Source organism: Haloarcula sp. CBA1127, from assembly GCF_001485575.1.
GTDB lineage: Archaea > Halobacteriota > Halobacteria > Halobacteriales > Haloarculaceae > Haloarcula.
The window spans coordinates 1,111,766-1,167,011 of record NZ_BCNB01000006.1 but is presented as its reverse complement, the minus strand read 5'-3'; the positions used below and the strand labels follow the sequence as shown (position 1 = coordinate 1,167,011).

Below are 55,246 nucleotides of genomic sequence, written 5' to 3'. Positions count from 1 at the left end.
CGCGAGTCGTCTATCGTGGGGATGGAGGGCAAGCGAGCGAAGCAGATCTCTAAGTTGGTCTTTGTTTCGTCTGCTCACACAGAGTGTTTGTGTTCAGGTGACCAAAAGTAGAGACTAATTTAGAACATATGAAGGAGCTGAAGGCATCCGTCGTTCGCATTACATATACAGCTACCGAGGTTAGGATTGTATTTGCAGTCTGATGTGTTACTCGCGATGCCTTCCAGACACGGTTCATATAACGAGGACTGCAACCGTTCAGAGCCCGCATTCACGGAGTACTCAGTCGTGGTTTGAGCTACAGAAACGGTAGTACAGCAGTGATATCCGACCAATAATACTGCTATGGGAACATGTACTGATGTGGGTTAAAGTATTCCCTACCCGGCAGGACATTGTCTCAGACACTGTTGCGGCCGCGAAACACGAAGCCAAGTCCGTATCGGAGTGGGTTAATACTGGACTGGGATATCCAGCATGAGGGAACCTGCGCCTCTTACGAGCGCGCTATCTTTTGGTCCACTCAACACGGCGACGCTGAACTGTGCTTGAAACGGTACTCGGTACGGCGGCCGTATAAGATCGGCACCGGATATCCCACAGAACAGCTCCGCTTGCCCGGTACTGATCGGCACATCGATAGTCCGATTGCAGGCCGAACAGCAACGAGGCGGGATTTAGTATAGCGATAAATAATTTATCAAGGCCATTCGCCGAACGCGTCGGCCTTTTACCAGTTGGCCCAGTAGAGGACCCTAATGGTCCAGAACGTGGCTTCAGTGATGGCGGAGCTGGAACCCGAGGACTTCCATCTGCTCTCTGGCGTCGAACAGGGGATGCGGTTCTCGGAGTACGTCGCCCGCGAGAAATTGACCGAGTTCTCCCGGCTGACGACGGAAGATGTCGACTACCGACTCGACCGGTGTGCGGACCGGGGGCTGGTCGAGCGCAAGACCATCCAGTACGAGGGGTTCAAACTCACTTTCGAGGGGTACGATACGCTTGCGCTGCATACCTTTGCCGAGCGCGACACTATCGAAGGAGTTGGGTCGCCGCTGGGTGTCGGCAAGGAGAGCGACGTGTACGAGGCTCAGTCGTACAAACCGGTAGCGCTGAAATACCACCGCGAAGGGTACACCAATTTCCGCGAAGTGATGAAAGAACGGGAGTACACTGCCGATCGCGACCACGTCTCCTGGCTCTACACCGCCCGGAAGGCCGCCGAGCGGGAGTACGATGCCCTCGAAACGCTGTATCCGGACGTGGCAGTTCCACAGCCCATCGATACGAACCGCCATGCGATTGTCATGGAAAAGATAGATGGCGTCGAACTCTCCCGAACGAAACTCGAAACGGAACAGGTACTGCCGATTCTGGATCTCGTGCTCGAGGAGATGCAGACGGCCTATCGTGAGGGGTACGTCCACGCAGACATGAGCGAGTACAACGTCTTCGTCACGAACGAGGGCGTCGTCGTCTTCGACTGGCCCCAGGCCGTCCCGACCGACCACGAAAACGCCCGGGAACTGCTAACTCGCGATGTCGAGAACATCGTGAGTTACTTCGAGCGAAAATACCCACAGGAGATCAGCGACGTGGACAGAGACGCGGTCGCCGAGCGGCTGGCGACCGACGCGTTCGATTCTATTACCGAATTTACTGAGTAGCGGCGTTTTAGCCGCGAATTACCTTCTTCTGGCTGTTCACAGACGACTCGGAGCTGGGCCCATCGCGAGGTCGATAAATCATATAGTGCGATATCAAATCGACCAAACCGTACTGACCGGGTCGATTCGAAACAGCGGTGACAGAGGCAGTTGTGTTCCCGGTAACGGGGCCGAGTGCCACGCGACGGATCGCTTTGCCGGACTGTGGATTCGACTGTCCCGTTTGCCGACTTCGTAGACTGGATTAGGTAGCCCTAAAACCGCAGACGTTTTATATTATTAGGCGGGCCTAAAATATATGGCAGACGACGGTACTGTGTGCAGGGCACAAACGGGGAAAGACCCCCGGAGGGATCGATGGCGAACGGTTTCGTATCGTCGAGGACTACATCGGCACCTTCCGCATGGTGGCGGTGTGCACCGTGGGCCATCTCCCGAGGTCCCAACGGCGAGCAGTTGCTCGACCGCCCGTGCTCTGTCGACACTATCGGGGGGCGTCTGCCTGATGAGTGGCGACAGCGGGATATCGGGGGGGCCGGACGATGGATAAACGCCCGCAACGGTCGCGCGCTCGACTGTGGGCTTGGGCCTACGCGGTGGTCTTTGGGACCGATGAGCGGTCGACAGGGGAATCGACGGCCGGTACGCCCGCAGCAAGCGGCGGGGACGGGACGGATTCGGCGGAGCGATGAGAACGGCACCGGAGTATCTGCTGGCGATCTACATCGCACAGCATCGGGACGACCCGCCGGTCGCACCGGGAGAGTTGGGGGAGATGCTCGATCGGTCTCCAGCGGCGGTGACGGAGATGTGTCAGCGACTCGCCGAAGACGGTCTCGTCTCCTACGAACCCTACGATGGGGTGACGCTAACTGAATCAGGACGTCAGGAAGCCGCGGAGCTACACGAGGCGTACGTGACCGTCTCGTGGTTCTTCCGGGGGGTGCTAGATCTCGACGACCACGAGACGGAGGCGATGGAACTGGCCGGTCTGGTCAGTCCGATGGTCGCCGAGCGACTGGCGGCCACACTCCCCTGTGACGCCGGGACGGAAGGTACACGGGGAGTTGCCGACTCGAATTCGGCGACTTCCGATGGAGACACTGCGTGAGAGAGCGTATCGGTCAAGGTACGAGGATTACAGCCCGCCGTTCTGAGCGCCCGTTCGTATCCGGATCGCAACTGTCGGCATTGTCCCGGTACTGACCGGGACTCGGTTTTATTCACACCGGACAGCATTCGCCGTCGAGGAGAGGGCAGTGGACCGTCCGGGCCGCTGTCAGTGTGTGGACGGAGCCATGTAGCTCTCGGAGAGGATTCCGGGGCGAGAATCAGACCGGTACTGTACTCTCGGGGACCGTGCCGTCGTCGGCCCAGCCGCGCGCGTCGTAGTATTCGTCGAGCGCTGCCTCGAACGACGGGAGTTCGTAGGGGAGCGCGTCGTCCGCCCGGTCGAAGCCGCGCTGGTTGTTGAAGTGGCGTTCGAGCGTCACGGTGCGAGCGCCAACGGCCATCAGGGCCTCGAAGTCGGCATCGAAGAGCTGTTCGTAGCGCTCGGGCGTCATGAAGTCCCGCGAGAACTTGCAGACGACGCCGCTGTCGTTCAGCGCCATTAGGTTCTCCCGCTCGACCAGCACGTCGGCTTTCCCGAGTGTCCCCTCCGGAGCAACCGCCTGATCGTCGGGGACGAGCGGGTACTCGACGGAGTAAAACGTCGCGTACATGTGGTCAGCGCCGCGGTTGGCGACGGCGTAGGAGAGCCCCTGCCCGTGAAGGACACGGCCCTCGTGAGCCGCGAAGTCCATCCCCTTGACCGTCCAGTTCTCGACGTCGAGGTCGTCGTGACAGCGGTCGATGCCTTCCGCCAGCGTGTCGCCGATACCGTCGCGGTGGGCGATTTTCTCGACAGTCTCGTGAATCAACTCGGTATCGCCAAACGCGTCCTCGCTGGCGAGATACGCAGCGACAGTGTTGCCGGCGGAGATGGCGTCCATCCCAAGGCGGTCACAGAGTTCGTTGGACTGCATCACGTCCACGATGTCGTCGACGCCGGAATTCGAGCCGAAGGCCATCGCCACCTCGAACTCGGGGCCTTCGGTCTCGACGCCGCGCTCCGTGTCCCGCGTCGGGAGCTTGCAGGCGAAGGCGCACGCAGAGCAGGTCCCCTTCTTGTACTTCTTCGATTCGACGGCGTCGCCGTTGATTCCCTCTACGCCCGCGAAGGACTGCTCGGAGAAGTAGTAGGACGGGAGCCCGTCGACCTCGTTTGCCAGGTCCATCACCGAGACGGTTCCCTGCCGTTTCATGATGTGGTCCGCTGTTGCGGCCTCACGGTGGACATCCATCTGCATCGCCGGAATCTCGATATCCGGTGAGGAGTCGCCCGCGAACGTGAGTACCTTGACGTTTTTCGCGCCCATGACCGCGCCGAGGCCGCCGCGGCCGAACGCCCGCTCCCCGCTCGTCATGATGGACGCGAACCGAACCCGGTTCTCGCCGGCCGGGCCGATAACAGCCGTCTGGTCGGCCTCGATACCGTGTTCGGCGTCAAAGTACTCCAGCGTCTCGGGAACGGTCGCGCCGGCGAGGTCGGGGACGGCCTCGAACTCGACGCCGTCGTCCCGCACGTGGACCATAACGAGTTCGTCGCTCTCGCCGGAGAGTTCGACAGCGCTGTACCCGGTATCGGCGAAGTTCCTGGACATGAACCCGCCAGCGTTCGAGGAGAGCAGCCCGTCAGTCAGCGGCGAGACGCCGGTGCAGTTCATCCGGCCGGTGAAGCTCATCTGGGCGGCCTGCATCGGCCCCGTCGAGAACACCAGTCGGTTCTCCGATCCGAGCGGGTCAACGTCGAACGGAATCCGCTCGTGGGCGAGCCGTGTCCCGACGCCGCGACCACCGAGGTACTGTTCGAGGACGCCGTCGATCTCCTCCGTGTTGGTCTCACCCGCTGACAGGTCGACTGTCAGCAGCGGCCCCGTTGAGTATATCATGATTGTTCCTTGACTATCCATGATCTTATCGATTGTGCCATGGGCGACTGTTCAACTGAAGCCATTCCCGCCTCCGTCAGGAAGCAATAAGAAACTCATAGACGGTGTAATAGCGTTGTAACGGGGTTTTCTGTCGCAGTTCATGAAATCGTGCTTACACTATAAGTATGTCCAACAATAACACATATCTTACCCTTCGAGGGATGTGTTCATGTCTCAAGATGTAGATGCCAGCGGAACGCCGACAGTATCGCGACGACGGATGCTTCAGACTACGGGTGCCGCCACACTGACCGCACTCGCCGGCTGTAACACCGGTACCAACGACGGAGCCAGTAGCGGAGGCGGCGGTGGGGCCCCCGACCCGGTCCGTGAGCGCGTCGACGTCGATGTCGACGAGATTCAGGAAGGGGGGACCCTCCGGTTCGGCCTCGGTGCCGGAATCGACTCCTTTGACCCGTCCTACAGCACCAGCGCGCCGGCCGGGAACGTTCAGGAGCTCGTCTACGAGCAAATCATCACGCAGGACGCCGCGGGGACCGTCTACCCCTGGCTCGCGAAGTCGTGGGAGCGGGTTGACGTCCAGGAAGTGGAAGACGGTGACTACGAACCGTACATGGTGTCAGCGGACACGGACGACGACGGAAACCTCGTCGCCGACGAGCAGATAATCATCCGGAATACGGACGCCGGCGAAGTTCTGACCGTCAACGAGGCCCCCGACGCCGTCGAAGACGGCACCTACGGGATACAGTACCAGGCCGAACTCCACGAGGGCGTCACCTTCCACAACGGGGAGGAGATGACCGCCGAGAACGTCGCCCGGTCCTACGAGGTACTGGAGAACTCCTCGATTTCGGCCCAGACGTTCGATTCGTTCCTCTACGCCGAGGCGGTCGATGACTACACGGTCAACATCTACGGGCAGAAACCCGACGCCGAGGCCGACAATCAGCTCGTGTCCTACGTCTACCCGATGGAGCACATCGAGGAGTACCCCGACACGGGCGCGGACCCGCGCAACGACCACACCCCAATCGGGACGGGCCCGTTCCAGTTCGAGTCCTACGAGACCGAGGAACGCGCCGAGTTCAGTTCGTTCGACGACTACTGGGTCGACGACCTCGGCCTCGACGCGCTGGAGTGGTGGGACGGCCCGGACGGGTTCCCGACGAGCCCGGTCGTCGACGAAGTCGTGGTCGCCATCGTCCAGGACAACGCGACCCGTGCCGCGGCGCTCAACAACGGCGAAATCGACCTCACGTACGGGCTCAACACCGGCACGTACGGCGAGTACCGGAGTGCCGAGGACTTCCGGCTCAGCGTGACAAACGCCGGCGCGTACAACTTCCTCCAGTACCCCGTCACCCAGTCACCGTGGGGCGACCCGCGCATCCGCCGGGGCGTCAATCAGCTGATTCCCCGTGCCCAGATCGCCGAGAACATCTACAACGGGTATCGGAATCCGGCCTACACGCCGCTGCCTGAAATGGCCGCCAAAGCGGGGACGGTGGACTACGAAGCACTCACCGAGGAACTGCGCCCACAGACCGAGCAGAACACCGAGGCGGCGACCGAACTGCTGCAGGAGGCCGTCGACGACCTCGGCGTCGAGACGCCAATCGAAGCCACAATCGAGACGAACGCGACGGACGACCGCCTGCGCGAGGCCGAACTCATAGCGCAGGTGCTGAGCAACACGGAGTTTTTCGACATCAGCGTCGAGGACTTCGAGTTCACAACATTCATCCAGCGCATCCTCGGCTCCGAGTACTACAAGCAGGGCAACATCGTCCTCATCGGCCTCTCGGGGACGTTCAACCCCGGCAGTTTCTACGACGCCGTCAACTCCATCGACAACTTCGGCCAGTGCTGTAACTTCAACCGGATTGACACACCGGAACTGGACGAAGTCGCGACGGAGGCACGGTTCTCCGTCGAAGCCGTCGAAGACTCACAGTTCCGGGGCGAGCAGTACGACAAGGTGTGGCAGGGACTTATCGAGCAGGCCCCGAACAGCTACACTGTCTTCGGGACGAACGTGACGGCGCTGTCGACGGAGTACGTCGGCTACAACACGTACACGTTCTCCAGCAGCATCCTGCCCTACGGCCTCCACGCCCCAGAAGACCAGCAGGTCGCCTATCTGAACCGGGAGTAATCCATGGGCCTCAGACGCTTCATCGCAGTCCGGGTGCTCACGACCATCCCGATACTGTTCGGAGTCTCGATGTTCACCTTCGCGATGGTCCACCTGACGCCAGGGGACCCGATCGACCAGTTAGTGGCGCTAAATCCTCAGATTTCGGCCGCCGAGGAGGCGGCGATTCGCGCCAGATACGGGCTCGACGGGCCGGTCTGGCAGCAGTACCTCACCTGGATAACCAACGTCCTCCAGGGCGATTTCGGGACGGTCATCAACGTCGACCAGCCGGTCGGTCCGTACATCATGGACCGGTTACCACAGACTATCGCACTGGGCCTGTTCGGCTGGGTTATTGCCCTGCTCATCGCGATTCCGACCGGCATCTACGCCGCCGTGAACAAGGACACGCTGGGCGACGACCTCTCGCGGGTGTTCGCACTGTCGGGCATCTCGCTGCCGAACTTCTGGCTCGGCCTGATGCTCATCCTCGTATTCGCGCTCTGGCTCGACCTATGGCCAGTGCTAGCTCCGAACAAACCGCTGTTCTCGCCGGCAATGCTGAAATATCTCGTTCTCCCGGGCGTCACCATCGGGACGGCGTCGTCGGCCACGCTGATGCGGGTGATGCGATCGTCGATGGCCGAGGAGATGAACAAGGAGTACGTCACGGCAGCCCGGGCGAAGGGGCTGCCCGAGCGGACGGTCGTGTTGAAACACGTCCTGCGGAACTCGCTCATCTCGGTGACCACTATCGCCGCGTTCCTGACGGCGAGTATCTTCGCCGGCGCTGTCGTCGTCGAATCGGTGTTCGCCTGGCCCGGTCTGGGGCGAGCCTTCGTCAAGGCGATCTCCGGCCGCGAAGTCGACCTCATTATGGCGATTACGCTGTTTACCGGTGTGACGATCATCTTGGCGAACCTGCTCGCAGACATTGTGTACGCGCTGTTAGACCCACGAATCCGCTATGACTAACAATGAGTACTGAACGAGGACGCATACGCATAACGGGGTTCGACGCCGACCGCGTCGAGTCCCGCGAACCGCTATCCGACTGGACAGAGGAACGAGACACCGAAACCGAGAGTCGCTGGGAGCGCGCCTGGAGCGAATTCCGTGACAACCGGAGCGCGATGCTCGGGCTCTATATTGTTACCCTGATGGGACTCCTGGCTATATTCGCCCGCCCAGTCACCGTCGCTGGCGTGACAGTCCAGCCCTTCTCGCTGGCCCCGTACGACCCGAGCGCGATTCTGTACGTGCAGGGCCTCGACGTGAGTGCGTACGAGGCCCCGTCGCTGGCCCATCCGTTCGGCACCGACGGCTCCGCCCGGGACGTGTTCTCCCGCGTGCTGTACGGCGGTCGGTTCAGCCTCTCGATAGGCTTCATCGTGGTCTCGATTACCGCCGTCATCGGGCTGGTGTACGGTGCCATCGCGGGCTACTACGGCGGCCGGGTCGACGAGGTGATGATGCGCATGCTCGACCTGATTTTCGCGTTCCCCGGCCTCCTGCTGGCGCTGATTATCGTCGCCGTGCTCGGCAAGGGGTACTGGGAACTGGTGCTCGCGTTCACGGCGTTCGGGTGGGCCGGCTACGCCCGGCTGATACGCGGGGAGATACTGAAAGTCAAAGAAAACGAGTACGTCATGGCCGCGAAGGCGCTGGGCGCGCGTGACCGTCGCGTCATCTTCAGACACGTCGTCCCCAACGCTATCGCGCCGCTGGTCGTCCAGGCCTCCCTCTCCATCGGGACAGTCGTCATCGGCGTCGCCGCGCTTGGCTTCCTCGGCCTCGGGCTCCCGCCCGGGTCAGCCGAGTGGGGGACGATGCTGGACGCGACGCGCGAGACCATCGTCCAGGGCCCCGGCGGGACGATTCCCTGGTGGGTCACCGTGTTCCCCGGCGGCGCTATCTTCCTGTTCGTGATGTCGATGAACCTCATCGGCGACGGCATCAACGACGCGCTCAACGCGCAGGAAGGCACTGACGTAGCCACTGGAGGCGAGGTCTGATGGCGCTGCTCGAAGTCGAAGACCTCACGGTGAACTTCTACACCGAGGAGGGCGTCGTCACCGCCGTCGACGATCTCTCCTTTCACATCGACCGCGGCGAGAAATTCGGCATCGTCGGCGAGAGCGGCGCGGGCAAGAGCGTCACCGCGCTGTCGGTGATGCGCCTCATCGAGGAACCGGGTCGTATCGAGAGCGGGACGATCCGCTTCGACGGCCAGGACCTCATGGAACTCTCCGACTCAGCGGTGCGGGACGTGCGGGGCAACGATATCGCGATGATATTCCAGGACGCCCAGACCGCGCTGAACCCGGTGTACACCGTCGGCGAGCAGATTTCGGAGTCAATCCGACACCACCTCGACTACGGCGACACGGCCGCCCGCGAACGCGCGATTCGACTGCTCGATGACGTCGGTATTCCGGAACCGGAAGCCAGATACGACGACTATCCACACGAGTTCTCCGGCGGGATGCAACAGCGGGCCATCATCGCGATGGCCCTGTCCTGTGACCCCGAACTCCTCATCGCCGACGAGCCGACGACAGCGTTGGACGTGACCATCGAGGCGAAGATCCTAGACCGCCTCGACCGCCTCGCCGACGAGTACGACACGGCCATTCAGCTCATCACCCACGACCTCGGCGTCATCGCGGAGATGTGCGACCGGGTGATGGTGATGTACGCCGGCCGCGCCGTCGAGAAAGCCCCCGTCGAGGAACTGTACTACGACCCGAAACACCCCTACACCGTCGGACTGATGAGCGCTATCCCGCGTATCGGCGATCGGCAGGACCGCCTCAAGACGATTCCCGGGACGATGCCGGACCTCGTGGAAGTCCCCGCTGGCTGTAGCTTCCACCCGCGGTGTCCCTTCGCCGAGGAGGCCTGTACGCGCAAGGAGCCGCCGCTGGTCGACCCCGACACCGACGACGGTCACGGCTTGTCCGACCGCTCGGCCGCCTGCCTGGCCTACACCGGCGACCTCGAAAACGACCTGGACTACGAGGTCGAAGTCACGGGTCGGGACGCGCCGCCCGACGACACCCGGTCCGACCCCCGCGTCGGGCGGACGGATTCGGAGCCGCTCCATGCTGACTCCGACCCGGTCGGTCTCGACACCGACCTGTTAGACCGCGACGACCCAGACGGCTCGGGAGGGCGGCAGGATGGCTAAGACGGCCGATAGCCCGATACTGGAGGTCGAGAACCTCACGAAGTACTACGAGTCCGGCGGGACCATCGTCGACACCCTGCTGGGCCGGAGTCAGGAAGTGAAGGCCCTGGACGGCGTCGACCTGGAACTCTATCCCGGCGAGACGCTGGGTATCGTCGGCGAGTCCGGCTGTGGCAAGACCACGCTGGCCCAGACGCTGCTGCGGCTCATCGAACCGACGGCCGGCTCGGTCCGCTACAAGGGCGAGGACCTGACGGGGGCTTCGGACGACCGCCTGCGAGCGCTCCGGAAGGACATCCAGTACATCTTCCAGGACCCGTTCGCCAGCCTCAATCCGCGGCTGACGGTCGGCGACATCGTCGGCGAACCGCTGGATATCCACGGAATCGCGGACGGCGAGGAGCGAACCGAGCGTGTCAACGACTTGCTGGAGACTGTCGGGCTGAGCCAGCGTCACACCCACCGCTACCCCCACGAGTTCTCCGGTGGCCAGCGCCAGCGCATCGGTATCGCCCGCGCACTCGCCGTCGACCCCGAGGTCATCGTCTGTGACGAACCCGTCTCGGCGCTGGACGTGAGCGTGCAGGCCCAGATTCTGAACCTGCTTTCGGACCTGCAGTCGGAGTTCGGCCTCTCCTATATCGTCATCGCCCACGACCTCTCTGTCGTCGAGCACATCTCTGACCGCGTGGGTGTCCTGTATCTCGGGGAGTTCGCCGAAGTCGGCCCGACCGAGGACGTGTTCCAGCCGCCGTATCACCCCTACGCCGAGGCGCTGCTGTCCGCCATTCCGGAACCAGACCCCGGCTGGGAGGGCGACCGGATTTTCCTCTCCGGCGATGTTCCGTCACCGCTGAACCCCCCGTCGGGCTGTCGATTCCACACCCGCTGTCCGAAGGTCATCCAGCCCGAGGGGACAGACATGGCACAGTCCGAGTGGCGGTCGCTGCTGGACCTGAAACAGCGGCTCCGCAAAGCCGACTCGCTGGAAGCGGTGACCGCAGTGCAGGAAGATGTCGAGGACGAAGACCTGAGTCAGCTCTCGCAGTCCGCTCTCGAAGCCCGGGTCCGAGCCGAATTCGGCCTCCCGGAGACGGTCGGCGACCGGGAGGCCGAGGAAGTGTTCGGGACGGCCCTTGACCACCTGCATGACGGGGCTTTCGAAGCCGCGCGGATGGCGCTGAACGACGCCTTTGAATCCCCCTGCGAGCGAACCGACCCCGAGCTGTTCGATGTCGGTGACGACCACCGCATCGCCTGCCTGCTGTACGACGACGAGAGGCCGGACGCGCCGACGCGGACGAGCTAGTCCCGAGCAACGCTTTTGCGAACCCCGGCCTATAATCCGACAATGCGTCGCATCTACGATTCGGGCGCGCTCTACCGCGACGACGATGAGCCAGGGGCACCCACCGAGCACGGAGCGCGGCCACAGGCCGCACGCAGTATCGACGGCGGGGTCTGGAGCGACCGTCTAGTGCCGACGTGGCTCCGCTATCGCGCGGTGTCGGTCGATATCGAGGTGCCACAGACTGAGTATCCGGCGGGAACCGAGGTGCCGTTCGTCGTGACGATGCAGAACGCGCTTCCAGTGCCGATAACGCTCCCGACGGACTCGCCGCGGCCGTGGACGTGGTACGTCGATGGAGTGGCCGAGGCGTCCCACGTCGACAGCGTACCCAGTGATGACGGCAGTCTCCGGTTCGACCGCGGCGAGCGAAAGCAGTTCAGACGGCGGTGGGACCGGATGTTCCGGGTTAGCGACGATGAGTGGGAACCCGCGCCAGCCGGGGAGTACACTATCGGGGCCGGGCTAAGTGTGGCCGACGCTACCGAACGTGGCCTGTACAGCGAGACGACGGTCAGCATTAGCGATCAGTGAAGCCGCGACCAATGGCGGTCCGAGCAGCCCGGCTCAGGTCCCGCTCGGGGTAGGGACCGGCGTCGGAGTCGGGCCGGGGGTCGGCTCCGGTGGTGTTTCGATCGGGGTAGAGAAACTATCACCAGTCCCGAATCCGGTATCAGGGGTCGCGCCACCACCCGGATCAGGTGCCTCGCCGTCGAGCAGGAACGAAAGTAGGTTCCCCATGAACACCTCATTGTCGGCGTCGTATATCTCGGAACTCCGGATGAACGTCGAGTCGGTGACGAACACCATGTTGTCGTTGCGGACGACTGTCGCGTACGTGCCGGTGCGGCGCGTCTCCAGCGTCCGGGTGCCCTCGGCAGCAGTGAACTTCGTCTCGGCGTCACCGTTCACCACCGCGTAGCCGGCGGTGTCGAACGTAATCGTCTCGACACCGTCGGTCAGTTCACCGTCGTCGCTCGGAGATGCGTAGATAGCCTTGAAGTTGTTGTCGTTGGCTTCGTCGTCGACGTTGTACAACTGTTCGGCACCCATCCGGACGCCGTAGCGCGCGGTGGCGTTGTTGGCCCCGAACGACACCGTCGTCGTCGACTGGGTGAAGCCGGTCGAAAGACGGGTCTGTGTCGGTTCGGCGAGGACGACGACACGCCCACCGTCGTCCGTGTACTCCTGGAGCGCGTCGCGTTCCGCCTGTGAGTAGCTGTCGAGCGGCTGGACGATGAGTACACCGTCGTACCGGCCCAGCGAATCGGCAAAGGAAGCGGTGCCGGACGTGCCGTACTCGACGGTGTGGCCCGCCTCGAACACCGCCTCGGTAATCGGTTCGAGTTCGGATTCGGTCACCTGGTTGCCGTGGCTCGTATCGACGAGTATTCGCTTGTCGCTCGTGTCGACGTCGACCGAAATCTCACCCTCTTCGGGGTCTACGGGTGCGTTGACGGCGTCAGGCTGATACTGTGACGGCGACTGGCCATCGATAGACTGGCCGTCCGGCGGTCCCGACGACCCCGGGCTGGCGACTGCGAGGAGGAACGTCCCGCCCAGTAGCACCACGAGAACGACGATAAACACGGCGAGCGGCTTGACGATACGGCCCTCAGTCATTGCGGATCACCGTTGCATTGTTGTCCTCAGCGGGGATTCCCCAGACGGCGTAGTACTTCACTGGCTCCCGGAACGTTGTCTCACTATCGTCGGGATGGACGAGATAGGTCACGTTATTCGCGCCCTGGACGGTTTCAGCGCCGGCAGGGACGATGATGACGTTGAAATTGGCACCGCCACTGCCCTGATAGGTCACGTCGTACTGGTCACCCTCGATGTCGTCCGAGAGTGCGGCGGCCCGTTCGATGGCCAGTTCGGTGTCGCCGATCCGGTCGGCAAAGCCGTTCTGGGTTGCCTGTGCGCCGAGGTACGTGCCGCCGTTGGCGACCTCCTCGCGGGAGACCGTCAGTTGCTCGCCCCGATGGCGCATGACCGTTCCGACGAAAGACCGCTGGAGCACCTCGATATCCTCGCGGAGGCTGTCTTTGCTTATCTGGGCCTTGTCCGGCCCCGAGCGGACGAACGTCTCACCCTGCCGTTCGACCTGCTCGATCAGACTCAGCGGGGCCTGAACGATGACGCCGATACTGCCGACGGTCGAACTCGGCTTGACCACGATCTCGTCGGCCGGCGTAATGCCGTAGTAGCCGCCCGAGGCGGCCGTGCCCTCGACGTAGGCGACGACAGGCATCTCACTGGCAGTCCGGTTCACAGCGAGGTAGAACTCCTCGCTCGAGTCGACCGGGCCGCCGGGGCTGTCGACCCGGAGGACGACGGCCTCGATTGATTCGTTAGTTCGTGCTTCGCGGAGGTCCTGCTTGACAGCGTTGACGTTCGCGTCGGTTGTGCCGCCGCGAAGGGTGATGACGGCGACGCTCGGGTCGTCGTCACCACCGCTTGGCACGCCGTTCCAGATGACCGGCGCGAATACCGCGGCGATGACGAGGGCGAGCGTGACTGCGATCACGTATGACGCCGTCATCGCTGAGAACAGTTGTTCTCTCTCAAACATCTATACATCCCGTTCGGACTGCGGGAGTAATAAACCCCGGTCGGCGTTCCCTGACGCGGTCTGCCGCACTGGACTGGCTGAGAGAGCAGCGACCAACGGTTATTGGGCTCCGGGCCGTCCGACCGATATGGAAACCCGAGCGCTGGGCGACACTGGGCAGGAGAGCACGGTGCTGACGTTCGGCTCGATCGCACTCAACTGGCTCGAACAGGACGGTGCGAACCAGCTGGTCGAACTCGTGTTGGACCACGGGGTCAACCACTTTGACGTAGCACCGACCTACGGCGACGCGGAGCTGAAACTGGGGCCGAAGCTCCGGCAGTACCGCGACGACATCTTCCTGGGCTGTAAGACCCAGGAACGCAAGTACGAGGGGGCCGCCCGGAAGATCGACCGGTCGCTGAACCGCCTCGGCATCGACACCATCGACCTCTACCAGATCCACGGGCTGGAATACGAGGACGAACTGGACACGATCACCGCCGACGGCGGCGCACTCGACGCGATACGCGAAGCGAAAGCGGCGGGGAAAATCGACCACATCGGGCTGACGAGCCACGGTAACCCCGGACTCATTCTCGACGCCATCGACCGCATCGATGACTTGGAGACGCTGATGTTCCCGCTGAACCCTGTCGTCGCCGGCAAGGACAGCGACGAGTACGACTACGAGGCCGTGCTGGAACGCTGTGAGTCGGAGGGTATCGGCACCCTGGGGATCAAGGCGTTCGCGAAGGGACCATGGCCGCCGGCCGACGAACTGGCAGAGGCCGACCGCCCGTACGCGAACTGGTACGAGCCGGTCGACACGCCGGAGAGCATCCGCGATCGGTTCGACTTCGCCGCCGCCCGGGGACTCGATACCGTCGTCAGCCCCGGCGACCCGAAGCTCGTGAAGATGGTGCTGGACGCCGCCAGCCGCTCGGAGGGGATGGACGAGGCCCGTCAGCGTGCGCTCATCGAGGAAGCGCGCCACGACGACAGCCCGGTGCCCGAGCAACTGCACCACTGATACTGTCGGCTGTAAGCCGTTGAAAAATTTCACCACCATAGGGTGGTGAATATCTTCACAAAGTTACAGCCAACAGTATGAGCGTGACCGTGGACGTTCCGGAGACGGTGACAGCGGCACTCGCCGACCAGCAAGTAGAGGGACAGGTCTGTCTTGAGGCCGGAGCCGGCGTCGGGAACACGACGGCGGGGCTGCTGGCCGCGGGCGCAAAACGCGTGTATGCGGTGACGAACGACGCCGACCACGCCGCGACGGTCCGGGACCGCATCGGCGACGGAAACGCCGACCGGCTGGCCGTGGTCGAGGCTGACCTCCGTGAGACGCCGCTTGCGACAGACAGCGTCGACTTCGTCACCGCCCACGGCCTCTGTAACGTCCTGCCACCGGCCGAGCTGGCACCTATCGCGGCCGAACTGACGCGGGTCGCAAAGCCCGGCAGCCGCCTCGTCGTCGACGACTACGCGGTGCCACCCGCCGATGCGGCCGTCAACCGACTGTTCGCGCTGGAAAACGCCGCCGCACGAGTGGTTGACGGCCGGCCGGCGTTGACGTTCTACCCGCCCGCTGTGCTTGCTGCCGTCTTCGCCGCCAACAGCTGGACTGTCGAACGACGGAAGACACTACTGGACCCGGTCCCCTGGACCGAGGCCCATCTGGATGCCCACGCGAAGGTGGTACGAGAGTACGCTGCGGGGCTTCCAGACGTAGTTGGGGGACCGCTGGTCGCGATGGCCGACGACGTGGCTTCGGCTATCGGCTCCGAGCGAACCGGGACGATGTACAGTCTCGCGTTCCGGCTAGCAGATGTGTGAGATACTGGATAGAACTAAGATGGGAAGGGTGTTTTGACAGCCAGAAAGCCCCGACTGCCTGAACTCGGGGGATTCGCTGCGCGCTTCCTCGCTCCCGATGGTCGCTCGTGCAGTGCTTTCGTCGTCCGCCGTCGTTCAGGCAGTCGCCCCTTTCAGTCCCTCCTGTAGCCGGTTGGACAATCCACTATGGGTGGGACTGAAAGGGACCAACAGCGTGGCGGCGAAGCCGCCACGTTATGCGGTGGTCGGCAAATCCGACCACCCACGCTCCGGGAACCCCGGCGACACAAGCACCGGAAGGAGTGAAACGACTGAGGAGCACAGCAAGCCGCGGGACCGGAGCGTATCGGGGGCTTTCTGGCTGTTAGACAACACACACTCAAAATCACAGGCGGACACAACTGTTCCTGGCAACCGAACGGCTAAGGACGCGCCGACCCACGTGCCGGTATGACACTCGACCGGTTTGCGGAGTTCGACGCAGAGCCCGCCGACGGAGAAGTCATCGACGGGGAACTGGCAGTGACCGACGACGTGCTGGTGAAGGCGTTTGCGCTGGGGCCGGACGCGACAATCGACCCGCACGAGCACGACGGCGCGACGAACGTGTTCCACGTCGTCCGCGGCGAGGTGACGGTCCAGCAGGACGACACCGAGGAAGCCATCGCCGCGCCGGGCGTCGTTCTGAACGAGCGCGGGCAGGCCCACGGCGCGCACAACCACACTGACGAAACCGCCGTTCTGACAGCGAGCCTCTGCCCGCTACCGGGGCAGTAGAGAGTAAAAGAGCGGAAGACGCGACAGTTCAGGCGCTCGCGCCGGATTCAGCCCCGCTCGTCGCGTCGACGGCGCTGTCGTCGAGTTCCGATTCGGCTTCCAGCAGTTCGCGGTAGCGCTCGCGGATGGTCACGGTGCTGATGTCAGTAGCCTCGCTGACGGTCTCTTGGGTCATCTCCTCGCCGAGCAGCAGGCCGGCGGCGTAGATGGCTGCGGCGGCGAGGCCAACTGGGCTCTTGCCGCTGTGGACGTTCGCTTCCTTCCCCGCTTCGATGAGGGCGCGGGCCTGGCGTTCGAGGGCGTCATCTGCGTCGAGTTTGGAGACGAACTTACTGAGGTAGGTTGCAGGGTCCGGCGGGCCGACCTGCAGGGAGAGTTCGCGGTTGAGATAGCGGTAGGCGCGGGTGAACTCCATCTCGTCGACGCGGCTGACGACAGCCATGTCGTCAAGCGTCTGCGGAAGGTTCGCCTGCCTGACGGCGGCGTACAGCGCGGCGGTCGCCATCCCTTCGATGGAGCGGCCGGGTAGCATCCCCTCGTCGAGTGCACGGCGGTAGATGACGCTGGCCGTCTCACGGGCGCTTTCAGGGACACCGAGGGCACTCCCCATCCGGTCGATCTCGCCAAGGGCCTGCTTGAGGTTGCGCTCGGCGTGGTCGCGGGTGCGGAATCGCTCGTCCCAGGTGCGCAGGCGCTGCATCTTCTCGCGCTGGCGCGTCGACAAGGAGTTGCCGTAGGCGTCCTTGTCCTGCCAGCCGATGTTGGTCGAGAGGCCCTTGTCGTGTTTCATTTCGGTCGTCGGCGCGCCGACGCGGCGCTTGTTGTCGCGCTCCTGGCTGTCGAAGGCGCGCCACTCCGGCCCGTGGTCGATCTCGTCTTCGTCGACGACGAGACCACACGACTCGCAGACAGTTTCGCCGCGACTATCGTCGGTAATGAGGCTCCCGCCACAGTCCGGGCAGGCGTGGCCAGTGCTCGCCTCGGACTCGGCCTGTTCGTCCGCACTTTCATCGCGTTCGTCGGGGGAATAGATGCTGCGTGTCGTCATAATGGTGTCTCTGCGAGCGCGTGGGACGCCCGCGGTCGTACCCAATTATAGGGGTGCATCCCCCATGACGCCTCGTTTGGCATATGCCGAACTTCGGAGAACTAGTAGCTATGTGTCACGTTCGGCGTACAACGACGGATGACTCCCCTCCTGCGGTCACCCCGTTCTGAACTGCGACGCGGCAGTATACAAGTAGTGCAGTTCGGTCCGGTCTGGTTCCAGAGCGACTACACGCCCGAACGACCGATACGGAGGCGTCCACCCTCGGCGACATCTTCGTCGGCCTGAACTGGCCCCATCGACCGCGTGACGAACGACCGGACAATCCACGCCTCGGCACGCTGGAGGCGGTACTGGAGCGTCGACCGCGACACGTCGAGCGTCTCTGCGAGGTCAGTGAGCGAAGTGTCCCGGGGCGTCCGGTAGTAGCCGTGTTCGACGGCGGCCTCGACGGCGGCCTGTTGCTCTGGCGGGAGTTCCGCCAGCGTCACGGCCTCATCGACCCAGTACGAGGGCGAGCTAAGCTGCCGGAATTCGACGGTGAGTCCCTCGCGAAGCTCGGATTCCATCTCCTCAAACAGCCCGTCGACGCCGGCGTCGCTGCACAGGAGCAGTCGCCACTCACACCGGCTCCCGCGGCGTTCGGTCTCGACGAGGACGCCGCGGCCGACGTGGTCGATGGCCAGCCGCGGAATCGAGTGACAGTCACCGGCTTCGGATCGGTAGCTGTACACCGTCCGGACCCCGGGGTCTGAGCCGATGACCTCGTACGTCCAGTCCGTCTTGCAGTTGCGGGTCCCGATGCACTCGGTACACTGGACCGGGTCGTCGTACACGTCATCCAGTTGCTCAAGGGCAGTCTCCGGGCCGGCGACGCGTTCGAGCCGCCACATCCCGTCTCGTGTGACGTTACACGCTATCGTCCGGGAGTGTGTCTCCGGGTAATCGATGAACACGTCCATCACGGGATCGACGTTCCGCTCGTAGTCGATAGTGAAAATGAACTCTCGCATGTACACCCCATTGCGTGTCGAGTGTCTTATACGCACTGTCTCGTTCGGCGTATGCCAAACCAGCCGTCATTATCGAAGCACACTTTCGAAGGAGTATGTCGTGTCCTGTCTCTCCATCTACTGGCGACTCGTCCGGCGGAGCGGTCACTGGCGACACACCGGACGACTCGCCGTCACGTATTCGCGGATATGAACTACCGACGCACAACTGGCGACACACCGTCATCTACGGGGTGGTGTTCTGGGCAGTTGTGGCCGCCGCGTGGCTCGCCGTCCCGACCGGTCACCCGTTCCAGCTGGGCGTCACACTGTCCGGACTGTTTGCGGCCCCGCTGTTGCCAGTCGCGCTCTGGTGTGATTACCGCCAAGCGAGAGGGTTCGGCACCTGTGACCCGGGTCTCCAGGCGTACCTCTCGAACCTCATTCGGGATATCAAGACAGCAGGGACCGGCCAGAGCGACCTCGGCGACCAGCGTCGGGAATTCCTCAGGTGCTGAGGTCGGTCACGCCGCTCACGCGGTTGCGGTCGATTGCTGGGCTCGGGCCTCTGCGAGCCAGTCCGGGTCTGGAACGTCAGTCGACCCGACGTCGGTGATCTCGTAGCGCCACTCGATTGAGACCGTTTCGCCGTCGTCAGTCTCGCCGGTCAGCGTCCACGCTGTCTGGCGTGCAAGTCCGTCCGAATCGACCAGAATCACAACAGTGAAATCGGTCACAGTCACGTTCCCGCCGGACCCGAACGCGCCGGCACCGAACTGCCGCCAGGTCGAGAGATCCGAGTACTCGTAGCGGTCCACCGTGACGCCGTCGAAGGTTTCTGTCCCGACGAAGCGGGCGTCATCGACTGATTCATAGCTGACCGTCCCACGGTCAACGGCGGACTGGAAGGAGGTGTCGTCCTGCGGCCTGACCTGATAGAACGCCTCGCCATCGGTCTCGTACCGCGTGTAGGCCGAACCATCGGCGACGAACGTCTCGAAGTCAGTTCTGGCATCCGGGCCGGACATCGTGAACGTCTCCAGCGAACGGTTCGCCTGCAGGTCCACTCGGTACGCGTTCGTTATCGTGGCCGTCTCGCCGGCCTCAGTCGTCGAGTACGACCACCTCGCGGTGAAACTGCCCGCGTCTCGAAGGAGGCGGTCCGCCGCCTCAACCGAGAGGTCGTCCCGGTCTGCCGGTGCGGCCCCACCGTCGTCTGCATCAGTCCCGTCGCCCGTCGTCGGGCCACCGCCGGCACACCCAGCGAGGACGAGCAGTGACATCACCAGCACAGTAAGTAACCGCGTTGTCATGTCTGAGAGGAGGCTGCCACAGGAGATAAGCTAGTATGGTTGATACGACCGGCGGGACTGGCGACGCGACACTTGTACCCGCTAAAGGCGCTACAGCCAGTCCGTGTCCGGGTCGATTCGGTTCGGCGGCGTCTCGCCGGCCAGCGCGGCTTTGACGTTCGCCGCGACGGCGGCGTTGAGGTCGTCACGAGCTTCCTCGGAGTACCAGGCCGCATGCGGCGTGACGATACAGTTGTCAAGGCCGACCAGCGGGTGGTCAGCCGTCGGCGGTTCCTTGGCCAGTACGTCGAGACCCGCGGCCCCAATCGTTCCGTCCTCCAGCGCCGTCCGGAGCGCCGCTTCGTCGATGAGGCCGCCACGGCCGGTGTTGACCAGAATTGCCTGCTCACGCATCGCTGCGAGCGCGTCGGCGTCTATCATCTCAGCCGTCTCCCCGGTCAGCGGCGCGTGGAGGGAAACGTAGTCAGCTCGCTCGTACAGCGTCTCCAGCGTGACCTTCTCGACATCGGCGCCGGCCATCTCCTCGGCGTCGACGTAGGGGTCGTAGGCGATCACGTCCAGATCAAAGCCTCGCAGTTGGTCGCGCACTCGGCGCGCGATGGGGCCGAAAGAGACGAGACCCAGCGTCTGGTCGCGGACACGATGCACCGGCCGGGTTCGCTCCCAGCCCCAGCCGCCGTCGCGAACGTCGCGGTCGTAGGCTGTAAGCGTCCGAACACAGTCGAGCAGCAGCGTCACCGTGTGGGTGGCGACCTCATCGGTACAGTACTCGGGGACGTTCGTCACAGTCACACCGTTGTCCGCTGCCGCGGACACGTCGATGTTGTCGATACCGACGCCCGCTCTCGCGACGATCTTGAGGGCGTCCAGCGCATCAAGCACGCCGGCAGTGACCGGCGTGTTCACGTCCACGACGAGGCCCGATGCCCCGGCGGCGGCATTCCGGATCGCGTCCTCGTCGTCTGTCTCCGCGACGACGACATCAGCGTCGAGTTCCGCTCGCAGTCGATCGACATCTATCATCGGGTCATCGTTTGCGACCACACGTTGCATATGCGTTGTCATGGACTGGGAGGCTAAAACGGGTCGAATTCGTTCCCATCGAATAGGAATTCGAGGTCGATGATAGATGCCATACAACGAGTGAACGTGTTGTTCGTTCGAGCCGCGCAGTTCGAGCGCTGTGATTTAAGCCACTCGACCGCTAACCCAGCGGTATGCAAATCGAGCTGCGGTTTTTCGCCAACTTCCGGGAGGCCGTCGGGCAGAAAACGGTTCACCGCGAGTATGAAACGGACCTGCAGGCGGGCGACGTGCTCCGACAGCTCTCCGAGGAGTTCACAGAGATGGACCTATTTGAGGACGGCGAACTGCGAGAGTACCTGACGATTCTCCGGAACGGAAGGGACATTGCACATCTCGATGGTCTAGAGACCCCACTGGAAGACGGAGACGAACTCAGCGTGTTCCCGCCAGTTGCCGGGGGGTAATTCCTGCGACAGTCAGTTGCCCGAGTCAGCAACAGAAAATGAACGGGTATAGCAACCCGATGCGGTCGCCGGCTTCCAGTTCCGTGTCCAGTCCGTCGAGATGTTCGTTGAACTCACCGTTGACCGCCACTCGCGCGTAGCATCTGGTCTGTTCACCTTCGGGGTTTTTCGCCCAGTCACCCGGCAGTTCCGCCATCTCCGGGGCCCAGCCCTCGGTGGTGGCGTCGGCTTCGGTTTCCGCGATGAGCATATCGCCCACGTCGTACTCTTGAAAGAATGCATCGAGGAAGTCACGTAGCGTGTCCCCTTCGAACGTGTATGACAGCGACGGTTCGCCGACGACCCGGCGAACGTGGCCGGTGCACCTGACCTCGACAGTAGTCAGGTCCGGTGCCGACGACTGTCGCTCTACTGTCTCACTGCTCATGTGCGCACTACACCCCGCCATCACAAATCAGTAGAGACGAACATGTTCGCCATCGCTGGGGTTTATTGGCCACGAACCATGTGTGGCGGTATGGACAATATCGAACTGGGGATTCCGTCCGGGATTGTCGACTCGCTGCCGCCGGACAGCGAGGACACGAAACGCGACATGGAACAGGCCGTTGGTGGCTGGGAGCGGGAACTCAACGCCGCGCTCAATACCGAAGAGCCGGCCAGCGCCGTCGTCGACCACATCGAGCAGTTCGAGAGTCGGTGGGAGGCCTACGACGAGTACGTCGTCGAACTCCGGGCCTGGGGTCAGTCACCCATCTACGCGATGGCCTGGCGCGACCTGCACGCCGCCGTCATTGCCCAGATTTACGACCACGCCGATCTGGACGAGCGCATCAACCGCGAGCGCAACGCCCGCATCGTCGACGACGGTATCCGGCCGGGGTAGACCGTCACTGTCCGGCAGAGTGACACCTCGGGATAGCGCGGGTGTGGCGAACGAGCGCTGGACCGCCGATAGGTTTAGACGACCGCATCCGTAACGACCACACGATGGAGCGTGAACGGAGTTTTCGCGGCATCTCGGTCCGAGCCGCTATCGGGTATCTGGAGAACCTCGGCGGCGAGCAACGGGGCGAAGCGACCGTCGAAGGCGACGGCTGGGCGGCGACACTCTCGGAGGAGAAAGTCGCTATCGGCCCCAGCCTCCAACTCAACGAGGTAACGATCCAGTTCGACGGTGACCCGGAGACGCTGGAGCCGCTCATCGAGAAGTTCGCACAGAAGGCGATGCGAGCGGGCGGCTGACCGGGACGCGATGGCTGATTCATCGTACCCGATCGAGGGGCAGATCGTCCTGCTGGCTGGCACGCGTGCGAGCATTCCGCTCGACCAGCTCCCGGAGCTACTCGAACGGACCCAGACGTATCTCCAAGCGAACCGGGATACCTACGACAGGGAATACGAACGCATCAGCGGCCCCAGAGAGGCCGATTACGTCTGTGCGGAGTCGGGCCACTGGGACAGTATCGGCACAGAACTTGGACTGAGCGACCGCGAACAGGACGCGGTTCGGCGGGCCCACGCCGCCCAGTTCGAGCGCGACGGGCGGCGGCTGGACAGAAGCGAGGAGTTCGAGACGACGCTGGAAATCAGGGCCGTGCTGGCGATCAGCTCCGACCCATAAGACGTGCTGGCGGTCAGTTCCGCACTGTAATCGTCTCCAGCACGCGCTGGGAGAACGCCGTCTCCGAGAGGTCGCCGTTTTCAAGCTCGTCGATCCACTCGCTGTCGACCGACCACTCGCCGAGTTCGGTGTCCTCGAGGTCCGTTACCGTCGCCTCGATGTCGACCCCAGACCAGTCATCGGCGTGCAGGTCCCGGAAGACGTTGACGACGCGGCCGATCTCTCGGTGGGGAATGACAGCCGCCTCGTCGGCCGAAATCGACTCGTACGTGAGCCGGTACGTTTCGCCCTCGTCGGCGAAGTCAGTAACGTACACGCCGTGGCTGGTCAGTCGGGACTCTACTTGAAATTCGAAGTCGTCGATATCTTCCTTGCGCATTAGAGAAGTGAAATGTGTTCGACGGCCGGCGCTATCTCAGTCGTCGCTCGGTGCCGCTGCGCCGCCGGAGCTGACGCCGGTTCCGGGGCCGATGTCGATTCCCAGTTCGTCGAGTTTCTCGTCGGGAACGACGCCGTTCTCCCAGCCACGGACCTCGTAGTACTCGTCTTTCATCTTCGAGAGTTCCGCGAGTTCGCCTTCGGAGCCGCCCTGGGCCGGCATCGCGTGCTCGTCGCCCTCCACGAACCGGTTTGGCAGGTCGTCGTCGGACCCGTCGAAGCCCGCGAGGTTGTTGTAGTACCGTTCGAGGTTGTAGACGCGCTCGCCGGCCTCCATCAGTTCCTCCTCGCTCACGTCCAGCCCGGTCATGCCGTTGTACTGCAGGACGTACTCCTCAATTCCCTCTGCGAAGGCGTTGAACTTGCAGATGTCGAAGGAGTCGCTGATAGCGTGCAGGTCCTGGAAGGTAGCACACAGCTCGCCTTTGCCCTCCCACTCTCGCGGGTCAACCTTCTCCGGGATACCGAGAATTTCGGCTGCTGGGGTGTAGCCGCGCAGGTGACACGCCCCGCGGTTTGAGGTCGCGTACCCGATTGCCATCCCCTTCATACAGCGCGGGTCGTAGGCGGCCATCGTCTGGCCCTTGACCGCGAGGGAGTTGGTGTGGGCGTCGAACTCCTCGGCGAGGTGGTCCGGCCCCTCGGCGAGATGGTCCGCGAGTTCCGTCTCGCGGTGGGCGATCATCTCGATCATATCGATCATCGTGTCGGCGTCGCCCCAGTCCAGACCGTCGTCAAGTTCGTCGAGTTTGCCCTCCTCGGTCATCTCCATCGTCATCGCCATGGTGTTACCAACATCGATGGTGTCGACGCCGAGGTCGTTACACCGGTCGAGCATCACTGCAATCTTGTCGCGTTCGACGTGGCCGGAGTTCGGGCCGAGCGCCCACGCGGACTCGTACTCGTAGGATTCGGTGCGGACGTTCATCTCCTCGCCCTTGTGCATCGCCTGTACCTCGACTTCCTTCTTGCAGGCAACCGGACAGGAATGACAGGTCGGCTCGTCGACCAGGATGTTCTCCCGGACGTTCTCGCCCGAGACGTTCTCTGAGTCGATGATGCGTTCGCCATCGCCCTCCGCGTCCGAGTACGCTCGCGTCGACGAGTACTTCCCGTTTTTCGTCGGGAGACCGTCCATCTCCTCGGTGGGATTCATCAGGACGTTGGTCCCATACATCGAAAGGCCGCCTTCATTGGGCGCGGTCACGTCGGACTCCTGGATGACCTGCATCGCCTGCTTGTGGCCCTCCTGGAACGTCTCCTGATCTTTCGGCTTCGGCATCCGGGTGCTGGACTTGACGACAACGGCTTTGAGGTTCTTGTTGCCCATCACGCAGCCGGTGCCGCCGCGGCCCGACGCGCGGTCGTCCTCGTTGACGATACAGGCGTATTTGACCTCGTTCTCACCGCCCTGGCCGATGGCCATTACGGAAAGGTTCTTGCCCAGCGAGCCGTCCTCGATTTCGCCTTCGAGGTCGTCGATAGTGTCGTGGACGCCTTGGCCCCAGAGGTGTGAGGCGTCGCGCAGTTCCACCTCACCGTCTTCGACGAGCGCATACACCGGCTCGTCAGCCTGACCCTCAAACAGCAGTCCGTCGAAGCCCGACCATTTCAGCCGCGCTCCGGACCAGCCGCCGTGATGAGAGTCAGTGACTGTCCCCGTCAGCGGCGACTTCGTACAGATGGCGATGCGACCGCTCATCGTCACCTGTGTCCCCGTCAGCGGTCCGTTCATGAACGCCAGCAGGTTGTCCGGACCCAGCGGATCCACGTCCGGTCCCTGATCGAAGACGTACTTCACGCCGAGCCCGCGTGCACCGATATACTTTTTCGCGTCTTCCTCGTCGATGCCTTCGTAGGCTACGTCCCCATCCCCGAGGTCGATTCGCGCCACGTGGTCCTGGAAGCCACCAAGGTCTGTCATGGTAATACGTGACTCTCTGGCCGCGAGCAAGTTAACGGTTTGTGTTGCTAAAATACAGATATCTGACGGTTTCAGCGATCACTGGGTCTTCGTGACCGGGTCGCATCCACAAGTCTGGTCCGAACCGTTTAAGAGTCCGAACGGCAAATTCCGTGGTAACTCGCTGGACGACGGGCACCAGCGGGCACCTGCGTGTGCAGGTCGGGATGTGAGTCGCGCCGCGCGCGACTTGAACCACGCAACGCCCGTGGTGAATACATATGGCACGAAGTGCATATTCGTACATTCGAGACGCCTGGAAGAACCCAGGCGACGGACAGCTCGCAGAACTACAGTGGCAGCGCCAGCAGGAATGGCGCAACGAAGGGGCCGTCGAGCGCATCGAGCGCCCGACCCGCCTCGACAAGGCCCGCTCGCAGGGTTACAAGGCCAAGCAGGGCGTTATTGTCGCTCGCGTCTCCGTCCGCAAGGGCAGCGCACGCAAGCGCCGACACAAGGCCGGTCGCCGGTCCAAGCGACAGGGAGTTACGCGCATCACCCGCCGGAAGGACATCCAGCGCGTCGCCGAGGAACGCGCCTCCCGAACCTTCCCGAACCTGCGCGTGCTCAACAGCTACTCCGTCGGCCAGGACGGCCGACAGAAGTGGCACGAAATCATCCTCATCGACCCGAACCACCCGGCCATCCAGAACGACGACGACCTGTCGTGGATCTGTGCCAACGACCAGGCTGACCGCGTCTTCCGCGGTCTGACCGGTGCCGGCCGCCGCAACCGCGGCCTCAGCGGCAAGGGCAAGGGCAGCGAAAAGACCCGCCCGTCGCTGCGCAGCAACCGCGGCAAGGGCAAGTAAGGCCCGCAGTTTTCACCCGAATATTTCTGGCAGTTCGGACCGATCCGTTATCTCTCCAGTCTTCCGTCCGTATGCAGCCGTCAGTGTTGAGCGGACTGTTCACTATGTGACTGAACCGGTGTGATGAGTAAGCCACCCCCAGAGACCAAGTCTCATCGCGTGACGGCGCACTGAAACGATTATGTGCGTTCCTGTCGAATCGCTAGCATGGGCTTTGCGATCTCCCAGACAGTTGCCAATGTTATCATCGGGGTCTGTTTCGTGCTGCTCGGGGTTTCAGTGCACAGGTCACGGGAGCGACCCATCGGAGCGAAACTGATGTTGCTTGGTGGGGCCGCCCTCTTGACAATTGGGAGCTATCAGTTGCTGTTCACAGGGGAGTGGCAGTACATCAGCGGGCCGTGGAGTTGGTTAATCCTCACCACCACCGGACTCATTGCGGTTGGAACGATAGGGCAGTTGTTGCAGTAGCAGCCGCGCGGGTCCTGTCCTGCTGTAGATCTGACTACACCCAGACACCTTGCTCGCGGTCCATGATACTGACCACGACGACATGGGGCAGCGTGACGACGGCGATGAATACCAGGTACAGCGCGACCCACTCCGGGACGGACCCCGGTGGATTTGGGACGAGGAAGTACAGTCCGCAGAGCAAGGCGAGTGAGGCGGCGGTCAGCGGGGCAGCGTCGCGGGCGAACCGCGCCAGCGCCGCCGTTGGATCGTGGTTCTGGAGCGCGGCAGTGGCGTCGTCGTCAACCAGCAGGAGGCGGGCGACGTGGCGCAGCGAGTGCCACAGACAGAAGTACACCCCGATGGCGAGCACCGGCGGAACGAGGGCGAAGTACGCGAGCAGGCCCAGCGTCTCACCGGCGTCGAGCAGCCACGGCCGGCGAGCGTCGGCACGGACGAATCCGACAGCTAGCGTCGCCACGACGAGCACGCCGTAGGCGAGGGCGAGCGTGGTTCGCACGTCGGTCCGGAACGCCCAGCCGATAGCGGCCGCGGCGTCGGGCGCGAACAGCGAGACGAGGTCCGTCGCGACGCGGCGATACCAGTCGGGGAACGCGAGCAACGGGACCAGCATCGGCAGGCCGCCCCGGACGAGGACGGTTCCGATTCGCTGGGGAAGTGACTGGAGGTGGTCAGCGTCGGCCAGCGCACGCAACGCGTACAGGTCGCCCTGCCCCCAGTGGAACCACGTCACCGCGATGAACAGGACGAAGGCCGCCGCGGGTGCGAGGAACCAGGTGACGGCGTAAGCCCCACCAACGACGCCGTAGAGCGCGAACACGCGGGCGATAGCTCGCCAGTCCGGGCGCTCGCCACGGGTCCGTGCGACCGCGAGGTGGTCGACCGCGCCGTGGGGGAGGCCAAGCAGGACGGCGCTGACGACCAGCGGAGCGTACTGGAGCGCAAGTGGTATCGAGACCCCCGCGAGAAACGGAGCGACGACGACGAGGCTGGCGACCCAGCCGGGAGCCAGCGCGACCCGGTAGCGAACCGACGGCTCGACGGCGCTGCGGTAGCTCACTCCCATCTGTCCCTGAGCCAAATGTAGAGCACGACCCCCTGCACGACGAACAGCGTTGTCAGGAAGAAAAACACCGCTTCCTCAATCGGCAGATCGAGCAGGGGAATCGTGTAGCCGGTCGTGTACTGTTTCGAAATCGTCCAGACGCCGAGTCGGATGGCGATGCTGTCGATACCACAGAGATAGGCCATTGGGACCAGTGTCGCGCCGCCGACGGTTCGCCACTCGCCAACGAGGAAGTGCCACCCGAATAGCCACTGGATGGCGAGAATCGGTCCGCTCCAGACCAGCAGGGAGCCGAGGTACAGTCCCGAGTCAGAGCGCATGAGCGCGAGGCCGGACAGGACGACGACGAGCGCAGCGGCGAGCCCGACGAGCCGCGTTCGTGTCGGCGTGGCGAGCGGGCGCTCCGTGTCTACTCGAAACCGGGCCACCCACAGCCCGACCATCGCCGTTTGCAGGATGAAAAAGAGGTACTCGCCGAGGGGTATCGACCAGAACCGCGCCAGTACGGCGCCGTCACCGTACCACCAGACCCCGCGCCGGATGAGTGCGCCATCCCACGGCGTCGTGTAGACGAGGGCCAGTCCTGCGAGGATTGCCGTCCCTGTGAGTACGTCCCGGCGGCTCCCGAGGCGGTAGGTGGCTGTCAGTGCCAATCCAGCCACGACCGGCACCACGAACAGCGCGTGGAACTGGAGATACGTGAGCGTGGGCAACATTAGTTCAGGTACAACAGGGAGTCAAAAACGATGCCCGGTGCGTGGCTGTCATCCACGCCACGCGGGTTGCCCGTGGCCGTGAGCGTCCGTCGGCGTCTCGCCGGGACCGCGCTCGGAGACGGCGCTCACGGTGTAGAACGTCGCTTCGGGGTCGCCGTTGCGCCGCCAGTGCCACCACGTGCGGGCGAGGAGCCATAGCCGGCGGCGACGGGTGAGGTCCGGCGTCTCCGTCAGCACGTCGTACCCGCGGTCACGGATAAGCCGGTGGTGGTCAGCGTACAGGACCGCAGCCAGCAACACGCCAAACTGGCAGTCCTCCGGGAGGTATCGGATGCCGGCGACGCCCTCGCGGTAGAGTTCGTCGGTCCGGGCCAGTTCCTCCTGCATCACGGCGCGGAAGGCGTCGTCGACCTCGGCGTCGGCCAGTTGCTCCTCGGTGACGCCGTGGCGGTCGAGCGTCTCCTGTGGAAGATACACCCGCCCGTAGTCGTGGATGTCCTCGCGAACGTCCCGCAGGAAGTTCGAAAGCTGGAACGCTTCGGCCAGTGCCGTCGCGTGGGGCAGGGCCTCCGCCTTCTGTGGCGGGTCCATCACCTCCGTCATCATGTGGCCGACGGCGACGGCCGAGCCGCCCATGTACTCACGGAGGTCCTCGAACGTCTCGTAGCGGGCCTGTGCGATGTCCATCTCCATCGCGTCGATGAAGACGTTGATCGTCTCCTCGGAGATGTCGTGACGCTCGGCCAGGTCCTGAAACGCCGCCATGACCGCCTCGTGGTCGGTCTCGGCTGGGTCGATGTTCCCGAGCGCTGCCTCGCGAATTACCTCCAGTTGCTCGTGCTGGACGGTCGGCGGCGGCCCGTCCGTCTGGTCGACGACCTCGTCCGCGACCCGGAAAAACGCGTACATGACGTACGTCGGGTGACGGATACGCTCCGGAAGCAGACGCGTCGCAAGGTGGAACGTCCGTCCGGTTTCCTGCTGTATCGATTTGCTGGTTTGGATGTTATCGGAGTGCATTGAAAGCTATCAGGCAGTCATTGGCGGACGATGCGTCGCGCGCTTGTCGATAGGCTGTGCGTAATGGTCCGGTCGGCCCGTGGTTGCACTGCTATCACGGGGCGGCGTGTCCTGTCCGTTCGCTGACGACAGATAGGACACTGGTTCGGTATCACTACATGTATATACGGTTGTTATCGGGATAAGCGGACTACCAAACTGCTTCGGGAATCCCGCCCCGAGTCCGCCGCCGGCAGAAGGGTTCGCAATCACGGGTTACCAGTTTTCGAACACTTCTTCCAGTAGCTTTCGCTCACCCGCACGGAGGTGCTGGTGGAACGTTGACGGGCAGATGTCCATCGACTCGGCCAGTTGCTCGCCGGAGACGTCGCGTGGCCAGTCGAAGAAGCCGCCGAGAAACCCTTTCCGGAGCGCCGTTAGCTGGCGGTTGGTCAACCGCTCCTCGACGTTTGCGACAAACGCCTGCCGGGAGGCCGGCGGTTCGTCCCGTTCTCGTACGGAGAGCAGTTCTGTCTCCGGATACTGGTTGCGGACCTGCTCGACCACGCTTCGGGTCTCCATCGACGCCGGGAGCGTGACGGTGACTGTCGCCTTCCCCGGTTCGACCAGAATGTCGCCAGTCTGGGCTCCGCGGTCGGCGACGACCGAAACGACCGGTGGGTCCGAGACGGTGAACTCGAACAGCGCCGACGAGTCCGACGTCGAGACGTGCGAGACGCCCGACACCTGCGGGTGGTCGGCGGCGACGGCACAGACAGCCGAGGGGTCGTCTGTCTCGACGAGGAAGAACATCACCGTCTCCTCACCGTCGGGGACGCTCCCGCCATACTCCATCGAGCAGCCGAGTTCGGTTGCCACGTCAATATAAAAAACGTCTGGGTCGGTGACCTGCAGTTCGAGTTCAGTGACGTTGTCAGCGGTCAGCAGCCGGCTGGTTTCGCGAGCATCGATGGCCGCCGCGGTCGCCCGGCCGATGGTTCCCAGCACGGCCTGTTCTCGGGGGTCGAACACGTCGTCGCTGTCGGCATAGACGGTGAGCACGCCGTATAACGATTCGCCGGAGACGAGCGGCACTGCCGCGACCGATGCCACGTCGGAGTCAGCAAGCCGGCTGTGTTGCTCGTCGATGCCATCGGTCACGACCTGCATCTCCTCGGTACGAGCCGCCTCCGCGACCGGGTCGTCGGCGTCAAGCGGGATAGATAACGAGGTCGGTCGGTCGGCCGATAGGGCCGTCGACGACAGCGTCTCGTCGCGCAAGTCGAGTTCGGACACCCATGCGAACTGGTAGGAGTCGACCGTGGCCAGCCGGTCACAAACGGTCTGCTCGATGGCCTCCCGCGAGTCGACGGTCAGCACGTCGCCCATCACCGCCTTCAGCAGCCCGTCGACCCGGTCGACGAGTTGTTTGAGGTTCTGGCGCTCGGCCTTGAGTTCCTCGCTCCGTCGCTCGGCCGCCAGTTCGGCGAGTTTCCGCTGGGTGATATCGATGTGTGCCACAACCGCGCTCCCGGCCTCGTCCTCCGGCAGCGGCGCGACCCGCATCAGAAACCACTGCTTCTCTTCCGGAGAGTGACACGGGTACTCCATCGTGAACAGGTCCTGCTCACCGTTGATGACCGACTCGATGCCGCCGACTGCCTGTCCAGCGTATTCGTCGGCGTCGACATCGGTCGTCGTGAAGTAGTTCGTCCCCTCCATCTCCCCGTCCTCGTCGCCCGCGAACTCCCGCCAGGCGCGGTTTGTGAACAGGATCGTCCCCTCGTCGTCGAGGACAGCGATATTGATGGGGAGCGTGTCCAACGTCGAGTGAGCGAGTGTCTCTGGTGGCTTCATTCAGTGTCCCTGGCTCCGAATAGCCGATACGCATTGTAGTGGCGGCGGGTGAATAAACGTGTGGCCCGAAAACGGGGGACTGTTGCCTGTGCGAAAAGTTCTAAACGATATCGCCCGCAACGCGTAGGTATGTTCGGGTCCCGGAATTCCCGGGGGGAGTCAGTCACTTGCATCGCGTGTGGCGAGTCTATCTCACGGTCCGAGGCCCGCGAGTACGACAAACACGGCGACCGGTGGGACCGCCGAAACAAGACGTTCGAACATCTCTGTAAAGCCTGTTTTGCCGAGCTGTGCCAGCAACCACGAGATGGGCTCGAAACGACACTTGACGCCGCCGGAGCCGGCGAGGCCGACCAGAAGACGTTCCTGAGACGGTTCCGGGAACTCTCCGAGGGCGACGCGTACAGGGAATGAGACGCGAGAGTCACGGCCCAGTCCCACCCCGACAGCCCTAACTACGCCCTGTTCGTACCGGGTGACATGACTACAGAGGACGCGCAGGCGGCCGCCGGGACCGCCGAGGGGCAAGGCCCCGTCGAGATCGACCCGGAGATGGCACGACATCTGGAGAACAAGCGTGAGGAACTGTTCGAGAAGTTCGGCATCCCCGACGAGTTCCCGCCGGAGGTACTGGAGGAGGCCAAGGAGCGTACGAAGGGCGTTCAGGCAGAGATTGAAGACGAGGTCGACGAGCGGCAGGACCTCCGGGAGATGACCACCTGGACGACTGACCCTATCGACGCCCAGGACTTCGATGACGCCATCTCCATCGAGGAACGCGAGGACGAGATCGTTCTCTGGGTCCACATCGCCGACGTGACCCACTACGTCAACCCCGACACGAAGATGTGGGAGCAGGCCGTCGAGCGGGGGAACACCGTTTACCTCCCGGCGTACACCGTCCACATGCTGCCGCCCGTCCTCGCCGAGACGGTGTGTTCGCTGGTCCCGAACGAGGACCGCCTAGCCCACACCGTCGAGATGCATCTCGACAAGGAGAACCTCGGCTACGAGGAGATCAACATCTACAAGTCCGTCATCCGCTCGGACGCCCGACTGACCTACACCGAGGCCGAGCGCCTGCTGGACGAGCCAGAAACCGCAGAAGACGTCCTGGAAGACCAGAGCGTCGACCTTGCCGAGAAGACCGAGCGCGTCTGGGAACTGGCCGACCGGATGCACGAGCAGCGCAAAGAGGAGGGGTCACTCGTCCTCAATCCCGCCCGTGACCGCGCGCACACTATCATCGAGGAGTGCATGCTGAAGGCGAACAAGGCCGTCACGCACGAGCTGATGTGGAACCGCGGCGTCGAGGCAATGTACCGCGTCCACCCACAGCCCAGCCCCGACGAGTGGGACGAGGCGCTGGTCGAGATTCAGGAACTCGACGGCGTCTCCATCCCCGGCGACGCCTGGGACGACCCGCGGAAGGCCGTCAACGCCACGCTCGAACAGGCCCCCGGTCGCCAGCTCGATAAGATTCAGTGGGCCGTAATGAAGGTGATGCCCCGCGCGAAGTACATGAACGACCCCTTCGGCGGCCACCACGCCCTGAACTTCGAGATCTACGGCCACTTCACCTCGCCGATTCGCCGCCTCTCGGACCTCATCAACCACTGGATCGTCTACAGTAACGACGTACCCGAGGACCTCATCGCACTGTGTGACCGCGCCAGCGACCGGCAGAAGGACGCCGAGCAGTGCGAGCGCGAGTACAAGAACTTCCTGCAGGAGGTCGGGCTCGATCCGTCGGCAGTCAACAACCGCGGCATCGAGGTCGTCGAAAATCCTGATGACGAAGACGACACGGACGCCGATGCTGATGCCGCCGACGCAGCTGTCGAGGAGTAACGCCGGCAGGCTCGCGTTTGGACGCGGCACTCGCCAACAGCAAGACCTTTTCACAGTCGGTGCGGCACTGCCCGTATGTGCCCTCCAGCACCCGCAATCGTCACCGAGGGGTTGACGAAGCGCTACAGCGGCGTCTCGGCAATAGAATCCCTCGACCTGACGGTTCCTCGCGGGAGTGTTTTCGGTTTTCTCGGCCCCAACGGTGCGGGCAAGACCTCGACGATTCGCATCCTGACGACGTTGACGAACCCGACGAGCGGCACCGCACGGGTGGCGGGCGAGTCGGTCGCCGACCGCGCCGCAGTGGTCGAACACATCGGCTTCCTGCCCGAAGAGCCCCCGCTGTACGACGAACTCACCGGCCGCGAGCAGCTGGAGTACGTCGCCGGCCTGCGCGGGCACGAGGACTGGAACCGCGTGGAATCACTACTCGACCGGTTCGATCTTGACTCGGACGCCGACCGGCGCGTCGAGACGTACTCGAAGGGGATGAAACAGAAGCTCGGCCTCGTTCAGGCGCTGTTGCACAACCCCGACGTTCTCTTTCTGGACGAGCCGACTTCGGGACTGGACCCGCGGGCGGCTCGGACGGTCCGTGATACCATCAGCGAGGTCGCGGCCGCTGACACGACGGTTTTCCTCTCGACGCACATCCTGCCCGTCGTCGAGGAGTTGGCCGACACCGTTGGTGTCCTGTACGACGGCGACCTCGTCGCGGAGGGGTCTCCCGAGGAACTGACCGGCAGCGTCGAGTCCGGAAGCACGCTCGAAGACGTGTTCCTTGACGTGACCAGCGAGCACCCGGGAGAGCGATGAGGCGACCGAACTGGCGGCGAGTCCACCTGATAGCGCGGACGGAACTGCGGCGTACCTGGCGCAAGCTCATGGGCACGACGCGCGGGACGCTCATGCTGCTCGGCGGCGGATTGGGCCTCATCGTATACAGTCTCGCTATCGGCGCGGGGGCTTTCTTTCTCGGCGGCTTCCTCGCCGACAGCGACCCCCACACTGTCAGACTCGCGACGACGGCGGGCATCGTCGGACTGCTCGGACTCGTCGGCTTCTTCACACTCCAGCACACGGTGAAATCGGCCGGCGAACCGGACGCTGCCGACGGTCTACTGACGACGGTGCCCTACGAGGACGCGGCGGCCGGCCTGCTCGCCGCCGAGGTCGGTCGAGTGTTGCTCGCGCTCACCATCCCGATTCTGGCGCTGGTGGGCGGACTTGCAGTCGGTGATGCCGGGGTACTTGTCGCTGTCGTGGCCCTCATCGGGTCGGTCACGGTTGCCCTGCTGGGAACGATCCTCGGCTTTGCTCTGGGGCTAGTGACGAAACTGGTCGCGAACCGCTCGGCCTTCATCGCGCGGCATCGCGCGAGCGTCGGGGTCGCCGTCTCGCTCGTCCTGCCGCTGGGCTGGGTTGCGATGACGACCGTCCCGACGGTACAGTTTCGCGTGCTCCAACTGGCGACCCAGTCCCCGCTCTCGTGGCCCGCCGACGTGGTCCTGCTTGTGCTGGGAAACGGCGGTAATCCGATCACAGCCGCCGTCGCCACGGTGGGGATTCTCAGCGCGCTCCCGGTCGGCGTGGTTGCGTGTCTGTGGCTGGCTGCGCGGGCTTGGTATGTCGATCCGGTCCAGCCTGACTACGAGTTCGACGCAGACAAGCAGACACTCTCGGACCGTCTGCTGAGAGGACGGGTCTCAACGGCGACCCGCGTGGTCGCCCAGAAGTCGTGGCTCCGTGCCAAGCGAGCGCCCATTTCCGTGCAGTTCGCGATCATGCCGTTTTTCTTCCTGGTGTATCATCTCCAGATCGTCATTCTGGAGCGAGTGGTCCCGCCAACACTCCCCCTCAGCGCTGGCCTCGCCAGCGCGGCGGCGTTCGGGGCCGCGTTCTCGCTCAATCCGCTCGGCGGCGAGGAAGGAGTGCTGCCGCTGACACTGACCGCCAATGTCTCCGGCCGGGCGTTCGCCACCGGACTCGTCCTCGCGGGCGCACTCCCCGGCGTCGTGGTGACGACGCTACTGGTCGTCGGCCTCGGCGTCGCCGCCGGAACGCCGCCGGTCACGCTCGCCGTCGGCCTCACAATCGCACTCGTCGCAACCCTCGCCGCACCGGCTATCGCCGTCGGAGCCGGCGTCGTGTTCCCGAAGTTCGAGTCGTCGTCCGTGCAGGGCCACGAAGTAGTGGTTCCGAGCGGCTGGGCGTTCGGGCTGTACTTCCTCGTCCTCGGCGTGGCCGTCGCGCCGGGAAGCGTGACGTACCTGCTTGCCGTCCGTGACCTGTTCTCGTTACCGTTCGACAAAGTGTGGCTCCTCGGTGGTGGACTTGTAGCGAGTGTAGCAATCGCCGTCGCTGGCGCTGTCGCCGGGTTCCTCTATGCCGCCAACCGCGTCGCAACATACCGGCTGGATTAGCAGACCGGCTTCGGGTCCAGTCCCATCGCCTCCAGCGCCTCCGCGTAGTCGTCGTACGCCGCTCCAATGGCCTCCGTCGCGGCCGCCGCTGCCGTCTCGCGCTCGGATTCCGAGAGGTGTCCGAGGGCGGTATCCCCGTCGTCGAGTGCCGACGCTTCGCGTCGAATCTCGCGGAACGTATCAGCCCGCTGTTCGTCCGCCTCGTTGATGAAGAAGCTCACCACTTGCAGGTAGAACCGGTCGGCGACCAACGGGGCAGCGACGAGGCCGGCCCCGACGCGCCGTGCAGTCCCGCTAACGGTTTCGAGGTGGTCAAGGAATCCATCGGTGTCACCGGCGTCTGCGTCGATGCGGTCCGCCCGCTCGGTCGCGGCCTCGGCGGCTGCTTCGAACCGCGCCGCCACATCGCTGTCTGTCTCGGCGGCCCACTGGCCGAGGATATCTGCAAGCCCTGACTCGCGTGTCGCCGCTGCTGTGAGCACCGCCTCCGTCTCCAGTGTCGCATCTGTTGCTGCGATAAGCACCTTGTCCGAGCCCAGTCTGTCTCGCTCCGTCTCAGTCTGGTCACGGACGGCGTTGATAGTAGCTCCAGCGTCCATACCTCCGCTGGGCGCGGCAGGGGCTTGAAATCCCCGCCCGATTTATCCACCGGGAAGCGCTACAGTCGGTATGGTCGAGGACTACCCTGACCCGCCGACGGACCCGCCGTCACTATCGGCAGCGACGTTGCAAGCGAAGCTGGACGCCGGTGAATCGGTCCGGCTGCTCGACGTTCGCGACCGTGACGAGTACGAGGAGTGGCGACTCCGCGGCGAGTCGGTAACAGCAACACAGCTCCCCTTTACCAAATTTCTCCAGGCGAAGGTGACTGGCGAAGTGGACAGCCTCGTCGCCGAGGTGGCCGGCACCGGCCCGATAACGGTCGTCTGTGGCCGCGGCGAAGCCAGCGCCTTCGTCGCCGGCCTACTAACTGAACACAGCGTCGAAGCGCAGAACCTCAGCGACGGCATGGAGGGGTGGGCGCGGCTCTACGAAGCCCGCGAGATTCTCTGCGACGACGCAATCGTCCTCCAGTATCGCCGTCCGTCATCTGGCTGTCTCGGCTACATGGTCATCAGCGACGGCTCGGCCGCTGTCGTCGACCCGCTCCGGGCGTTCACCGGCCGGTATGTTGCCGACGCTGCCGACCACAACGCCTCGCTCACCCACGCTATCGACACGCACGTCCACGCAGACCACGTCAGCGGCGTTCGCCGTCTCGCCGAAGAAACCGGTGCCGAACCGGTCCTTTCCGAACGAGCGGTCGCCCGCGGCGTCGACGACGTGACTGCGCTGGCCGACGACGAAACCCTACGTGTCGGCTCGGCCACACTGGAACCTCGTCCCCTACCCGGCCACACGACCGGCATGACCGGCTTCACCGTCGGCGACGTGCTTTTGGCCGGCGACAGCGTCTTTCTCGACAGCGTCGCCCGCCCAGACCTCGAAGCCGGAGCCGACGGCGCTCGTGACCTCGCCCGCGACCTCCATCGCACGCTGACTGACCGGCTCGGAGCACTGCCCGATGAAACACGCGTCGCCCCGGGCCACTACAGCGAGTCGGCGGTGCCGTCTGACGACGGTACGTTCACCGCTCCTCTGGGTGCTCTCCGCGACCGACTCCCGGGGTTCACGATGGACCGCGAGGCATTTGTCGAGTACGTCTGTGACGACATCCCGCCGCGCCCCGCCAACTTCGAGCGGGTTATCGCCATCAACCTCGGAACGGAAGCGGCCGACGACGACACCGCGTTCGAACTCGAACTCGGCCCGAACAACTGCGCGGCTGCGCCGACGGACACGGTGTGACACCGCCACGAGAGAGCCGTAGCTACAGCGGGAGCCGCTTGCGAATCTGGTCGAGAAGCGATTCGTCTTCGTCCGGCAGTGACTCCCCAACCACGCCCTCTCCTGGCAAAATCACAGTCCGTTCCCCGTTGTCCTCGACCTCGATGAGGTCGTCTGCCTTGAGAGCCGCAAGTGCATCCTCAATGCGGTCGATATTCTCTTCCGTCCGCGACCGTAGCTCGAAGACAGTCATCCCCTCATCGCGGCGGTCAGCGAGCGCATCGAGCACCGCAACCTCAGTGTCGTCCCGGTCGCGATACTCCGGCTTCGCTCTCATATGTCCCTCTAAAACCGGCTGGGTCTAATCTCTGTCCCTCGGAATTGTGATATGCGTGCCCTGTGCAGCGAGCCGTACACCGCCGAGAGAGACGATATGACTCGCTGTTGTGTGTGTTTGGCCACTGAAATCTGTGCTCGCTGTTTTCGTCTCTTTCAACACCAGTGTGGCTTATCGTCTAACTGATTTGGTGTCGATTGCGCGCGAGCGCAGCAACAAACCAATCACACTGCACCGCTATTGACCAATCGACAGTTGACACCTCTCACTCGTGTGTTTCGACAAGTGCCCGTCGTGGCTACCGAAGCCTAGTCGTCGCCGACAAACGCTCTGTGGCTCACACTACAGAAGAGAGGATATCGCTACCTGCCCTTCTCGTGGTAGGCTGGTCCTTCTTTCGTAGTAGAGCCATACTTTGCTATGAGGACTCGGATGGACCATTCGTCGGTATAGTACTTGTACGCCCAATTGTACTTGATGTATGTCGTCTCGAACACCCCGCCATCTTCGGTAACGAACGTTACATTAACTGTATCAGGGATATACGTGTGGTCCCTCTTCGGAAAGTGATCATCATTGTTATTGTAGTCCTCTACAATGGCATAGTACTTCCAGAGTGGATTTAGCCGGTCATTCCGGGTCTTGGTGAAGTTTGTGGTATCACGCATTTCAACCGTCAGGTGGTATGAGTCATTTGCAGGGAAGGCCTCCATCTCGGCAGAGCGATTTTCTTCATCTTCATCATATAGATATTGCATATTCTCATCGAATTCCTCAAACTTCTGTGCCTTACTGAGGTCGCCTCGAGTAATAGATTCGGTTTCGGTTTCTGTTTCAGGTCTCTCGGTAGCTACTGGCGTACTTTTCGCCTCCGTAGGTACAGGTGTTGGAGTCTCGGTATCCTCTGGTGTAGCGGCCGGGGTCTGCGCCGGCGTATCTGTTTCATCCACTGGTCCACCTCCATCCACGAACGCAGAGCAACCGGCTAAGGTAATCAAAAGGGCCAGACCGGCTGAGATGGCGATATTTTTAGTATTGGTCATCGTTCCTGAACCTCATTATAGAGGTCTGAACCGTTTGTTTCTCTTTCAACAGACGGGAGTGTCGAAACTCCAGTCGAGGTCGGCGTCGGTTCTGCAGTCGAGCCATCTGCTGGCCCACCTCCATACACTCCTCCTGATGACGTGGCGGACACGATCAGATCGCTGAGGAGACTACCATTGTACTGGGTACGGGACATACATGGGTGTTCATTTGCATACTCACTGGCGTTCATCCACATGATGATTGGAGCGAGAGCTGGTATGAGGGAAAGACCTGTAGCCGTCACTAACAGACAGGCGGCTCCCTTTCCAGTCTTACACTTTCGGTTCATTCTGTTTGTAATCCACTCGCTATCTATTATAAAATCTGATTTCATAAAATAAGTACGAAATAAGACTACCAAAAACTCCAACCGCCATCGCCATTATCGTTAGTGCTGTCATCATTGCTGCCGCCGTCATCGTCATCGCCACCAAACCAACCTTCGCCGTCATCGTTACTACTGTCATCGCTATCCCCACCGAGCAGGTCGCCAAGGATCCCTCCATCACCGTCGTCGCTACCGCCATCATCATCGTCACCGCTGTCATCATCATCATCGTTTCTGCTTTCGCTATCATCGTCGTCCTCACCACTACTGCTGGCATCGTCGTCATCGTAAGACCAATCATACCCATCATCGTCGTCGTCGTTGCCGTCAGTCTCTCCGCCTAGGTTGTTCGGCACGCTAGAGCCCGGGCGGGTGTTCCCATCGCTGGGTCTACCTCCACTTCCGTCGTTATCACTTTCATAATCGGCGCTAGCCCCTGATTGAGTCTCTTGTTCTCTCTTTGCGTCCTCTTTTTGCTCGTCAATAGTCTCTTCACTGAATGTGCCTCCGTAGCCGTCCTCAGAGTACTTGTTCATATTGTCCTCCGCGATGATCTTGGTAAGTTCGTTGTCCATGTACAACCACAAGCCGTCCCGGCCGTCAGTATCGACGATGGTATCTTCGATGGTCATGGCGGCACTCGTACAGCCCATGTTTTCACCATCGACGTAGTAGCCCCCGCTGCCACCCGGACAGTTGTTGCCACCAGCGCTGCCACCGTTGCCAGACGAGTCTGCGACCTGAATCGTCCGATTGGCGACGCCACGCCGGCCGGCGGCATCATAAGCAATCGCACGGACGGATACAGAGCCGGAGTCGTTGAACGTGTGCGTAATGGTCGAGGTGCCGTTCTCGCCGGCGAGTCGTGTCTGGTTTTGCGCGGTGCCGTTGACGACCCAGGCGAGCGTTCGGAGGTCGGCATCGCCGGCAGTTACGTTGGCAGTCAGATTCCGCCGGAGGCCGACGGGTACCGCAGCCGGGGCCGAAACTGAGACTGACGGCCCACCGGCGGCCACCACGTCGACATGGAGCGTGTCCGAGCGCGACGCCCCGTCATCATCAGTGACGGTAATAGTGACGTTGTACTGGCCGGTTTCGGCTGGAGAGAACGTCGTCTGGACGCAGGTCGGGCAGTCGGGCGTGCGTGTCGCGCCGTCCGGCGTTTCGATGGACCACTCGGTATCTTCGATTGTGCCGTCGGGGTCGCGCGAGCCGTTAGCGTCCAGCTGGACCGTCGTTGCTCGCTCGACGGACTGGTCCAGCCCGGCGTCGGCAAGCGGTGGCTGGTTGCCGGTCGCAACCGCTGTCCCACCGAGAAGTGCCGAAAGGGCGAGGGCCGACACCACGAGTGTCGTCATCCGCTGCATTAACGTAGTGTAGCACCTGTATCTGTTATAAAATTTCACAAACTAGACTGAAATTAATATAACGCCGTCGCGAAACAGGTAGTATTCTGTCAGGAATGGTCGAGCCAACGGGCAGGGTTTAAGTACGCCACGGTGGGAAGTTCTGGCAATGGGTCTCAAATGTTCCGTCCTCGGGCACAAGTACGGTGAGACCACCGTCGAGCGCGAGCGCGAAGAGCAGGGTAGCGAAGTCGTCATCACCATCCAGGAACGGGAGACCTGTGAGCGGTGTGGAAATACGCGAATTGTCTCGGAAAACAAGGAGGTAACGGCTATCGAGACACCGTCGGACATCGCCAGCGATCTCGTCGAAGACGAGTCCGAGTCCGAAACGGCGGAAACCGAGTCGACACCGGAAGACGAGCCGGCTGACAGCGCGGCCGAGCCCACTGATGAGGGAACAGAGCGCTCGGACGGCTGGGACAGCGTCGACGACCCGGTTGAAGCGCCGGGGAATGCGGGAGTCGGCGACGACAGCGGAGACGACGAGCCGGTCGATCCGTCGGCCGACGATGCCGAGATTATCGACGACAGCGACAGCGATGGAAGCGGCGACGTTGAGTTGGACGAGCCGACGACGACGGTCGACGTCCCGGACGCCGAGAGCGAAGCGCCGGTAACCGAAGACGAGACTGACCCGGAGAAAGACGACGGGCTCATTCTCGGTGAAGAAGAGGAATCGGAGTCGACCGGCGACGACCGCCAGCCCGGTGAGTGGCCCGATGAGCCGGGAGACGACGGCGACAGCTGGTCGCCGGAGACGATGCCGGTCGACACTGGAACGGACGACGATTCGGGTGTTGAGTCGACCAGCGACAGTGCCGTGACGGTTCCAGAGGGCGAGTTCGCCTGCCCGGAGTGTGGATTCACCACCGAAGTCGAATCGACATCGTTGCGCGCCGGGGACTTCTGTCCGGAGTGTCACAAGGGGTCACTTATCACCCGTGGCGAGGAGTGAACGCAAAGGGTAAGACAACCCCTCGCAAAAACTCGCCCATGCGAGAGTACAAGATGCGACGGGGCGAGCATCTCGAAGACCGCGTCCCTGACATGGAAGCGTTCGTCGAAGAGTACTTCGGCGAGATAACGGATACAGAAGAGTACGAGGGCAACGACCTGTTGGTCGTCGACGACCCTGACAACCCCGTGTTTGACCGGGTCGTCGCGGGCCGCGTTGAGTACGGCTCCAAGAAAGACAAAATCGCGCTCCACATCGATGAGCGACCGGCGGAGGACGTCATCGCCGAGGGCAACGTCGATGCGGCTGAGGACGCCGTCGCAATCAAGAACGATTTCCTGGAGGAGGCGACCGACCGCGACGCAAAGGCACGACGTGACTCGCTGAAGCGCTCGGTTGAGGACGACGCCGACGCCCCGGACAACGTCTAACGACGGTCGTCGGGCGCACGCAGTCCGCGAGTGCCGGCAGGCTGATACTGCGTATCGGTTCGGCACGGCCCGCGTAGCCATCCGGAAATTCTTCGATATCGACACTGAGTACCGCCAGTATCACTCAGCGTCAGACGGGCGTCACATCTAAGTACGGTTGTGACATAGGTTCACATACGCCTCACCCGGAGGCGCGCACAAGTATCCGGGGCACGAGGCACCCCTCGTGTTGCCACGGCAGCGGATTCCGGGGCAACCTGTCATAGTTTGTCCGCCCGCCGGAGCGGACCCAATCCGGCATTCGCGGCCAGGTCAGTTACCGAGCCGGAAGTCCCGTTTTATCGGCGCAATATTGGCGGCAAAATGCAGCCGTTGATCGGAGATATTCGGGAGTCAGAACGGCGCTACTCGGCGAGCCCGTAACCGCGCTTGAACAGCACGTAGTCGATTGACAGCACGACCACGGTCGTCCCGGTCAGGACGGCCAGCGACGTGTTCGGGTCGATTTCGGTCACACCGATCATGCCGTAGCGAACGCCGTTCACCATATACACCATGGGGTTGAGCAGCGAGACTCTCCCCCAGAATTCCGGGAGTTCTTCGAGCGAGTAGAACACCGCGCCGAAGAACACCAGCGGGCGGAGGATGAACTGGTTCATCACCGTGAGGTAGTCGAAGTCGCTCGCCCAGAGGCCGCCGATGACGCCGAGCCCGCCGAACAATGTGGTAATCACCAGCAGGAACGAGACGAGATACACGGGGTTGGGGACTGAAACCGAGGTGAATATCAGCCCCACGCCGACGATCAGCAGCGACGTGACGATTCCCCGGAGCGCGCTGGCCGAGACGTAGGCCGCCACCATGCTTCGGTTCGACATCGGCGAGGTGAGGACAGCCTGAATGTAGTCGTTCCAGCGCCCGTGGAAGATAGTGAAGGAGGCGTTCTCGAAACTGTCAGAGATGGCCCCCAGCACGACAAGTCCGGGCAGGACGAACTGGAGATAACTCGCGCCCGCAATTTCGCCGATTCGGCTCCCCAGAATCACGCCGAACACGGAGAAATAGAGCGCGTTCGTGATGATCGGCGGGAGGAAGGTGTTGTACGGGCGGCGGACGAACCGGAGGATTTCCCGGCGGACCAGCGTCAGGAACTGCGTCGTGTTCTGATTCATGCGGATACCTCCGCGTACTCGCGGTCGTCGCGGGTCATGTCGACGAACACCTCTTCGAGCGACGCGCGGCGGATTTCGAGCGAGGTGACGGTGTGGCCCTGCGCTTCGAGTTCGCGCATGATGGCCGGCGCGGTCTGGCTCCCGCCCATCGCAGTGACGGCCAGCCCCTCGTCGGTCAGTTCGATGTCAGTGATGCCGTCAACATCAAGTCTCGGGGCCGTCCGTGGCATCTCGGCGAGTTCGAGGACGATGGTGTCCGTGCCGCGAGCCATCAGGTCGTCGGGGGTCGCCACCTCGACTTTCCGCCCGTCGTCCATGATTGCAACCCGGTCACAGAGGCGTTCGGCCTCCTCGATGTAATGGGTCGTCAGCAAAATCGTCGTCCCAGCGTCATTCATCCGGTTGATAATATCCCAGAGGTCGTGGCGAAGCTGGACATCGACCCCAGCCGTCGGCTCGTCAAGGATGAGCAGGTCCGGGTCAGAAACCAGTGCACGGGCGAGGACGAAGCGACGTTTCATGCCGCCGGAGAGCCAGTCGAAGCGCGTGTCCCGCTTGTCCCAGATACCAACCGTCTTCAGCGCGTCTTCGGCGCGTTCGCGGGCCTCGGCCCGACCGATGCCGTGGTAGCCGGCCTTGTGTTCCAGCACCTCGATAATGGGGAAGAAACGGTCGACGTTGAATTCCTGGGGCGCGACGCCGATGCGGTCACGGGCCTCCCGGTAGTCGTCTTCTACGTCGAAGCCGAACACTTCGGCGGTCCCGCGGTCCTTGTGGACGAGACCGACCAGCGTGTTAATAAACGTCGTCTTGCCGGCTCCGTTTGGCCCGAGCAACCCAAAGAACTCGCCCTGCTCAACTGTCAGTTCCAGGTCGTCAAGCGCCTGCACATCGCCGTAGCGCTTCTGTAACCCACTGGCGCGTATCGCCGGTTCAGTCATTGCCGCCCTTAGCGTGGCGACACCGAAAAACGCATTGAAGCCCCCGAAAACCGGCAGTTAGACTGATACAAGCTGACAAGATCGACCGAACAGCGAGGTTCCGTCGACCGGGCTGTCACAATCCTACTGACCGAGTCGTTCCCGAGAGATGCCGACGCCAGCCGGCGTGATGATGAGCTGGTCGTCATCCTTCTGGACGATGTCGCCGCCGACCTCGTTGGCGACCTGCTTGAGTTCGTCGCTGATGTGTTCCATCGTGCGGTCCTGCGTGGAGTGGCGCGTGATGTCCGCGACAACCACGTCGCCGTCGTAGACGGCGTCTTTGATGTCGATGACGTCCTGCTTGTCGCTGATACGGGCGATCCGGATCTGGCGCTCAAGTTCCGTCCCGGTCATCTCGAATTCGTTCGCATCCAGTTCGACGTAATCCTCGGTGTTCCGAGAGGATCCAGACTCCCCGAGGATCTTGCTCATCAGTCCCATGTCACTCACGGCGTGCGCTACCCGTTTCAACTTTTCGTCCATCGAACGTATCGCTACAGCACGCCCTGAGCAGGCGTGGTGACGGCCGAGAACGGCCTGCGATGCACAAAAGGTTATTCAGATGATGGAACGAATACTGATACCGATGCGCACGCCCTCCACTAGGATGACTCCCAGCACCGTCGCAGCCGTCGGTGGCGTTCTCTATGCCATCGGCGTGCTGTCGTGGCTGTTTGCAAACGGCGTCCATTTCTCGTCGCAGGACCCGACGAAACTCGTGTTCGGGGCCGGCTACGCCGCCGTTGGGATGGTCCTCGTAGCCGCCGTCCCGCTGTATCTCTGTAGCCGCCTTTCGCTTGTCACGCCGGTGGTCGTGACGGTGTGGCTGCTCGGCAACACAGTGTCTCAGTGGCTCTACGGGACACATCTCCACCGCTGTCGTCGTATCTCACTGTCTGGCCGCTGCTGCTCGGGGTAGCCGTGTGCGCTGGCGTGGCCGAAGCGGTTGTTAGAATCAGCATAGACCGTTCCCTCGACCGATTCGGGCTCCGACCGCTGGTGTGACCGGAGTACGATACCAGTGGATCGCGCTACACCGAGAACTCGAACAGGTCGTCGCCGACGTGGTGGAGCGATTTGACGACTTTCCCGCTGTCGCCGACCATGTCGTCGCCGTCGGTCTGTGCACGGCCGACAGCGAGGAACTTCCCGTGGGACTCCTCGTTGATGACGACCAAGTCGTCCGCACTGATGTCGTCGTCGGCCTCGGTGATACCCGGCCGCATGATATCAGCGCCGTCCGAGACAAAGGAGACGGCCCCGGCGTCCACGGTGACGATGTGTTTCTGTGGCGGATGCTGATTGGCACCTTGTACTGTGAGGAACGGTTCGCCGTTCAGATAGAGGACGAGCGGGTCGCCGTCGACGAGGACGACATCCCAGTCGCTGTCGTCGAACTCGACCTTCTCGAAGCTGTCCGCGTCGAGTTCGACACCGAGGTTCTCCGACAGCGCCGTCGTGATGGTGTCGACCTCGTCCGAACGGAGGTGGTGTCGCGACTTGACTTCCATGCTCGCGTCTCGTCGGCGACAGAGGGTAAGCGTAACGAAGCGTGTGGGCGATGTGACGGACGCAGGTTTTTGTCCGCGCGGGCTAAGGTCAGAGTATGCGAGTCGTCACGCTCCTGCCCTCAGCGACGGAAATCGTCTACGCGCTCGGCGTCGAGCCGGTCGGTGTCTCACACGAGTGCGACCATCCGCCGGCGGCCCGCGAGAAGCCGTCGGTCAATCGGTCACGCGTCGACCCGACGGCATCGAGTGACGAGATTAACGAGCAGGTCGCGGCCGCCGAGGAGAGCGACGGCGTCTACGCCATCGACCGCGAGACACTCGCGGAACTGGAGCCCGGCCTCATCGTCACCCAGGGCGTCTGTGACGTGTGTGCCGTCGACCACGTGGTGGTCGCTGAGGCTGTCGAAGAACTGGGGCTGGACGCCGACGTCCTGACGCTCGATGTCCACAGCCTCGATGACCTGTTCGACTCCATCCACCGGGTCGGCGCGGCGGTCGGGCGCGACGACCGCGCCGCCGAACTCGTCGCAGACCTCCGGGACAGGGTCGCAGCAGTGGAGACGACAGCGACGCGGGCCGGGACGGCCCCCCGTGTGGCGGTACTCGACTGGCTTGACCCGGTGATGGCCGCCGGGCACTGGGTCCCAGAGATGATCGAGATGGTGGGCGGCACCTACGGGATGGAAGAAGACGGCGCTCACTCCCGGCCGCGCGAGTGGGAAGAAGTCGTCGAATACGACCCCGAAGTGCTGGTGGCTGCACCGTGTGGTTTCGACGTGGCACAGACCCGCGAGAACCTCACAGACCTGACCAGACGACCCGGGTTCGACGACCTAACTGCGGTTCGGGACGGCCGGGCGTACGTGATGGACGGCCACCACTACGTGAATCGGTCGGGGCCGCGGCTCGTGGACACGCTTGAGTTTCTGGCGGCGCTCGTCCACCCGGACCTGTTCGAGACGCCGCCGCGGGACGCCGTCGTCGAACTCGGAACGGTCCGGGCGTAAACTGCCAGCGCTCCGAACACGGCGTCAGCAGTCGGGCAAGAACGAGCGGACGGCCGCGCCGACCTTTTCAGGGGCTCGCCAGACGCCGACGTGGCCGACATCGGCCAGTTCGACGAATGAGGCACCACTCATCGCATCCCCGATTGCCCGAATGCCATCGCGGAGATACGCCGGACTCTCAGCCCCAGCAAGAAGCAGCGCTGGTGTGTCAATCGACAGTGTGTCGGGGAGTTCGTAGGATCCGACCACTGCGCTCTCTCGGACGACGGTCTCAGCGAGCGGTGCACGCTCGGCGATGGGCCACTGCGAAGGGTCGCCGCTGGTGCTCGTCTCGCGGAAGAACGCCTCGATGACGGCCTCACGGTCGCCCGCGTCGAGATGGTCCCGGAGTCGCGGCGCGAGCGGCGGCTCAGCGCGGTGCGCACCGACGAGAATCGCCGGCTCGTACAGGATGAGCTGTGCGATATCGGTCTCTCTGGCGGCCTCCAGCGCACAGAGGCCACCAAAGGAGTGACCGAACAACACTGGGTCACCCGGGAGTGCGTCGATCAGCGCCACCACGTCGTCAACCTCGCGGGCGAGCGAGTGGTCATCGGCGTCGCCGCTCTCGCCTCGGCCCCGCCGGTCCATCGCGACGGGCGTGTAGCCGTCGGGCAACTGAGAGCGAAGCCGGTCCCAGACCGCCGACGTTCCGGTCGTGCCGTGGACGAGCACGACCGGCGTGCCGTCGCCGGGGCGGTCGTATGCGATGGCGGTCCCGTCGGGTGCCGTGGCTGTCTCCATTGGGTCGGCTACTCCGAGTGGCGGCTGATAAAACGTTGTGAACCCAGCGTGGACGAACTGCTAGCACTGCGTTGGTCAGGGTTGCGTTCCAGAGAGTTGTGTACCCGCCGCCCCATCTCATATCTGAGATTGGTAACTGTTTTGTGACAGTTGAACGTCAGCAAAATCGCATGTACACTGGCGTCATCGAAACGACAGGAACGGTAAGAGCAGTCGAGCAAAACGAGCAGGGCACCACAATTCGAATCACGGCGGAGACCACAGACATCGACACAGCGGACAGTGTCAGCGTCAGCGGGGTGTGCGTGACCGCAGAATCCGTCGATACTGATGGGTTTAAGGCGGCACTTTCTACAGAAACTGTCACCCGGACGTATCTCGCCACGCTTTCAGCCGATGCTGTCGTAAACATCGAACGACCGGTGCCAGCAGACGGCCGGTTTCACGGACACGTTGTCAAGGGGACAGTCGACACCGTCACAGAAATTATTGCCGCAGAGAGGCGAGGTGACGGCTGGCAGTTTCGGTTCAGTATCCCCGAAGGGTACGAGCCGTACCTCGTTGAAAAGGGGTCTGTGGCACTCGATGGCATCAGTCTAACTGTCAGTGACGTGTCTGCAGACACGTTCAGCGTCGCAGTCGTACCGGAGACGTACGACCGGACGACACTAGCGACAAAGGACTCTGGTGACCGGGTCCATTTCGAAGCAGACATTCTGGCAAAATACGCAGCCAGTTCACTGGCTTGAACCCAGACCTGCAGTCCAATGAGGGTGTGAAAGGCGCTGCACAGCTGAGGCGACCAAGCACCGGAAGCTCATACTGTCGCTGCGACCAGCCCGACGTAGGTGTTGCCGAGGACGACAACCGCGCCGAGGGCGACGACAGTCAGGAGCCAGGCCCGCCACAGCGGGACCCGCTCAACCACGTCGCGACACTCCAGCAGGACGACACCAACGTAGAGGACGACGGCCATCTTCAGGGCAATCACGAGCAGCGGTTCGTGAATCAGGAGCGTCCGTATCCAGGGGTTTGCTTCTAGCCCCGGCCCAGCAACCTGCGCGGCGAACAGCGTCGACAGCGCGTCGCCAAAGCCCCAGACGAGCACCAGCGAGAACACCAGTTCGACGTAGCTGGGCTTCTGGAGGCGAACCGAGAAGGGACGAGATGCGTGGTCAGGGCGGGCCATGTAAATCGATACCACTACTGTCGACTATTAGCGCATAAAGCTCGGTTCCACAGTATCAAGCGTGAAAATTGGCAGTCAGTTGAGAACGAGCCGGTCAGTCCTCAGCGAGCGAACAGCGACCCTCGTAGCTGGCGTCGGCGACGCTCGCGATGGCCGGGTCGTCGCCACAGACCGGGCAATCCGGCTTGGGCGCGATAGGGACCTCCTCAAAGGACATCTCGGCGGCATCATAGGCGACGAGCCGCCCCTCCAGCGTCTCGCCGTAGTCCATCGCGAGCTTGACGACTTCGGTCGCTTGCATACATCCGATAGTGCCCGGCAGGACACCGAGAACGCCTGCAGTCGCGCAGTCGGGGACGGTGCCCTCCGGTGGGGCCTCGGGGAACAGACAGCGGTAACACGGGCTGTCGCCCGAAAACGTCGTCACCTGGCCCTCGAACTGGAAGATAGCTCCGTGAGAGAACGGCGTGCCCGAGAGCGTACAGGCGTCGTTGACGAGAAAGCGCGTAGCGAAGTTGTCGGAGGCGTCAACGACGATGTCGTAGTCGGCCACCAGGTCGGTCGCGTTCTCCCGCGCCAGCCGCAGTTCGTGGCGGTCGACGGTCACGTCGGGATTGAGTCCCGTGACGAACTCAGCGGCGCTGTCGACTTTTGACCGGCCAACGTCGTCGTCCGTGTGGATGACCTGCCGCTGGAGGTTCGACCGCTCGACCACGTCGTCGTCGACGATTCCAAGCCGCCCGATGCCCGCGGCCGCGAGATACTGGAGGACTGGTGCGCCGAGGCCGCCGGCCCCGACGACCAGCACATCGGTGTCGAGCAGTGCGGCCTGGCCCTCCGGCCCGACGTCGTTCATGATGATGTGCCGGGAGTAGCGGTCAAGCTGTTCTGGGTCCAGATCCGGTCGCATAGTGGTCGTACGCCACCCGGAGAAATAAACGACTGGTTCGTCTCGAGTGTTTTGAGGTGTAGGGCCGAGATGTCCAGCCGGCTCAGTTGTTGCGCTGGAGGTCCGCAACGAGGTCGTCTATCGCCTGATTGATGTCGGTGAGAAGGTCTGTTTGCCCATCGGATTCGTCGGCGATGTCGGCCGTACTGTCGGCGATATCTTTGGCTGTATCCGTGGACTGGTCGATCATGCTCGCCACTTCCTCAGTCGAAGCAGCCTGCTGGTCCGTGGCCGTCGCGACCTCCTCGATACCGTTGTTGACCTCGCGGACGGTGTCGTCGATCTCTCCGAGAATCTGGGTCGATTCCTCAACGGTGTCGATACCCTCGTCAATCTCGTCGTTGCTCTCTTCGAGACTCTCGACAGCGTTCTCGGTATCGTCCTGAATCCCGTCGATCATCTGCTCGATAGTCGTCGCCTGCTCCTGTGACTCCTCGGCGAGGCTCTTGACCTCGTTTGCGACGACGGCGAATCCTTCGCCGGCCTCGCCGGCGCGAGCGGCCTCGATGGACGCGTTCAGCGCCAGCATATTGGTCTGGTCGGCGATATCGTTGATGACATCGACGATTTCGTCGATCTCCTGAACGCTCTGCTGTATCGTCTTGACGTCCTCGGCGACGCTGTCGGCCGCCTGCTGGATGTTCTCCATCGCCTCATGGACGTCGTCAGCGTTCCCCTGTCCGCGCTCGGCGAGTTCCTTCGCTTCGCGGGAGGCCGCCGAAACTTCTTCAGATGACGAGGCGATCTGCTCGACCGACGCAGAGAGGTTCGACACTTCGTTTGCGATGTCTGTCAGACTCTCGTACTGCTCGGCGGCCTGTTCGCGGATGTCGGCGGTTTCCTCGGCGATACCGACCGACGACCCTTCCAGATCAGCCAGCATGGTCTGAATCTCGCTTGCAGCGGTGTGGCTGTAGCCGGCTTCTGTATCGATGTCCTCCGCGATATCGTCCTGAATATCCGCGTCGATATTGTCGTCGATCCCCGAACCTGTTTGACCCCGTACGTTTTCTGTCGGTCTCTCAGCCATAGTAGTCGTCACAATGGACGGGGAATATAAAACGAGTTGCCCAATAGTATCAGAGTCGATATCTGGAACGGCGTTCGTCGACCGTCGTGTCAGCAGTCGTACAGCGTGCGGTACTTCTCCTCGGCGTAGTCGAGGAAGTGCTCAGCGGTGAAGGATTCGCCAGTCGCTTCTTCGACGAGGTCGTCGGTCCGGTAGCGAGCGCCGTGCTGGTGGACGTTCTCGGTGAGCCAGTCGTGGATCGGGTCGAACTCGCCGGCACGGATGTGGTCGTCGAAGCCGTCGATGTCCTGTCGAGCGTGGTGGTCCAGTTGCGCGGCCAGCACCGACCCGAGCGTGTAGGTCGGGAAGTAGCCGAAGGACCCGTTGGTCCAGTGGATGTCCTGCAGGCAGCCCTCAGCGTCGGTGTCAGGACGGACGCCGAGATACTCCTCCATCTTGTCGTTCCAGACCTGCGGCACGTCCGCCACGTCGAGGTCCCCGCGGATGAGGTCGCGCTCGATTTCGAAGCGGACGATGATGTGCATATGGTAGGTCAGTTCGTCCGCTTCGACCCGAATGAGATTGTCGTCGTACACCTCGTTGAACGCTTCGTAGAACTGCTGGGCGGTGGCGTCGGTCCCGAGATGGTCGTTGGCCGTCTCGGTGAAGAAATCCCAGAATGGACGCGAGCGACCGACGTGGTTCTCCCAGAAGCGGGACTGTGACTCGTGAACGGAGAGGTCGCGGTTGTCGCCCAGCGGCGTGCCATAGTCCTCCTGTGGCAGACCGAGCGTGTAAGTGGCGTGGCCGAACTCGTGGATGGTTGAGCCCAGCGCGTCCAGCGGGTCCTCGGGGGTGAAGCGGGTAGTGACGCGGGCGTCGAACTGCGTCCCCATCGAGAACGGGTGGGGCGCGGTGTCGAGGCGGCCGCGGTCCCAGTCGTACCCTAGCGTGTCCAGCGCCGTCTCGACAAGAGCGTGCTGGGTGTCGTCGTCGTAGGTTCCCTCGAACGGGTCCGCAAGCGTCACGTCACTGTCGGCGATGTCGTCGATAAGCGGGACGAGTGCGTCCCGAAGATCCGTCAGCACGTCCTCGGCGGTGTCGATGCCGAGGTACGGTTCGTATTCCTCGAACAGCACCTCGTAGGGGTCGCGGTCGGGGTCGATGGCGGCGGCGTACTCCCGGCGGAGTTCGACCAGTTCTTCGAGCGTGTCAGCGAAGGCGTCGAAGTCGTCCTCGGCCTTGGCCTCCTTCCAGACCGGCAGGGCGTTCGAGGACGCCTCGGAAATGCGTTCGACCAGATCGGCGGGAACCTTGGTGGCTCGCTCGTGGTCTCGCCGGACCTCCCGGACGACAGCCGCCTGCTCGGGGTCGAGGTCGGCGTCGTCGAGTTCGTCCAGCCAGTCGGCCAGGTCGTCGTCAGTCAGCAGTTCGTGATGGAGCGTGGAGATGGCGGAGGTCTGCTTCGCCCGGGCCGGCGTGCCGGCGTCGGGCATCATCACCTGCTGGTCCCAGTTGAGGACGCCGCCGGCGTCCCCGACGTAATGGAGGCGGCGGACGTGATCCAGAAACTGCTCATACGTGGACTCGCTGTCCTCGCTCGCTGTTGCCATACGGCGGGGTTAGGCCGGCGACGGTAAAGACCCGATGCCGCCGGTAAGGGGTGCACTGGCTAACAGGGCATATCAAGGCGACACGGAACAGTCGACAATCACTCGGACGGCCACGACTCAGCGACACGCTCGTAGACAGTCCGGCACCGCTCGATGACAGCCAGCGATACGCTCTCGTCGGCGGTGTGTGCCTCGCCGGGTTCGGCCGCGCCGACAACGACGCAGTCCGTTCCGGCCTGGGCGAGCCAGCCGGCGTCGGTCGCGTGCGGTTTGACGACGTGTTCGGGTGTAGCGTCCTGAGCGGCGGTAGCGGCGTCCAGCACCCTCTCCGCAAAGTCGGCGTCGCCACAGGCCATCGGCGGGAGGTCCTGGTCGACGCGCCAGGACACGCCGTCGATGGCTTCGACCCTGTCAAGCGGTGCGCGCTCGTCGGGGACCGTCCGCTCGTCGACGGTGACCGCACAGCGCTCGGGGATGACGTTCCAGGCCGAACCCCCGTCAATCTCGGTAGCGGCGACGCTCCCGCTCATCTCGTGGCCGAGCACTGTCGTCGACGGGAAGTCGAGGTCCCGAACCACGTCGACGGCGTCGGTCGCGCGGTAGATGGCGTTCGCGCCGGCCTCGGGTTCGCTGGCATGGGCCGCCGCGCCGTCGGCAACGAGAGTCGATCCCCGCCGGCCCTTATGCGCGACGGCCACGTCCGTCGTTCCGGGTGCAGAGTAGCCGGTCGACCCCTCGCCGACGACGGCGTAGTCGGGCGCGAAACCGTCCTCGATAGCGGCCTGACAGCCGACGCCACCCTGTTCCTCGCCGACGAAGGAAGCGAAGACCAGTTCGCCGGCGGGGTCGGCGTCTCGGAAGGCCAGCATCGCCGCAGCGACACACCCTTTCATGTCCGCCGCACCGCGGCCGTAGAGGCGGCCGTTGCGTTCCTCGATGACGTACTTGCCGTCGGCGTCGACCTGCGACTCGTCCGGCGGGACGACGTCGTGGTGGCCGACGAAGGCAAGCGAGTCGTCGCCTTGTCCCTTGCGGGCGATGACGTTGCCGTGGTCGTCACGGCTGACGCGTGCATCGGTGTGCTCCCGGAGCCACGTCAAGATATACTCCCCGGCAGCCGCTTCGTCGTCGTGACTGGAGATCGAAACAAGGTCGTGAGTCAGCGATGTGAGCGTGTCCATATCCGTGGGTCGAGAGCCCGCGGAACAAAAATCCGCGGCAGGCGACGCTCGCGTTGGCTGGCCCACGCTGACCCGGTCCGAAAGATGGGCGTCAGTCCACCGGTAACTCTGTATCAGGCCTGAAACGGGTTGGAGGGGCGCAGTTTTCGCTGAGACTTCTGGTGTCCGTTTCGAACCGAACACCTGTGTGTCCCGAGCGGCAATACTCGGTAATGCTGGGCTACGCGGCGATGAACCGGACGCTCCGAGAGCGTGACCCGCCTCGCCGGTGCAATCGCGACATGCAGAAGAAGACCTGGGAATCCGAGGGTATCGAGTACGCGGCCACGCTCGCTGCGCAGAACTTCGAGGACCTGCGCGAGATTCTGCTGTGGAATCGCGACCACGGCATCAACTTCTATCGCTGTAGCTCCAAACTCGTCCCGTGGAACTCACAGTTCGACATTACTGCCCTGCCGAACTACGAGCGGGTCCAGTCACTGGCAGCGGAGTGTGGCGCGCTCGTACAGGACAACGATATGCGCCTGACCTTTCACCCGAGCCACTGGTGCAAGCTGGCGAGTGAGTCCGACGACACCGTCGCTCGCTCCGTCGAGTCGGTCGAACACCACGGCCGCTGGCTAGACCTGATGGGGCTCCCGCGGTCGCCGCGGTACGCGATTAACGTCCATATCGGCGCTCATTACGGTGACAAGGCGGCGACAGCCAACCGGTTCTGCGATGTCGTCAGCGACCTTGCGCCGCGGGCTCGCGACCGGCTGACTGTCGAAAACGACGACGCCGAGTCGCTGTGGAGCGTCCAGGAACTCGTCACGGACGTCGCCAGTCAAGTCGATATTCCCGTGACGTTCGATTATCACCATCACAGCTTCACTGACCGCGGGCTCACCTATCGTGCGGGGTTCAACCTGGCACGGGAAACGTGGGATGGCGTCTGGCCAATCACACATTACTCGGAGCCGGCGCGCCTCCGGCCAGACAGCGATGCGAGCCCACAGGCACACGCTGACCACGTCGCTGCTGTCCCGACATGGCTCACCGAACAATCGGACGTGATGATTGAATCCCACGGCAAGGAGCGGTCGTTGTTTCGCCTGCGAGCGGCCGACACCGACCGTGCGCCAAGCCCGGAGTGAGCAGGCACGCTATCGGTGTCGAACGTCGATCCGGAGCGGGAGACTCCACACCCTTATCAACGGCAGTCTCCAACGTTCGCGTATGGAAATTGTACCGGACACGAGCGTGGTCATCGACGGCCGCGTGTCCGACCAAGTGAAGGCCGACGCCGACCCCGACACGGATGTCGACGGCATGGGCTTTGCCGGCGCGACGGTCATCATTCCCGAAGCCGTCGTCGGCGAACTCGAAGCACAGGCGAACGATGGCCGCGAGACGGGCTGGGAGGGACTCGAAGAGCTCCAGACACTTGTCGACCTGGCTGAGGAAGGCACCATCGACGTAGAGTACGTCGGCCGGCGGCCCGACGCCATCGAAAAGCGCGAGGCCGGCGAAGGCCAGATCGACGCGCTCATCCGGGATATCGCTGGTGACCGCGACGCGACGCTTGTGACCAGCGATGACGTCCAGGCGGAAGTCGCCCGCGCGAAGGGTCTCGCAGTGGAGTTCATCGACCCAGTGAAGCGAACAGTCGACCGCCTGCAGATAGAGAACTTCTTCGACGAGGGGACGATGAGCGTCCACCTCAAGGTCGGTGTCGAGCCCTACGCGAAAAAGGGCTCTATCGGCGACATGCAGTACACGCCGATCCGCGACAGTCCCGCGACGGAGAGCGAACTCCGGGAGTACGCCGCCGACATCGAGGAAAGCGCACGCGCATCGCCGGACGGCTTCCTCGAACTCGACGAGCCCGGCATGACAATCACCCAGTTCCGGGAC

59 protein-coding genes and 1 pseudogene (1 of these 60 only partly in view) are annotated in these 55,246 nt (G+C 63.1%); 31 read left to right on the top strand and 29 right to left on the bottom strand.

Annotated features, from left to right (window positions below):
• Positions 1-758: 758 nt before the first annotated feature.
• The 3 genes from AV059_RS10570 (at position 759) to AV059_RS10565 (ending at position 2,778) form a co-directional block, all read left to right on the top strand.
• Positions 759-1,667 (top strand): serine/threonine-protein kinase RIO2, encoded by a 909-nt coding sequence (locus tag AV059_RS10570; protein WP_058994373.1) that lies wholly within the window; start codon positions 759-761, stop codon positions 1,665-1,667.
• 542 nt (positions 1,668-2,209) lie between these two features.
• Entirely contained in the window at positions 2,210-2,359 is a 150-nt protein-coding gene (locus AV059_RS22065; protein WP_154021026.1) for a hypothetical protein, read from the top strand.
• A complete protein-coding gene (locus tag AV059_RS10565) occupies positions 2,356-2,778 on the top strand; it encodes a metal-dependent transcriptional regulator (RefSeq protein WP_058994372.1) in 423 nt (140 codons plus the stop codon). The genes AV059_RS22065 and AV059_RS10565 overlap by 4 nt, the downstream gene beginning before the upstream one ends.
• Positions 2,779-2,998: 220 nt before the next feature.
• Here AV059_RS10565 and AV059_RS10560 read toward each other — a convergent pair whose 3' ends face one another.
• A complete protein-coding gene (locus AV059_RS10560; protein WP_058994371.1) occupies positions 2,999-4,660 on the bottom strand; it encodes an aldehyde ferredoxin oxidoreductase family protein in 1,662 nt (553 codons plus the stop codon).
• 211 nt (positions 4,661-4,871) lie between these two features.
• Here AV059_RS10560 and AV059_RS10555 point away from each other — a divergent pair, with 211 nt between their 5' ends.
• From AV059_RS10555 to AV059_RS10530, 6 genes are read left to right on the top strand one after another with little or no spacing between them, the layout of a single operon-like run.
• Positions 4,872-6,821: an ABC transporter substrate-binding protein gene (locus AV059_RS10555; RefSeq protein ID WP_058994370.1), complete on the top strand. Its 1,950-nt coding sequence runs from the start codon at positions 4,872-4,874 to the stop codon at positions 6,819-6,821.
• A 3-nt stretch (positions 6,822-6,824) separates the two neighbouring features.
• Positions 6,825-7,778 carry an ABC transporter permease gene (locus tag AV059_RS10550; RefSeq protein ID WP_058994369.1) on the top strand — a complete coding sequence of 318 codons (954 nt, stop codon included), beginning with the start codon at positions 6,825-6,827 and terminating at the stop codon, positions 7,776-7,778.
• Between the two features lie 2 nt (positions 7,779-7,780).
• Entirely contained in the window at positions 7,781-8,818 is a 1,038-nt protein-coding gene (locus tag AV059_RS10545) for an ABC transporter permease (RefSeq protein WP_058994368.1), read from the top strand.
• Positions 8,818-9,993: an ABC transporter ATP-binding protein gene (locus AV059_RS10540; RefSeq protein WP_058994367.1), complete on the top strand. Its 1,176-nt coding sequence runs from the start codon at positions 8,818-8,820 to the stop codon at positions 9,991-9,993. The genes AV059_RS10545 and AV059_RS10540 overlap by 1 nt, the downstream gene beginning before the upstream one ends.
• Positions 9,986-11,302: an ABC transporter ATP-binding protein gene (locus AV059_RS10535; RefSeq protein WP_058994366.1), complete on the top strand. Its 1,317-nt coding sequence runs from the start codon at positions 9,986-9,988 to the stop codon at positions 11,300-11,302. The genes AV059_RS10540 and AV059_RS10535 overlap by 8 nt, the downstream gene beginning before the upstream one ends.
• A 42-nt stretch (positions 11,303-11,344) precedes the next feature.
• Positions 11,345-11,875: a hypothetical protein gene (locus AV059_RS10530; RefSeq protein WP_058994365.1), complete on the top strand. Its 531-nt coding sequence runs from the start codon at positions 11,345-11,347 to the stop codon at positions 11,873-11,875.
• Between the two features lie 33 nt (positions 11,876-11,908).
• On the opposite strand, the gene AV059_RS10525 is transcribed toward AV059_RS10530, so the two are convergent.
• Together AV059_RS10525 and AV059_RS10520 are read right to left on the bottom strand one after the other, a co-directional pair.
• A complete protein-coding gene (locus tag AV059_RS10525) occupies positions 11,909-12,964 on the bottom strand; it encodes a DUF4350 domain-containing protein (RefSeq protein WP_058994364.1) in 1,056 nt (351 codons plus the stop codon).
• Positions 12,957-13,916: a S49 family peptidase gene (locus tag AV059_RS10520; RefSeq protein ID WP_195156649.1), complete on the bottom strand. Its 960-nt coding sequence runs from the start codon at positions 13,914-13,916 to the stop codon at positions 12,957-12,959. Before AV059_RS10520 ends, AV059_RS10525 begins: the two co-directional genes overlap by 8 nt.
• Before the next feature lie 127 nt (positions 13,917-14,043).
• Here AV059_RS10520 and AV059_RS10515 point away from each other — a divergent pair, with 127 nt between their 5' ends.
• The 3 genes from AV059_RS10515 (at position 14,044) to AV059_RS10505 (ending at position 16,517) form a co-directional block, all read left to right on the top strand.
• Positions 14,044-14,928 carry an aldo/keto reductase gene (locus AV059_RS10515; protein ID WP_058994363.1) on the top strand — a complete coding sequence of 295 codons (885 nt, stop codon included), beginning with the start codon at positions 14,044-14,046 and terminating at the stop codon, positions 14,926-14,928.
• Between the two features lie 77 nt (positions 14,929-15,005).
• Positions 15,006-15,740, top strand: coding sequence for a class I SAM-dependent methyltransferase (locus AV059_RS10510; RefSeq protein ID WP_079990754.1), 735 nt, complete (start codon positions 15,006-15,008; stop codon positions 15,738-15,740).
• Positions 15,741-16,190: 450 nt separating this feature from the next.
• On the top strand, positions 16,191-16,517 hold the full coding sequence (locus tag AV059_RS10505) for a cupin domain-containing protein (RefSeq protein WP_058994362.1): 327 nt from the start codon (positions 16,191-16,193) through the stop codon (positions 16,515-16,517).
• Positions 16,518-16,545: 28 nt separating this feature from the next.
• Here AV059_RS10505 and AV059_RS10500 read toward each other — a convergent pair whose 3' ends face one another.
• Positions 16,546-17,565, bottom strand: a complete 1,020-nt coding sequence (locus tag AV059_RS10500) for a transcription initiation factor IIB family protein (RefSeq protein ID WP_058994361.1) — start codon at positions 17,563-17,565, stop codon at positions 16,546-16,548.
• 227 nt (positions 17,566-17,792) lie between these two features.
• Positions 17,793-18,578 (bottom strand): helix-turn-helix domain-containing protein, encoded by a 786-nt coding sequence (locus AV059_RS10495; RefSeq protein ID WP_058994360.1) that lies wholly within the window; start codon positions 18,576-18,578, stop codon positions 17,793-17,795.
• Between the two features lie 95 nt (positions 18,579-18,673).
• Between AV059_RS10495 and AV059_RS10490 the strand changes: the two genes are divergently transcribed.
• The gene (locus tag AV059_RS10490; RefSeq protein WP_058994359.1) at positions 18,674-19,075 is read left to right on the top strand and encodes a hypothetical protein; all 402 of its coding nucleotides are present in this window, start codon (positions 18,674-18,676) and stop codon (positions 19,073-19,075) included.
• Between the two features lie 15 nt (positions 19,076-19,090).
• On the opposite strand, the gene AV059_RS10485 is transcribed toward AV059_RS10490, so the two are convergent.
• Positions 19,091-19,870, bottom strand: coding sequence for a hypothetical protein (locus tag AV059_RS10485; protein ID WP_058994358.1), 780 nt, complete (start codon positions 19,868-19,870; stop codon positions 19,091-19,093).
• Positions 19,871-19,960: 90 nt separating this feature from the next.
• On the bottom strand, positions 19,961-20,923 hold the full coding sequence (locus AV059_RS10480) for a C-terminal binding protein (RefSeq protein ID WP_058994357.1): 963 nt from the start codon (positions 20,921-20,923) through the stop codon (positions 19,961-19,963).
• 164 nt (positions 20,924-21,087) lie between these two features.
• On the opposite strand from AV059_RS10480, the gene AV059_RS10475 reads away from it, so the two are divergent.
• Positions 21,088-21,360: a ubiquitin-like small modifier protein 1 gene (locus AV059_RS10475; RefSeq protein WP_004958357.1), complete on the top strand. Its 273-nt coding sequence runs from the start codon at positions 21,088-21,090 to the stop codon at positions 21,358-21,360.
• A 25-nt stretch (positions 21,361-21,385) separates the two neighbouring features.
• Here the strand turns inward: AV059_RS10475 and AV059_RS10470 are convergent, their stop codons facing one another.
• Positions 21,386-21,787, bottom strand: a complete 402-nt coding sequence (locus AV059_RS10470; protein WP_058994356.1) for a MoaD/ThiS family protein — start codon at positions 21,785-21,787, stop codon at positions 21,386-21,388.
• A gap of 90 nt (positions 21,788-21,877) precedes the next feature.
• On the opposite strand from AV059_RS10470, the gene AV059_RS10465 reads away from it, so the two are divergent.
• The 3 genes from AV059_RS10465 (at position 21,878) to AV059_RS10455 (ending at position 22,984) form a co-directional block, all read left to right on the top strand.
• On the top strand, positions 21,878-22,246 hold the full coding sequence (locus AV059_RS10465) for a hypothetical protein (RefSeq protein ID WP_058994355.1): 369 nt from the start codon (positions 21,878-21,880) through the stop codon (positions 22,244-22,246).
• Between the two features lie 104 nt (positions 22,247-22,350).
• On the top strand, positions 22,351-22,605 hold the full coding sequence (locus tag AV059_RS10460) for a hypothetical protein (RefSeq protein WP_004958362.1): 255 nt from the start codon (positions 22,351-22,353) through the stop codon (positions 22,603-22,605).
• Positions 22,606-22,615: 10 nt separating this feature from the next.
• Entirely contained in the window at positions 22,616-22,984 is a 369-nt protein-coding gene (locus AV059_RS10455) for a hypothetical protein (RefSeq protein WP_058994354.1), read from the top strand.
• Positions 22,985-22,997: 13 nt separating this feature from the next.
• Here AV059_RS10455 and AV059_RS10450 read toward each other — a convergent pair whose 3' ends face one another.
• Positions 22,998-23,363, bottom strand: coding sequence for a hypothetical protein (locus AV059_RS10450; RefSeq protein WP_058994353.1), 366 nt, complete (start codon positions 23,361-23,363; stop codon positions 22,998-23,000).
• Positions 23,364-23,399: 36 nt separating this feature from the next.
• Positions 23,400-25,346 carry an aldehyde ferredoxin oxidoreductase family protein gene (locus tag AV059_RS10445; protein ID WP_058994352.1) on the bottom strand — a complete coding sequence of 649 codons (1,947 nt, stop codon included), beginning with the start codon at positions 25,344-25,346 and terminating at the stop codon, positions 23,400-23,402.
• Positions 25,347-25,606: 260 nt separating this feature from the next.
• On the opposite strand from AV059_RS10445, the gene AV059_RS10440 reads away from it, so the two are divergent.
• Positions 25,607-26,197 carry a 50S ribosomal protein L15e gene (locus tag AV059_RS10440; protein ID WP_058994351.1) on the top strand — a complete coding sequence of 197 codons (591 nt, stop codon included), beginning with the start codon at positions 25,607-25,609 and terminating at the stop codon, positions 26,195-26,197.
• 207 nt (positions 26,198-26,404) lie between these two features.
• Positions 26,405-26,668, top strand: a complete 264-nt coding sequence (locus tag AV059_RS10435) for a hypothetical protein (protein WP_058994350.1) — start codon at positions 26,405-26,407, stop codon at positions 26,666-26,668.
• 34 nt (positions 26,669-26,702) lie between these two features.
• Here the strand turns inward: AV059_RS10435 and AV059_RS10430 are convergent, their stop codons facing one another.
• The 4 genes from AV059_RS10430 to AV059_RS10415 form a co-directional block, all read right to left on the bottom strand.
• A complete protein-coding gene (locus AV059_RS10430; protein WP_195156648.1) occupies positions 26,703-27,728 on the bottom strand; it encodes a Brp/Blh family beta-carotene 15,15'-dioxygenase in 1,026 nt (341 codons plus the stop codon).
• On the bottom strand, positions 27,725-28,450 hold the full coding sequence (locus AV059_RS10425) for a lycopene cyclase domain-containing protein (protein WP_058994348.1): 726 nt from the start codon (positions 28,448-28,450) through the stop codon (positions 27,725-27,727). Before AV059_RS10425 ends, AV059_RS10430 begins: the two co-directional genes overlap by 4 nt.
• Before the next feature lie 48 nt (positions 28,451-28,498).
• Positions 28,499-29,470, bottom strand: coding sequence for a phytoene/squalene synthase family protein (locus AV059_RS10420; RefSeq protein WP_058994347.1), 972 nt, complete (start codon positions 29,468-29,470; stop codon positions 28,499-28,501).
• A gap of 255 nt (positions 29,471-29,725) precedes the next feature.
• Positions 29,726-31,306: a bacterio-opsin activator domain-containing protein gene (locus AV059_RS10415; protein WP_058994346.1), complete on the bottom strand. Its 1,581-nt coding sequence runs from the start codon at positions 31,304-31,306 to the stop codon at positions 29,726-29,728.
• 129 nt (positions 31,307-31,435) lie between these two features.
• On the opposite strand from AV059_RS10415, the gene AV059_RS10410 reads away from it, so the two are divergent.
• From AV059_RS10410 to AV059_RS10395, 4 genes are all read left to right on the top strand, one after another.
• The gene (locus AV059_RS10410) at positions 31,436-31,720 is read left to right on the top strand and encodes a hypothetical protein (RefSeq protein ID WP_058994345.1); all 285 of its coding nucleotides are present in this window, start codon (positions 31,436-31,438) and stop codon (positions 31,718-31,720) included.
• A gap of 66 nt (positions 31,721-31,786) precedes the next feature.
• Entirely contained in the window at positions 31,787-33,157 is a 1,371-nt protein-coding gene (locus tag AV059_RS10405) for a ribonuclease R family protein (RefSeq protein ID WP_058994344.1), read from the top strand.
• A gap of 75 nt (positions 33,158-33,232) precedes the next feature.
• Positions 33,233-33,973, top strand: a complete 741-nt coding sequence (locus tag AV059_RS10400; protein ID WP_058994343.1) for an ABC transporter ATP-binding protein — start codon at positions 33,233-33,235, stop codon at positions 33,971-33,973.
• On the top strand, positions 33,970-35,580 hold the full coding sequence (locus AV059_RS10395; RefSeq protein ID WP_195156647.1) for a hypothetical protein: 1,611 nt from the start codon (positions 33,970-33,972) through the stop codon (positions 35,578-35,580). The genes AV059_RS10400 and AV059_RS10395 overlap by 4 nt, the downstream gene beginning before the upstream one ends.
• Here AV059_RS10395 and AV059_RS10390 read toward each other — a convergent pair.
• The gene (locus AV059_RS10390; protein ID WP_058994342.1) at positions 35,577-36,179 is read right to left on the bottom strand and encodes a hypothetical protein; all 603 of its coding nucleotides are present in this window, start codon (positions 36,177-36,179) and stop codon (positions 35,577-35,579) included. The genes AV059_RS10395 and AV059_RS10390 overlap by 4 nt on opposite strands.
• Positions 36,180-36,249: 70 nt before the next feature.
• Here AV059_RS10390 and AV059_RS10385 point away from each other — a divergent pair, with 70 nt between their 5' ends.
• The gene (locus tag AV059_RS10385) at positions 36,250-37,428 is read left to right on the top strand and encodes an MBL fold metallo-hydrolase (RefSeq protein ID WP_058994341.1); all 1,179 of its coding nucleotides are present in this window, start codon (positions 36,250-36,252) and stop codon (positions 37,426-37,428) included.
• Positions 37,429-37,450: 22 nt separating this feature from the next.
• On the opposite strand, the gene AV059_RS10380 is transcribed toward AV059_RS10385, so the two are convergent.
• The 4 genes from AV059_RS10380 to AV059_RS10370 form a co-directional block, all read right to left on the bottom strand.
• On the bottom strand, positions 37,451-37,744 hold the full coding sequence (locus AV059_RS10380) for a DUF6432 family protein (RefSeq protein ID WP_058994340.1): 294 nt from the start codon (positions 37,742-37,744) through the stop codon (positions 37,451-37,453).
• 362 nt (positions 37,745-38,106) lie between these two features.
• Positions 38,107-38,787, bottom strand: coding sequence for a hypothetical protein (locus AV059_RS10375; protein WP_058994339.1), 681 nt, complete (start codon positions 38,785-38,787; stop codon positions 38,107-38,109).
• Positions 38,784-39,164 (bottom strand): hypothetical protein, encoded by a 381-nt coding sequence (locus AV059_RS22060; RefSeq protein ID WP_154021025.1) that lies wholly within the window; start codon positions 39,162-39,164, stop codon positions 38,784-38,786. The genes AV059_RS10375 and AV059_RS22060 overlap by 4 nt, the downstream gene beginning before the upstream one ends.
• A 20-nt stretch (positions 39,165-39,184) precedes the next feature.
• Positions 39,185-40,525, bottom strand: coding sequence for a PKD domain-containing protein (locus tag AV059_RS10370; RefSeq protein WP_058994338.1), 1,341 nt, complete (start codon positions 40,523-40,525; stop codon positions 39,185-39,187).
• 148 nt (positions 40,526-40,673) lie between these two features.
• Between AV059_RS10370 and AV059_RS10365 the strand changes: the two genes are divergently transcribed.
• A complete protein-coding gene (locus AV059_RS10365) occupies positions 40,674-41,522 on the top strand; it encodes a hypothetical protein (RefSeq protein WP_058994337.1) in 849 nt (282 codons plus the stop codon).
• A gap of 38 nt (positions 41,523-41,560) precedes the next feature.
• Positions 41,561-41,953, top strand: a complete 393-nt coding sequence (locus AV059_RS10360; RefSeq protein WP_058994336.1) for a DUF5611 family protein — start codon at positions 41,561-41,563, stop codon at positions 41,951-41,953.
• A 404-nt stretch (positions 41,954-42,357) separates the two neighbouring features.
• Here AV059_RS10360 and AV059_RS10355 read toward each other — a convergent pair whose 3' ends face one another.
• The 3 genes from AV059_RS10355 to sepF all read right to left on the bottom strand — a co-directional run bounded on the left by AV059_RS10355 (position 42,358) and on the right by sepF (position 44,549).
• A complete protein-coding gene (locus AV059_RS10355) occupies positions 42,358-43,125 on the bottom strand; it encodes an ABC transporter permease (RefSeq protein ID WP_058994335.1) in 768 nt (255 codons plus the stop codon).
• Positions 43,122-44,066, bottom strand: a complete 945-nt coding sequence (locus AV059_RS10350) for an ABC transporter ATP-binding protein (protein WP_058994334.1) — start codon at positions 44,064-44,066, stop codon at positions 43,122-43,124. The genes AV059_RS10355 and AV059_RS10350 overlap by 4 nt, the downstream gene beginning before the upstream one ends.
• Positions 44,067-44,189: 123 nt before the next feature.
• A complete protein-coding gene (sepF, locus tag AV059_RS10345) occupies positions 44,190-44,549 on the bottom strand; it encodes a cell division protein SepF (RefSeq protein WP_058994333.1) in 360 nt (119 codons plus the stop codon).
• A gap of 145 nt (positions 44,550-44,694) precedes the next feature.
• On the opposite strand from sepF, the pseudogene AV059_RS10340 reads away from it, so the two are divergent.
• Positions 44,695-45,113 (top strand): annotated as a pseudogene (locus AV059_RS10340) (hypothetical protein).
• A gap of 26 nt (positions 45,114-45,139) precedes the next feature.
• Here the strand turns inward: AV059_RS10340 and AV059_RS10335 are convergent.
• Positions 45,140-45,619, bottom strand: a complete 480-nt coding sequence (locus AV059_RS10335) for an RNA-binding protein (RefSeq protein WP_058994332.1) — start codon at positions 45,617-45,619, stop codon at positions 45,140-45,142.
• Positions 45,620-45,714: 95 nt separating this feature from the next.
• Between AV059_RS10335 and AV059_RS10330 the strand changes: the two genes are divergently transcribed.
• Positions 45,715-46,626 carry a cobalamin-binding protein gene (locus AV059_RS10330; protein ID WP_058994331.1) on the top strand — a complete coding sequence of 304 codons (912 nt, stop codon included), beginning with the start codon at positions 45,715-45,717 and terminating at the stop codon, positions 46,624-46,626.
• 24 nt (positions 46,627-46,650) lie between these two features.
• Here AV059_RS10330 and AV059_RS10325 read toward each other — a convergent pair whose 3' ends face one another.
• On the bottom strand, positions 46,651-47,409 hold the full coding sequence (locus tag AV059_RS10325; RefSeq protein WP_058994330.1) for an alpha/beta fold hydrolase: 759 nt from the start codon (positions 47,407-47,409) through the stop codon (positions 46,651-46,653).
• Between the two features lie 170 nt (positions 47,410-47,579).
• Between AV059_RS10325 and AV059_RS10320 the strand changes: the two genes are divergently transcribed.
• Entirely contained in the window at positions 47,580-48,158 is a 579-nt protein-coding gene (locus AV059_RS10320) for a riboflavin synthase (RefSeq protein WP_058994329.1), read from the top strand.
• Between the two features lie 68 nt (positions 48,159-48,226).
• On the opposite strand, the gene AV059_RS10315 is transcribed toward AV059_RS10320, so the two are convergent.
• The 5 genes from AV059_RS10315 to AV059_RS10295 form a co-directional block, all read right to left on the bottom strand.
• Positions 48,227-48,598: a DUF5658 family protein gene (locus AV059_RS10315; protein ID WP_058994328.1), complete on the bottom strand. Its 372-nt coding sequence runs from the start codon at positions 48,596-48,598 to the stop codon at positions 48,227-48,229.
• 94 nt (positions 48,599-48,692) lie between these two features.
• Positions 48,693-49,508, bottom strand: a complete 816-nt coding sequence (locus AV059_RS10310) for a molybdopterin-synthase adenylyltransferase MoeB (RefSeq protein ID WP_058994327.1) — start codon at positions 49,506-49,508, stop codon at positions 48,693-48,695.
• An 82-nt stretch (positions 49,509-49,590) separates the two neighbouring features.
• The gene (locus AV059_RS10305; protein WP_058994326.1) at positions 49,591-50,577 is read right to left on the bottom strand and encodes a methyl-accepting chemotaxis protein; all 987 of its coding nucleotides are present in this window, start codon (positions 50,575-50,577) and stop codon (positions 49,591-49,593) included.
• A gap of 89 nt (positions 50,578-50,666) precedes the next feature.
• Positions 50,667-52,169, bottom strand: a complete 1,503-nt coding sequence (locus AV059_RS10300; RefSeq protein WP_058994325.1) for a carboxypeptidase M32 — start codon at positions 52,167-52,169, stop codon at positions 50,667-50,669.
• Between the two features lie 98 nt (positions 52,170-52,267).
• Positions 52,268-53,350 carry a M20 family metallopeptidase gene (locus tag AV059_RS10295; RefSeq protein WP_058994324.1) on the bottom strand — a complete coding sequence of 361 codons (1,083 nt, stop codon included), beginning with the start codon at positions 53,348-53,350 and terminating at the stop codon, positions 52,268-52,270.
• Positions 53,351-53,562: 212 nt separating this feature from the next.
• Between AV059_RS10295 and uvsE the strand changes: the two genes are divergently transcribed.
• Positions 53,563-54,486, top strand: coding sequence for a UV DNA damage repair endonuclease UvsE (gene uvsE, locus AV059_RS10290; RefSeq protein ID WP_058994323.1), 924 nt, complete (start codon positions 53,563-53,565; stop codon positions 54,484-54,486).
• Between the two features lie 82 nt (positions 54,487-54,568).
• On the top strand, positions 54,569-55,246 hold the start of the coding sequence (locus tag AV059_RS10285) for a PINc/VapC family ATPase (RefSeq protein ID WP_058994322.1). Its footprint extends 1,200 nt past the window's final position; only the first 678 of its 1,878 coding nucleotides appear in the window; it begins with the start codon at positions 54,569-54,571; the stop codon falls past the right edge of the window.

Coding starts and splice junctions, on each gene's coding strand:
- AV059_RS10570 (WP_058994373.1), top strand. CDS start 759: ATGGTCCAGAACGTGGCTTCAGTGATGGCGGAGCTGGAACCCGAGGAC.
- AV059_RS22065 (WP_154021026.1), top strand. CDS start 2,210: ATGGATAAACGCCCGCAACGGTCGCGCGCTCGACTGTGGGCTTGGGCC.
- AV059_RS10565 (WP_058994372.1), top strand. CDS start 2,356: ATGAGAACGGCACCGGAGTATCTGCTGGCGATCTACATCGCACAGCAT.
- AV059_RS10560 (WP_058994371.1), bottom strand. CDS start 4,660: ATGATATACTCAACGGGGCCGCTGCTGACAGTCGACCTGTCAGCGGGT.
- AV059_RS10555 (WP_058994370.1), top strand. CDS start 4,872: ATGTCTCAAGATGTAGATGCCAGCGGAACGCCGACAGTATCGCGACGA.
- AV059_RS10550 (WP_058994369.1), top strand. CDS start 6,825: ATGGGCCTCAGACGCTTCATCGCAGTCCGGGTGCTCACGACCATCCCG.
- AV059_RS10545 (WP_058994368.1), top strand. CDS start 7,781: ATGAGTACTGAACGAGGACGCATACGCATAACGGGGTTCGACGCCGAC.
- AV059_RS10540 (WP_058994367.1), top strand. CDS start 8,818: ATGGCGCTGCTCGAAGTCGAAGACCTCACGGTGAACTTCTACACCGAG.
- AV059_RS10535 (WP_058994366.1), top strand. CDS start 9,986: ATGGCTAAGACGGCCGATAGCCCGATACTGGAGGTCGAGAACCTCACG.
- AV059_RS10530 (WP_058994365.1), top strand. CDS start 11,345: ATGCGTCGCATCTACGATTCGGGCGCGCTCTACCGCGACGACGATGAG.
- AV059_RS10525 (WP_058994364.1), bottom strand. CDS start 12,964: ATGACTGAGGGCCGTATCGTCAAGCCGCTCGCCGTGTTTATCGTCGTT.
- AV059_RS10520 (WP_195156649.1), bottom strand. CDS start 13,916: ATGTTTGAGAGAGAACAACTGTTCTCAGCGATGACGGCGTCATACGTG.
- AV059_RS10515 (WP_058994363.1), top strand. CDS start 14,044: ATGGAAACCCGAGCGCTGGGCGACACTGGGCAGGAGAGCACGGTGCTG.
- AV059_RS10510 (WP_079990754.1), top strand. CDS start 15,006: ATGAGCGTGACCGTGGACGTTCCGGAGACGGTGACAGCGGCACTCGCC.
- AV059_RS10505 (WP_058994362.1), top strand. CDS start 16,191: ATGACACTCGACCGGTTTGCGGAGTTCGACGCAGAGCCCGCCGACGGA.
- AV059_RS10500 (WP_058994361.1), bottom strand. CDS start 17,565: ATGACGACACGCAGCATCTATTCCCCCGACGAACGCGATGAAAGTGCG.
- AV059_RS10495 (WP_058994360.1), bottom strand. CDS start 18,578: ATGCGAGAGTTCATTTTCACTATCGACTACGAGCGGAACGTCGATCCC.
- AV059_RS10490 (WP_058994359.1), top strand. CDS start 18,674: ATGTCGTGTCCTGTCTCTCCATCTACTGGCGACTCGTCCGGCGGAGCG.
- AV059_RS10485 (WP_058994358.1), bottom strand. CDS start 19,870: ATGACAACGCGGTTACTTACTGTGCTGGTGATGTCACTGCTCGTCCTC.
- AV059_RS10480 (WP_058994357.1), bottom strand. CDS start 20,923: ATGCAACGTGTGGTCGCAAACGATGACCCGATGATAGATGTCGATCGA.
- AV059_RS10475 (WP_004958357.1), top strand. CDS start 21,088: ATGCAAATCGAGCTGCGGTTTTTCGCCAACTTCCGGGAGGCCGTCGGG.
- AV059_RS10470 (WP_058994356.1), bottom strand. CDS start 21,787: ATGAGCAGTGAGACAGTAGAGCGACAGTCGTCGGCACCGGACCTGACT.
- AV059_RS10465 (WP_058994355.1), top strand. CDS start 21,878: ATGGACAATATCGAACTGGGGATTCCGTCCGGGATTGTCGACTCGCTG.
- AV059_RS10460 (WP_004958362.1), top strand. CDS start 22,351: ATGGAGCGTGAACGGAGTTTTCGCGGCATCTCGGTCCGAGCCGCTATC.
- AV059_RS10455 (WP_058994354.1), top strand. CDS start 22,616: ATGGCTGATTCATCGTACCCGATCGAGGGGCAGATCGTCCTGCTGGCT.
- AV059_RS10450 (WP_058994353.1), bottom strand. CDS start 23,363: ATGCGCAAGGAAGATATCGACGACTTCGAATTTCAAGTAGAGTCCCGA.
- AV059_RS10445 (WP_058994352.1), bottom strand. CDS start 25,346: ATGACAGACCTTGGTGGCTTCCAGGACCACGTGGCGCGAATCGACCTC.
- AV059_RS10440 (WP_058994351.1), top strand. CDS start 25,607: ATGGCACGAAGTGCATATTCGTACATTCGAGACGCCTGGAAGAACCCA.
- AV059_RS10435 (WP_058994350.1), top strand. CDS start 26,405: ATGGGCTTTGCGATCTCCCAGACAGTTGCCAATGTTATCATCGGGGTC.
- AV059_RS10425 (WP_058994348.1), bottom strand. CDS start 28,450: ATGTTGCCCACGCTCACGTATCTCCAGTTCCACGCGCTGTTCGTGGTG.
- AV059_RS10420 (WP_058994347.1), bottom strand. CDS start 29,470: ATGCACTCCGATAACATCCAAACCAGCAAATCGATACAGCAGGAAACC.
- AV059_RS10415 (WP_058994346.1), bottom strand. CDS start 31,306: ATGAAGCCACCAGAGACACTCGCTCACTCGACGTTGGACACGCTCCCC.
- AV059_RS10410 (WP_058994345.1), top strand. CDS start 31,436: ATGTTCGGGTCCCGGAATTCCCGGGGGGAGTCAGTCACTTGCATCGCG.
- AV059_RS10405 (WP_058994344.1), top strand. CDS start 31,787: ATGACTACAGAGGACGCGCAGGCGGCCGCCGGGACCGCCGAGGGGCAA.
- AV059_RS10400 (WP_058994343.1), top strand. CDS start 33,233: ATGTGCCCTCCAGCACCCGCAATCGTCACCGAGGGGTTGACGAAGCGC.
- AV059_RS10395 (WP_195156647.1), top strand. CDS start 33,970: ATGAGGCGACCGAACTGGCGGCGAGTCCACCTGATAGCGCGGACGGAA.
- AV059_RS10390 (WP_058994342.1), bottom strand. CDS start 36,179: ATGGACGCTGGAGCTACTATCAACGCCGTCCGTGACCAGACTGAGACG.
- AV059_RS10385 (WP_058994341.1), top strand. CDS start 36,250: ATGGTCGAGGACTACCCTGACCCGCCGACGGACCCGCCGTCACTATCG.
- AV059_RS10380 (WP_058994340.1), bottom strand. CDS start 37,744: ATGAGAGCGAAGCCGGAGTATCGCGACCGGGACGACACTGAGGTTGCG.
- AV059_RS10375 (WP_058994339.1), bottom strand. CDS start 38,787: ATGACCAATACTAAAAATATCGCCATCTCAGCCGGTCTGGCCCTTTTG.
- AV059_RS22060 (WP_154021025.1), bottom strand. CDS start 39,164: ATGAAATCAGATTTTATAATAGATAGCGAGTGGATTACAAACAGAATG.
- AV059_RS10370 (WP_058994338.1), bottom strand. CDS start 40,525: ATGCAGCGGATGACGACACTCGTGGTGTCGGCCCTCGCCCTTTCGGCA.
- AV059_RS10365 (WP_058994337.1), top strand. CDS start 40,674: ATGGGTCTCAAATGTTCCGTCCTCGGGCACAAGTACGGTGAGACCACC.
- AV059_RS10360 (WP_058994336.1), top strand. CDS start 41,561: ATGCGAGAGTACAAGATGCGACGGGGCGAGCATCTCGAAGACCGCGTC.
- AV059_RS10355 (WP_058994335.1), bottom strand. CDS start 43,125: ATGAATCAGAACACGACGCAGTTCCTGACGCTGGTCCGCCGGGAAATC.
- AV059_RS10350 (WP_058994334.1), bottom strand. CDS start 44,066: ATGACTGAACCGGCGATACGCGCCAGTGGGTTACAGAAGCGCTACGGC.
- sepF (WP_058994333.1), bottom strand. CDS start 44,549: ATGGGACTGATGAGCAAGATCCTCGGGGAGTCTGGATCCTCTCGGAAC.
- AV059_RS10335 (WP_058994332.1), bottom strand. CDS start 45,619: ATGGAAGTCAAGTCGCGACACCACCTCCGTTCGGACGAGGTCGACACC.
- AV059_RS10330 (WP_058994331.1), top strand. CDS start 45,715: ATGCGAGTCGTCACGCTCCTGCCCTCAGCGACGGAAATCGTCTACGCG.
- AV059_RS10325 (WP_058994330.1), bottom strand. CDS start 47,409: ATGGAGACAGCCACGGCACCCGACGGGACCGCCATCGCATACGACCGC.
- AV059_RS10320 (WP_058994329.1), top strand. CDS start 47,580: ATGTACACTGGCGTCATCGAAACGACAGGAACGGTAAGAGCAGTCGAG.
- AV059_RS10315 (WP_058994328.1), bottom strand. CDS start 48,598: ATGGCCCGCCCTGACCACGCATCTCGTCCCTTCTCGGTTCGCCTCCAG.
- AV059_RS10310 (WP_058994327.1), bottom strand. CDS start 49,508: ATGCGACCGGATCTGGACCCAGAACAGCTTGACCGCTACTCCCGGCAC.
- AV059_RS10305 (WP_058994326.1), bottom strand. CDS start 50,577: ATGGCTGAGAGACCGACAGAAAACGTACGGGGTCAAACAGGTTCGGGG.
- AV059_RS10300 (WP_058994325.1), bottom strand. CDS start 52,169: ATGGCAACAGCGAGCGAGGACAGCGAGTCCACGTATGAGCAGTTTCTG.
- AV059_RS10295 (WP_058994324.1), bottom strand. CDS start 53,350: ATGGACACGCTCACATCGCTGACTCACGACCTTGTTTCGATCTCCAGT.
- uvsE (WP_058994323.1), top strand. CDS start 53,563: ATGCTGGGCTACGCGGCGATGAACCGGACGCTCCGAGAGCGTGACCCG.